Origin of the sequence: Nocardia niigatensis NBRC 100131 (assembly GCF_000308655.1) — a bacterium.
In the GTDB taxonomy this organism is placed as follows: domain Bacteria; phylum Actinomycetota; class Actinomycetes; order Mycobacteriales; family Mycobacteriaceae; genus Nocardia; species Nocardia niigatensis.
The window spans coordinates 110752-168422 of sequence record NZ_BAGC01000038.1 but is presented as its reverse complement, the minus strand read 5'-3'; the positions used below and the strand labels follow the sequence as shown (position 1 = coordinate 168422).

51 protein-coding genes, 2 tRNA genes and 1 pseudogene (1 of these 54 running past the window's edge) are annotated in these 57671 nt (G+C 68.7%); 35 read left to right on the top strand and 19 right to left on the bottom strand.

Going from position 1 to position 57671, the window contains the following annotated elements; genetic code table 11:
• The 3 genes from ON33_RS12080 to ON33_RS12070 form a co-directional block, all read right to left on the bottom strand.
• Positions 1–2016, bottom strand: the 5' portion of a protein-coding gene (locus ON33_RS12080; protein ID WP_040858551.1) for an NAD(+) synthase. It extends 39 nt beyond the left edge of the window; the window shows 2016 of its 2055 coding nt (coding positions 1–2016); it begins with the start codon at positions 2014–2016; its stop codon lies off the left edge, out of view.
• 91 nt (positions 2017–2107) lie between these two features.
• Entirely contained in the window at positions 2108–3031 is a 924-nt protein-coding gene (locus tag ON33_RS12075; RefSeq protein ID WP_051151935.1) for an RNA polymerase sigma factor SigF, read from the bottom strand.
• Positions 3031–3453 carry an ATP-binding protein gene (locus tag ON33_RS12070; RefSeq protein WP_040858485.1) on the bottom strand — a complete coding sequence of 141 codons (423 nt, stop codon included), beginning with the start codon at positions 3451–3453 and terminating at the stop codon, positions 3031–3033. Before ON33_RS12070 ends, ON33_RS12075 begins: the two co-directional genes overlap by 1 nt.
• Before the next feature lie 127 nt (positions 3454–3580).
• Between ON33_RS12070 and rpe the strand changes: the two genes are divergently transcribed.
• A complete protein-coding gene (gene rpe / locus ON33_RS12065; RefSeq protein ID WP_040858483.1) occupies positions 3581–4246 on the top strand; it encodes a ribulose-phosphate 3-epimerase in 666 nt (221 codons plus the stop codon).
• A 4-nt stretch (positions 4247–4250) separates the two neighbouring features.
• Here rpe and ON33_RS12060 read toward each other — a convergent pair whose 3' ends face one another.
• The gene (locus tag ON33_RS12060; RefSeq protein ID WP_040858481.1) at positions 4251–4697 is read right to left on the bottom strand and encodes a hypothetical protein; all 447 of its coding nucleotides are present in this window, start codon (positions 4695–4697) and stop codon (positions 4251–4253) included.
• A 529-nt stretch (positions 4698–5226) separates the two neighbouring features.
• Here ON33_RS12060 and ON33_RS12055 point away from each other — a divergent pair.
• The 4 genes from ON33_RS12055 to ON33_RS12040 all read left to right on the top strand — a co-directional run bounded on the left by ON33_RS12055 (position 5227) and on the right by ON33_RS12040 (position 8440).
• Positions 5227–5853 (top strand): riboflavin synthase, encoded by a 627-nt coding sequence (locus ON33_RS12055; protein WP_040858479.1) that lies wholly within the window; start codon positions 5227–5229, stop codon positions 5851–5853.
• A 169-nt stretch (positions 5854–6022) separates the two neighbouring features.
• The gene (locus ON33_RS12050; protein ID WP_040858477.1) at positions 6023–7267 is read left to right on the top strand and encodes a bifunctional 3,4-dihydroxy-2-butanone-4-phosphate synthase/GTP cyclohydrolase II; all 1245 of its coding nucleotides are present in this window, start codon (positions 6023–6025) and stop codon (positions 7265–7267) included.
• Positions 7268–7304: 37 nt separating this feature from the next.
• Positions 7305–7784 carry a 6,7-dimethyl-8-ribityllumazine synthase gene (ribH, locus tag ON33_RS12045; RefSeq protein ID WP_040858475.1) on the top strand — a complete coding sequence of 160 codons (480 nt, stop codon included), beginning with the start codon at positions 7305–7307 and terminating at the stop codon, positions 7782–7784.
• Between the two features lie 2 nt (positions 7785–7786).
• On the top strand, positions 7787–8440 hold the full coding sequence (locus ON33_RS12040; protein WP_245550489.1) for a PH domain-containing protein: 654 nt from the start codon (positions 7787–7789) through the stop codon (positions 8438–8440).
• On the opposite strand, the gene ON33_RS12035 is transcribed toward ON33_RS12040, so the two are convergent.
• Complete coding sequence (locus ON33_RS12035; RefSeq protein WP_040858473.1) at positions 8437–10398, bottom strand: gamma-glutamyltransferase family protein; 1962 nt, start codon at positions 10396–10398, stop codon at positions 8437–8439. The two genes, ON33_RS12040 and ON33_RS12035, sit on opposite strands and share 4 nt — an antisense overlap.
• Before the next feature lie 261 nt (positions 10399–10659).
• Here ON33_RS12035 and ON33_RS12030 point away from each other — a divergent pair, with 261 nt between their 5' ends.
• Positions 10660–12129 carry an amino acid permease gene (locus tag ON33_RS12030; RefSeq protein WP_040858471.1) on the top strand — a complete coding sequence of 490 codons (1470 nt, stop codon included), beginning with the start codon at positions 10660–10662 and terminating at the stop codon, positions 12127–12129.
• Between the two features lie 240 nt (positions 12130–12369).
• A complete protein-coding gene (locus ON33_RS12025) occupies positions 12370–12885 on the top strand; it encodes a hypothetical protein (protein ID WP_157184494.1) in 516 nt (171 codons plus the stop codon).
• A 150-nt stretch (positions 12886–13035) separates the two neighbouring features.
• Here the strand turns inward: ON33_RS12025 and ON33_RS12020 are convergent, their stop codons facing one another.
• A complete protein-coding gene (locus ON33_RS12020) occupies positions 13036–14700 on the bottom strand; it encodes an FAD-binding dehydrogenase (protein ID WP_040858548.1) in 1665 nt (554 codons plus the stop codon).
• A 125-nt stretch (positions 14701–14825) separates the two neighbouring features.
• Here ON33_RS12020 and ON33_RS12015 point away from each other — a divergent pair, with 125 nt between their 5' ends.
• Positions 14826–16061: a winged helix-turn-helix domain-containing protein gene (locus tag ON33_RS12015; protein ID WP_245550488.1), complete on the top strand. Its 1236-nt coding sequence runs from the start codon at positions 14826–14828 to the stop codon at positions 16059–16061.
• Positions 16062–16077: 16 nt separating this feature from the next.
• On the opposite strand, the gene ON33_RS12010 is transcribed toward ON33_RS12015, so the two are convergent.
• A complete protein-coding gene (locus ON33_RS12010) occupies positions 16078–16425 on the bottom strand; it encodes a hypothetical protein (RefSeq protein ID WP_040858467.1) in 348 nt (115 codons plus the stop codon).
• A 214-nt stretch (positions 16426–16639) separates the two neighbouring features.
• Positions 16640–16861 (bottom strand): hypothetical protein, encoded by a 222-nt coding sequence (locus tag ON33_RS12005; RefSeq protein ID WP_040858465.1) that lies wholly within the window; start codon positions 16859–16861, stop codon positions 16640–16642.
• Positions 16862–16971: 110 nt separating this feature from the next.
• On the opposite strand from ON33_RS12005, the gene uvrC reads away from it, so the two are divergent.
• From uvrC to kstD, 10 genes are all read left to right on the top strand, one after another.
• Complete coding sequence (gene uvrC, locus ON33_RS12000; protein WP_040858463.1) at positions 16972–18969, top strand: excinuclease ABC subunit UvrC; 1998 nt, start codon at positions 16972–16974, stop codon at positions 18967–18969.
• Positions 18970–19184: 215 nt separating this feature from the next.
• Positions 19185–20186 carry an RNase adapter RapZ gene (rapZ, locus tag ON33_RS11995; protein WP_040858461.1) on the top strand — a complete coding sequence of 334 codons (1002 nt, stop codon included), beginning with the start codon at positions 19185–19187 and terminating at the stop codon, positions 20184–20186.
• The gene (locus ON33_RS11990) at positions 20183–21241 is read left to right on the top strand and encodes a gluconeogenesis factor YvcK family protein (protein WP_040858459.1); all 1059 of its coding nucleotides are present in this window, start codon (positions 20183–20185) and stop codon (positions 21239–21241) included. The genes rapZ and ON33_RS11990 overlap by 4 nt, the downstream gene beginning before the upstream one ends.
• Positions 21232–22215: a DNA-binding protein WhiA gene (gene whiA, locus ON33_RS11985; protein ID WP_040858457.1), complete on the top strand. Its 984-nt coding sequence runs from the start codon at positions 21232–21234 to the stop codon at positions 22213–22215. The genes ON33_RS11990 and whiA overlap by 10 nt, the downstream gene beginning before the upstream one ends.
• Positions 22216–22427: 212 nt before the next feature.
• Complete coding sequence (gene gap, locus ON33_RS11980; RefSeq protein WP_040858456.1) at positions 22428–23447, top strand: type I glyceraldehyde-3-phosphate dehydrogenase; 1020 nt, start codon at positions 22428–22430, stop codon at positions 23445–23447.
• A gap of 6 nt (positions 23448–23453) precedes the next feature.
• Positions 23454–24665, top strand: coding sequence for a phosphoglycerate kinase (locus tag ON33_RS11975; RefSeq protein ID WP_040858454.1), 1212 nt, complete (start codon positions 23454–23456; stop codon positions 24663–24665).
• Positions 24666–24668: 3 nt separating this feature from the next.
• Complete coding sequence (gene tpiA, locus ON33_RS11970; protein WP_040858452.1) at positions 24669–25454, top strand: triose-phosphate isomerase; 786 nt, start codon at positions 24669–24671, stop codon at positions 25452–25454.
• Positions 25455–25572: 118 nt separating this feature from the next.
• Positions 25573–26001, top strand: coding sequence for a nitroreductase/quinone reductase family protein (locus ON33_RS11965; protein WP_040858450.1), 429 nt, complete (start codon positions 25573–25575; stop codon positions 25999–26001).
• A 163-nt stretch (positions 26002–26164) separates the two neighbouring features.
• Positions 26165–26758, top strand: a complete 594-nt coding sequence (locus tag ON33_RS11960) for a TetR/AcrR family transcriptional regulator (protein WP_040858448.1) — start codon at positions 26165–26167, stop codon at positions 26756–26758.
• Between the two features lie 54 nt (positions 26759–26812).
• Entirely contained in the window at positions 26813–28492 is a 1680-nt protein-coding gene (gene kstD, locus ON33_RS11955; protein ID WP_040858447.1) for a 3-oxosteroid 1-dehydrogenase, read from the top strand.
• A gap of 59 nt (positions 28493–28551) precedes the next feature.
• On the opposite strand, the gene ON33_RS11950 is transcribed toward kstD, so the two are convergent.
• The gene (locus ON33_RS11950; RefSeq protein WP_040858445.1) at positions 28552–29268 is read right to left on the bottom strand and encodes an SDR family oxidoreductase; all 717 of its coding nucleotides are present in this window, start codon (positions 29266–29268) and stop codon (positions 28552–28554) included.
• Between the two features lie 108 nt (positions 29269–29376).
• On the opposite strand from ON33_RS11950, the gene ON33_RS11945 reads away from it, so the two are divergent.
• Both ON33_RS11945 and ON33_RS11940 read left to right on the top strand, forming a co-directional pair.
• The gene (locus tag ON33_RS11945; RefSeq protein ID WP_040858443.1) at positions 29377–30231 is read left to right on the top strand and encodes a LysR family transcriptional regulator; all 855 of its coding nucleotides are present in this window, start codon (positions 29377–29379) and stop codon (positions 30229–30231) included.
• A gap of 78 nt (positions 30232–30309) precedes the next feature.
• A complete protein-coding gene (locus ON33_RS11940) occupies positions 30310–31428 on the top strand; it encodes a DUF5685 family protein (protein ID WP_040858442.1) in 1119 nt (372 codons plus the stop codon).
• 116 nt (positions 31429–31544) lie between these two features.
• Here the strand turns inward: ON33_RS11940 and ON33_RS11935 are convergent, their stop codons facing one another.
• A complete protein-coding gene (locus ON33_RS11935; protein ID WP_040858440.1) occupies positions 31545–31964 on the bottom strand; it encodes an Rv1352/Rv1906c domain-containing protein in 420 nt (139 codons plus the stop codon).
• Positions 31965–32373: 409 nt separating this feature from the next.
• Between ON33_RS11935 and ON33_RS44390 the strand changes: the two are divergent.
• From ON33_RS44390 to ON33_RS11915, 5 genes and pseudogenes are all read left to right on the top strand, one after another.
• Positions 32374–32496: pseudogene (locus tag ON33_RS44390) on the top strand (galactose oxidase-like domain-containing protein); the annotation flags it as partial.
• Positions 32497–32613: 117 nt separating this feature from the next.
• Entirely contained in the window at positions 32614–33390 is a 777-nt protein-coding gene (locus ON33_RS11930) for an enoyl-CoA hydratase-related protein (protein WP_040858546.1), read from the top strand.
• A 140-nt stretch (positions 33391–33530) separates the two neighbouring features.
• A complete protein-coding gene (locus ON33_RS11925; RefSeq protein WP_051151934.1) occupies positions 33531–34019 on the top strand; it encodes a hypothetical protein in 489 nt (162 codons plus the stop codon).
• 6 nt (positions 34020–34025) lie between these two features.
• Positions 34026–35147, top strand: coding sequence for a sensor histidine kinase (locus ON33_RS38165; RefSeq protein ID WP_051151933.1), 1122 nt, complete (start codon positions 34026–34028; stop codon positions 35145–35147).
• Complete coding sequence (locus tag ON33_RS11915) at positions 35114–35770, top strand: response regulator transcription factor (protein ID WP_245550487.1); 657 nt, start codon at positions 35114–35116, stop codon at positions 35768–35770. Before ON33_RS38165 ends, ON33_RS11915 begins: the two co-directional genes overlap by 34 nt.
• A 169-nt stretch (positions 35771–35939) precedes the next feature.
• On the opposite strand, the gene ON33_RS11910 is transcribed toward ON33_RS11915, so the two are convergent.
• Positions 35940–36764 (bottom strand): TIGR02452 family protein, encoded by an 825-nt coding sequence (locus ON33_RS11910; protein ID WP_040858543.1) that lies wholly within the window; start codon positions 36762–36764, stop codon positions 35940–35942.
• Between the two features lie 119 nt (positions 36765–36883).
• Here ON33_RS11910 and ON33_RS11905 point away from each other — a divergent pair, with 119 nt between their 5' ends.
• The 5 genes from ON33_RS11905 (at position 36884) to ON33_RS11885 (ending at position 41049) form a co-directional block, all read left to right on the top strand.
• Positions 36884–37249, top strand: coding sequence for an ACT domain-containing protein (locus tag ON33_RS11905; protein ID WP_040858436.1), 366 nt, complete (start codon positions 36884–36886; stop codon positions 37247–37249).
• A gap of 247 nt (positions 37250–37496) precedes the next feature.
• Positions 37497–37871, top strand: a complete 375-nt coding sequence (locus tag ON33_RS11900) for a BlaI/MecI/CopY family transcriptional regulator (protein WP_040858434.1) — start codon at positions 37497–37499, stop codon at positions 37869–37871.
• Positions 37872–38094: 223 nt separating this feature from the next.
• On the top strand, positions 38095–38484 hold the full coding sequence (gene lpqS / locus ON33_RS11895) for a putative copper homeostasis (lipo)protein LpqS (protein WP_157184493.1): 390 nt from the start codon (positions 38095–38097) through the stop codon (positions 38482–38484).
• A 100-nt stretch (positions 38485–38584) separates the two neighbouring features.
• On the top strand, positions 38585–39733 hold the full coding sequence (locus ON33_RS11890; protein WP_083868888.1) for a PLP-dependent cysteine synthase family protein: 1149 nt from the start codon (positions 38585–38587) through the stop codon (positions 39731–39733).
• Between the two features lie 47 nt (positions 39734–39780).
• Positions 39781–41049, top strand: a complete 1269-nt coding sequence (locus ON33_RS11885; protein ID WP_083868886.1) for an MFS transporter — start codon at positions 39781–39783, stop codon at positions 41047–41049.
• 38 nt (positions 41050–41087) lie between these two features.
• On the opposite strand, the gene ON33_RS11880 is transcribed toward ON33_RS11885, so the two are convergent.
• The 5 genes from ON33_RS11880 to ON33_RS11860 form a co-directional block, all read right to left on the bottom strand.
• A complete protein-coding gene (locus tag ON33_RS11880; protein ID WP_040858429.1) occupies positions 41088–42029 on the bottom strand; it encodes a M56 family metallopeptidase in 942 nt (313 codons plus the stop codon).
• A gap of 536 nt (positions 42030–42565) precedes the next feature.
• Positions 42566–44884 carry a thiamine pyrophosphate-dependent enzyme gene (locus tag ON33_RS39550; RefSeq protein ID WP_051151932.1) on the bottom strand — a complete coding sequence of 773 codons (2319 nt, stop codon included), beginning with the start codon at positions 44882–44884 and terminating at the stop codon, positions 42566–42568.
• A 258-nt stretch (positions 44885–45142) separates the two neighbouring features.
• Positions 45143–45697 (bottom strand): 3'-5' exonuclease, encoded by a 555-nt coding sequence (locus tag ON33_RS11870; protein WP_040858425.1) that lies wholly within the window; start codon positions 45695–45697, stop codon positions 45143–45145.
• Between the two features lie 71 nt (positions 45698–45768).
• Positions 45769–46548, bottom strand: coding sequence for an META domain-containing protein (locus ON33_RS11865; RefSeq protein WP_040858423.1), 780 nt, complete (start codon positions 46546–46548; stop codon positions 45769–45771).
• 87 nt (positions 46549–46635) lie between these two features.
• Positions 46636–48804 (bottom strand): acyltransferase family protein, encoded by a 2169-nt coding sequence (locus ON33_RS11860; RefSeq protein ID WP_040858421.1) that lies wholly within the window; start codon positions 48802–48804, stop codon positions 46636–46638.
• A gap of 200 nt (positions 48805–49004) precedes the next feature.
• On the opposite strand from ON33_RS11860, the gene ON33_RS42730 reads away from it, so the two are divergent.
• On the top strand, positions 49005–49265 hold the full coding sequence (locus tag ON33_RS42730) for a TipAS antibiotic-recognition domain-containing protein (RefSeq protein ID WP_218001410.1): 261 nt from the start codon (positions 49005–49007) through the stop codon (positions 49263–49265).
• Positions 49266–49320: 55 nt separating this feature from the next.
• On the opposite strand, the gene ON33_RS11850 is transcribed toward ON33_RS42730, so the two are convergent.
• Positions 49321–49809, bottom strand: a complete 489-nt coding sequence (locus ON33_RS11850; protein ID WP_040858419.1) for a hypothetical protein — start codon at positions 49807–49809, stop codon at positions 49321–49323.
• Between the two features lie 494 nt (positions 49810–50303).
• Here ON33_RS11850 and ON33_RS41135 point away from each other — a divergent pair.
• Both ON33_RS41135 and ON33_RS11845 read left to right on the top strand, forming a co-directional pair.
• Positions 50304–50382: transfer RNA gene (locus tag ON33_RS41135), tRNA-Lys, on the top strand.
• 2 nt (positions 50383–50384) lie between these two features.
• Positions 50385–50457 (top strand) — tRNA-Ala (locus ON33_RS11845).
• 269 nt (positions 50458–50726) lie between these two features.
• Here ON33_RS11845 and ON33_RS43260 read toward each other — a convergent pair.
• Positions 50727–50852 carry an Rv1535 domain-containing protein gene (locus ON33_RS43260; RefSeq protein ID WP_245550486.1) on the bottom strand — a complete coding sequence of 42 codons (126 nt, stop codon included), beginning with the start codon at positions 50850–50852 and terminating at the stop codon, positions 50727–50729.
• A 66-nt stretch (positions 50853–50918) separates the two neighbouring features.
• Between ON33_RS43260 and ON33_RS11840 the strand changes: the two genes are divergently transcribed.
• The gene (locus ON33_RS11840) at positions 50919–51185 is read left to right on the top strand and encodes a hypothetical protein (protein WP_040858418.1); all 267 of its coding nucleotides are present in this window, start codon (positions 50919–50921) and stop codon (positions 51183–51185) included.
• A gap of 689 nt (positions 51186–51874) precedes the next feature.
• Complete coding sequence (locus ON33_RS11830) at positions 51875–56404, top strand: cation-translocating P-type ATPase (RefSeq protein ID WP_157184492.1); 4530 nt, start codon at positions 51875–51877, stop codon at positions 56402–56404.
• 235 nt (positions 56405–56639) lie between these two features.
• Here the strand turns inward: ON33_RS11830 and ON33_RS39535 are convergent, their stop codons facing one another.
• Positions 56640–57074, bottom strand: coding sequence for an excalibur calcium-binding domain-containing protein (locus ON33_RS39535; RefSeq protein WP_083868880.1), 435 nt, complete (start codon positions 57072–57074; stop codon positions 56640–56642).
• Positions 57075–57671 lie beyond the last annotated feature (597 nt).

Below are 57671 nucleotides of genomic sequence, written 5' to 3'. Positions count from 1 at the left end.
GGCGGCCGACGCATCGCTCGGCGCGCGCCAATCACCACGTGGGGACAGGGATCCGCCCGAGCCGACCTTGGGGGCATTCGGGAGGGTGGAGCGTTTGAACTGGCTGGTCTGGATGAAGCGGCGGAGGAACTCGGCCAGCCAGTGTTTGACGGCCGGCAGGTCGTATTCGTGGCGCTGGTCGGCGGGGACGAGGTCGGGCCAGCCGCCGCGGGTGCGGTCGGACCAGACATGGTGGGACAGGTAGGCGATGCGGCTGGGCAGGTCGCCGAAGCGGAGCAGGTGGTAGAGGTGGAAGTCCTGGAGTTCGTAGGGGCCGACGGTGGCCTCGGAGCTCTGCAGGGGAGCGTCGCCGTCGCTGGGAATGAGTTCCGGCGAGATCTCGGTGGCGAGAATCGAGGCCAGGACCGCACCCGCCTCAGGACCCAGCTCGCCGGTGTCGATCGTCCAGGCCACGAGGTATTTGATCAATGTCTTCGGGACCGAGGCATTCACGCTGTAGTGGGCCATGTGGTCGCCGACGCCGAAGGTGCACCAGCCCAGCGCGAGTTCGCTGAGGTCGCCGGTGCCGACGACCAGGGCATCGTGCAGGTTGGCGAGCCGGAACAGGTGTGAGGTGCGCTCGCCCGCCTGCACGTTCTCGTAGGTGACGTCGTACCGCGGAACCCCTTCGGCGGCAGGGTGCTTCAGGTCTCGCAGCATCTGCGTGGCCGATGGCCGGATGTCGATCTCGTGCGCCGTCGCCCCGACCGCCCGCATGAGCCGCCGCGCATCCTCGAGGGTTCGGGCGCTGGTGGCGAAGCCGGGCATGGTGTACGCCAGGACATTCGAGCGCGGCAGTCCCAGCCGGTCCATGGTCTTGGCGGCCACGATGAGCGCCACCGTGGAGTCCAGGCCGCCGGACACCCCGATCACCACCCGCTGTGATCCGGTGGCGGTCAGCCGTGTGCTCAGTCCCTCCACCTGGATGCGATGCACCTCGGCGCAGCGCTCGTTGCGGCGGGCCGGATCGGCGGGAACATAGGGGAAGCGCGGGATTTCGCGCCGCAGCGCGACGGTCCCGGCGGGCACGGGCAGCTCGACGTCTATGCGCCGGAACCTTTCCAGCCGCTCCCGATGATCGTGCACGGTGTCGGCGAAGCTGGTGGTGCGCAGCCGGTCCGCTGCCAGCCGCCGCAGATCGATATCGGCGGTGACCACCTGCGGGTGTCCGGCAAACCGCTCGCCCTCCGCCAGCACATTGCCGTTCTCGCACACCAGTGCCTGTCCGTCCCAGGCCATGTCGGTGGTCGACTCGCCGTGCCCGGCAGCCGAATACAGGTACGCGGCGAGATACCGCGCCGAATGTGAGGCGCACAGTTCGCGCCGGTAGTCGGCCTTGCCGATGACTATATTGCTGGCCGACAGATTCACCAGCACACTGGCCCCGGCCAGCGCGGCGAAACCGCTGGGCGGCAACGGTACCCAGCCGTCCTCGCAGATCTCGAGATGGAACACGAAATCCGGCAGGTTGCTCGCGGTGAACAGCAGACCAGCTCCGAACGGCACCCGCTGCCCGGCGATCACCACGTGATCGTCGAGTGCCTCTCGCGCGGCCGCGAACTGACGCTTCTCGTAGAACTCCCGATAGTTGGGCAGGTAGCTCTTGGGCGCGGCGCCCAGCACCCGGCCCCGGTGAATCACGATGCCGCAGTTGAACAGCCGGCCCTGCGCGCGCACCGGCGCACCCACCACCAACACCGTCTCGATGGCGGTGCTTTCCTCGACCACGCGCTCGAGCGCCAGGCCGACCGCGGCGTCCAGCGCGTCCTGATGGAACAGGTCGTCGGCGGTGTAACTGGACAGCCCGAGCTCGGGGAAGATCGTCAGCGCCGCGTGCTCGGCCGCGGCGCGCCGGGCCAGCAACAGGGTCTGTTCGGCGTTGAAGCCCGGATCTGCGACCCGCACCGGTGGCACGGCCACCGCGACCCGCGCGAACCCGTGCCGATACAGCGAATCGAACGGCAGCTGCTGTGACAACACCGACCCCTTTGCATCCGGCCGAGGCGATCATGACCCGATCGCAATCTACCCATGCCGGGCACGCGCCGGGGCTCCGGCCACGCCGGAGTCATTCCCGGGCGGACTGCTCCCGCAGGCGGGCAAGGGTTTTGGACAGGATGCGGGAGACATGCATCTGGGAGATGCCCATCTGCTGCGCGATCTGGGTTTGGGTCATGGATTCGAAGAAGCGCATGGTGAGGATGCGGCGCTCGCGTTCGGGGAGGCCGGCCAGCAGGGGGCGGATGGCGACGTACTCCTCGACCCGGTCGAATTGGGATTCCTCCTCGCCGAGGGTGTCGAGCAGGGAGGCCTCGGTATCGCGGCCGACGGAGACGGCGTCGATACTGCTGGGCTGGTAGGCGTTTCCGGCGATGACCGCCTGGGTCACCTCGTCGGCATCGATCTCCAGGGCAGCCGCGATCTCCTTGGCCGTGGGGGAGCGCCCCAGCTGCTGGGAGAGCGCGTCGATGGCGGATCCGATCCGCAGATGGGTTTCCTTGACGCGCCGCGGCACCCGCATGGCCCAGGTGTTGTCGCGGAAGTAGCGGCGGACCTCGCCCATGATGGTCGGCACCGCGAAGGACAGGAAGTTGGAGCCGCGGGAGATGTCGAAGCGGTCCACCGCGTGCACCAGCCCGACCCGCGCGACCTGGGTGAGGTCGTCGAAAGGCTCTCCGCGGCCGCTGAATTTGCGGGCGATGTGGTCGGCGAGCGGGATGCAGCGGTTGATCAGCTCGGTGCGCAGGGCGGTGCGCCGCGCGGATTCCGGTGTGGCGGCGGCGAGTTCCTCGAACAGGGTGGCGACGTCGTCGTAGCCGGAGACGCTGCGCGCGACCTCCTCGACCTCCTCGGCCTCGTCGGCGTCGACGGCCTCCTCGGTGGCGTTCTCGGTTTCGGTCTCGTCGGCTTCCCGGTCTTCGTGGTCTTCGCGGGGCTCCTCGGAACCGGGCGCGCCGGCGGATGATGCGAACACGTTGTCTCGGTCGGTCACTACGCCTTCCCCCGGGCCCGCCGGAACTCCACCGCCGTCGGGTATCCGGAGATCGCCGGATCGAAGGGCTCCTGGGTGGCGGTGACCTCGTCGGAGAGGGTCCGCAGCACGTGCCAGCCGAAGCTGCGCTGGTCCGGTAGACCCTCGGCGTCCGCGATGCCGCTGACTCGTACGACCAAATCGGACTCGCCGACGGTGAACAGGCACTGCAGCGTGGTGCCGGGCGCGGCGAGCGCGATCAGCGTGGAGGCCGCCTCGTCGACGGCGAGCCGGATGTCGGCCACCTCGTCCAGGGTGAAATCACTGAGGAGCACCAGTGTTTCGGCGAGTCCACGCACGATGGGCAGCTGGGAGACGGACGCGGCGACACCGATCTCGACCGGTGTTCCGCGCAACCCTTGTTCCGCCGAAATGTTGATCACCCTGTAGAGGCTACCCATTCCGGTGCGCGGCAATCAGCCATTCACGCTCACGTGGGGGTCATGGGGGCCTGCCGATAGACTTCGCCCCGTGTGCACCTCTTCTTCGCCCTTTCAGCGGCCCGCGCCGATGATCGCCCCGTCCATCCTGTCCGCCGACTTCGCGAATCTCGCGGCCGAGCTGAAAGCGATCGAGGGCGCCGACTGGGTGCACGTCGATGTGATGGACAACCACTTCGTCCCCAATCTGACCCTCGGCCTGCCGGTGGTGCAAAGCCTGTTGAAGGCCACCGACATTCCGATGGACTGCCACCTCATGATCGATAACCCGGAGCGCTGGGCCCCGGGTTACGCCGAGGCCGGCGCCTACAACGTCACCTTCCACGCCGAGGCCACCGACAACCCGATCGCGGTGGCGCGCGACATCCGGGCGGCGGGCGCCAAGGCCGGGCTCTCCGTGAAGCCGAACACCCCGATCGAGCCCTACCTCGAGATCCTGCGCGAATTCGACACCCTGCTGGTGATGAGCGTCGAACCCGGTTTCGGCGGACAGTCTTTCATCGCGCACGTGCTCGACAAGGCCCGTAAGGTGCGCCGCCTGGTCGACGCCGGTGAGCTGCGCCTGGTGGTGGAGATCGACGGCGGCATCAATATGGACACCATCGAGCAGGCCGCCGAGGCCGGCATCGACTGCTTCGTGGCGGGCTCGGCCGTGTACGGCACCCCGGACCCGGCCGCGACCGTGGAAACCTTGCGGCAGAAGGTGATCGCCATCGAGGCGGCCTCCGCGCAGTAGCGGTTCAGTGCCGGAGCAGCGCTTCGACGACCGATTCCAGCGGCGGTACGGTGTCGATGTTTTCGGGGGAGTGCACCCAGGTGCGGTATCCCGTCCGCTCGTCGTCGGCGGACGGGAGCACGACCTGCGCGCCCGGGCAGGCGACGGTGGCGTAGAGCCGGAACAGCGCGGCGGCCACCGATTTGGTGAGGGACTCCGGTCTGGCGGGGCCGGTGATGAAGGTCCATCTGCGCGCCCGGGGGTGGTGCACGACCGGCCCGGCCAGATCGGCCTGCGTCAGCCGCTGCTGCACGCATTCGCCGAGGTCGGCGGGCATGGTGATGGCCCCGTACCGAGTGCCGATCTCCAACAGGATGTGCCGTGACGTCGGATCGATCGATGCCGGCAGGTGAAATTCGCGTCGATACTGCACGCAGCGAACTTCGAGTGTCGAATCGAGAAGCGTGGTCACGCTACACCCCCTACTGTGCCGATTGTGTTGTCTGCCACCTTGATCCGACCCGCGCGGGGTCCAACCTTCCTTCGGTTCGTTTGCGTCGAGATGATCGTCACCCGGCCCGGATCGGCCGTGGACGCGGTGACCGTTCTGCACTGAACTGCTCGCGGAGAGTTGAACTGGTGGAATCAGCTGCATAACAATCTTGCGGCCGTTTTCGTCGCTACGCAAGATTCTGGTGTGAGCGAGTCGCAAAGTGGGTACCGCTCCTTGTTGGGCCAGGTCAGGCCCATCAAAGAACCGGCAGATTCCGATATTTCAACTGCGATCCAGAGCTATGAACTCAATTCTCCGATCGCGCGTTGGCTTATGTCCGCCTTCGTCCATCCAGCGGTATCGAACGCCCCGGTGAACGAGGCCATATGTCGCCTACGACCCGGCGTCGTTAGTCTGAAGGGGACGGCCCGCCACGCGGGGAATACCGCGTACCGCACCGGCTGTTGGCCCGAGCGGAGCACGCAGACGCGATCAGGGAGAGGTACGCATGTTCACAGGCATCGTCGAGGAGCTGGGCGAGATCCTCGCCACCGAGCAGCTGGACGATTCGGCGCGGCTGACCATTCGCGGCCCCCTGGTCACCTCCGATGCGGGACACGGTGATTCGATCGCCGTCAACGGCGTCTGCCTCACGGTGGTCGACCGGCGTGTCGAGGGCGACACCTTCACCGTCGACGTCATGGCCGAGACGCTGAACCGCTCCAGCATCGGCGGCCTGGCCGTCGGCTCCCGCGTCAATCTCGAGCGCGCCGCGGCCGTGAACAGCCGCCTGGGCGGGCACATCGTGCAGGGCCACGTCGACGGCACCGGCACCATCGTCTCCCGCACCCCGCACGAGAACTGGGAGGTCGTGCGAATCTCCCTGCCCGACAGCATCGCTCGCTACGTGGTGGAGAAGGGCTCGATCACCGTGGACGGCATCTCGCTGACCGTCTCGGGCATCGGCCTGGGCGAGGACGCCTTCGCCGACGGCAGCAAGGACTGGTTCGAGGTTTCCCTCATTCCCACAACCCGTGAGCTCACCACATTGGGAACTGCCCAGGTCGGTACCACGGTCAATCTCGAAGTCGACATCATTGCCAAGTACGTCGAGCGGCTCGTGCAGCGCGGCTGACTCCAAAGTTCGCGGCCCGTCTCGTTCTGGACCGACGGAGCGGGGGAGCGAAGCGGAGGAGGGAAGAACGAGACCCTCAGGGCCGCGAACCCGCGACGCCGGAGGCGGCGCAAGTTGGACAGTGGCCTACTGTAATGAGGCACCTAATTCGAGATGGAGCACAACAGACGTGACCAGGTTCGACACCGTAGAGCGCGCAGTCGCCGACATCGCCGCCGGTAAGGCGGTTGTCGTCGTCGACGACGAGGGCCGGGAGAACGAGGGCGACCTCATCTTCGCGGCGGAGAAGGCGACACCCGAGCTGGTGGCCTTCATGATCCGCTACACCTCCGGTTACATCTGTGTGCCGCTCACCGGGGACGACTGCGATCGTCTGGGTCTGCCGCCGATGTACGCGGTCAACCAGGACAAGCACGGCACCGCCTACACCGTGTCGGTCGACGCTCGCGAGCGCATCAGCACCGGCATCTCGGCCGCCGACCGCGCCACCACCATGCGCGTGCTGGCCGACCGCAACGCCAAGTCCGACGACCTGACCCGCCCGGGCCACGTGGTTCCGCTGCGCGCCAAGGATGGTGGCGTCCTACGCCGGCCCGGTCACACCGAGGCCGCCGTGGATCTGGCCCGGATGGCCGGGCTCAGCCCCGCCGGCGTGATCTGCGAGATCGTCAGCCAGAAGAACGAGGGCGATATGGCGCGCACCGAGGAGCTGCGCATCTTCGCCGACGAGCACGACCTGGCGCTCATCTCCATCGCCGACATGATCGCCTGGCGTCGCCGCAACGAGAAGCACGTCAAGCAGGTGGCGGAGGCGAAGCTGCCCACCGAGTTCGGCGACTTCCGGGCCATCGGCTACGAGAGCGAATACGACGACGCCGAGCACGTGGCCCTGGTCATGGGTGATATCGGCGACGGCCAGGACGTCCTGGTGCGCGTGCACTCCGAGTGCCTCACCGGCGACGCCTTCGGCTCGCTGCGCTGCGACTGCGGCCCGCAGCTGGACGCCGCCATGGAGATGATCGCCCAGCAGGGCCGCGGCGTGCTGCTCTACATGCGCGGCCACGAGGGCCGCGGCATCGGGCTGCTGCACAAGCTGCAGGCCTACCAGCTGCAGGACGGCGGCGCCGACACCGTGGACGCCAACCTGGACCTGGGTCTGCCCGCGGATGCCCGCGACTACGGCATCGGCGCGCAGATCCTGGTCGACCTGGGCATCACCTCGATGCGGCTGCTCACCAACAATCCCGACAAGCGCGCTGGGATCGAGGGCTACGGCCTGAGCATCAGCGAGCGGGTGGCGATGCCCGTGCGCGCCAACAAGCACAATCTGCGGTACCTGCGCACCAAGCGGGATCGGATGGGCCACGATCTGGTCGGCCTGGAAGACCTGGACCTGGGCGAGACCGCGAACTGACGCGGCCGAACCGACTATCGAGAGGGCGGAACACAGGATGAGCGGTACGGGTGTACCGACCTTCGAGCTCGCCGATGCCAAGGACCTGAAGATCGGGATCGTGGCCTCGCGCTGGCACACCACGATCTGCGACGCGCTGGTCGCGAACGCGGAGCGGACCGCCCGGGACGCGGGCGTCGCCGACATCACCGTGGTCCGGGTCGCCGGGGCCATGGAGCTGCCGGTGGTGGCGCAGGCGCTGGCCCGCACCCATGACGCGGTGGTCGCGCTGGGCGTCGTGATCCGCGGTGGAACACCGCATTTCGAGTACGTGTGCGATGCGGTGACCGCCGGTCTGACCCGGGTGTCCCTCGACGAGAGCACCCCGGTCACCAATGGCGTGCTCACGGTGAACACCGAGGCGCAGGCCCTGGATCGCGCGGGCCTGCCCGGCTCGATCGAGAACAAGGGCGAGCAGGCCGCGGCCGCCGCCCTCGACGCCGCGCTCACCCTGCGCGAACTGACCCAGACCGTCTAGCCGTGCCGGTCGTGCGGATCTGGAAGCGGGACGGCTCCGAGGAGCCGCCCCGCAAGCCCGCCGGCACGACGGAAACACCTGCGGCGCACACCGAACCGCGGGCCGAGCAGAAAGCGGAGTCCGAGTACCCCATGGCCGAGCCGACATCCGATGCCCAGACGCCGGTGCAGCCCGGCACCGACGAGAACCCGGAAGCCGTTCCGGCGCAGGGCGACTGGGATCTCGAGGTGCGGCCGCACCACGCCATCGTGACGGTGCGGATCGTGGCGGCGGTGCTGGCGGCCATCTTCATCTTCGGCGGCATCGTGCTGCGGCACGGATCCACCGGCGTGAACTTCCGGGTCTCCGATCAGATCGGCCTGATGGTGTTCGGCCTGCTGCTGGCCGGCGGCGTGCTCACCCTGACCCGGCCCCGCGTGCGGGTCGGCAGGCGCGGGGTGTCGGTGCGCAATATCGTGGGCGACAGCGAGTTCGAGTGGAAGGACATCCGCGGGATCTCCTTCCCGGACAAGAAGTCCTGGGCTCGGCTGGAGCTGGCGCACGACGAGTACGTGCCCATGATGGCCATCCGCTCCAACGACAAGATGCGCGCCGCCGCGGCCATGGACCGCTTCCGGGAACTGGGCGCCAAGTACAGCGCCGAGCACCGGGACTAGCGCGGCCCGCCGAGCACCGCGCCCTCGCGCCGCGGGTCCGCGCCGCCGATCCAGCCGTTGCCGTTGCCGTCGCGGGCCAGGGCCGACAGCCCGCTGGACTGGGGAGCGACCGAGACCTGATCGCCGTATTGGCGCAGTTTCTGAACCAGCGGATCCTGGTCGCCGTTGTCGGCGGCGTTCACGACCGGATGCTCACCGCCCACATACGTGGTGGGGGTGTTGGCCGCGCCGAAGTCGACCATCGATACCGCCTGCTGCGGGTTCATCCCCCAATCCAGCATGCCCACCAGGGTTTTCACCACGAACTGGATGATCACCGCCCCGCCGGGCGAGCCGGTGACGTAGCTGAGCCCGCCGCGCGAGCCGTCGGGATTGCGATCGAAGACCAGGGTCGGGGCCATGGAGCTGCGTGGCCGCTTGCCCGGATCGAGGCGGTTGGCGATCGGGGCGCCGTCCTTGTCGACCGGCTCGGCCGAGAAGTCGGTGAGCTGGTTGTTGAGGATGAATCCGTCCACGAAATGGAAGGACCCGAAGGCGGATTCGACCGTGGTGGTCATCGACGCCGCGTTGCCGTACTTGTCGACGATGGAGATGTGACTCGTCCCGTGCTCGGGCTGCTGCGGGCCGTTGCCGACCGGCACCGGGCCGAAGTCGCCCGGCTTGGCTGTGCCGAGACTCTTGTTCGGGTCGATGAGCGCGGCCCGCTGCTTCAGGTAGTTCGGATCCAGCAGGGTCTGCGGTGAATTGCCCGGCAGCGGAACGAAATCCGAGTCCGCGATGTACTTGTCGCGGTCGGCGTAGGCGAGGCGTTCGGCCTCGGCGATCAGGTGCACGGACTCGGGGGTGGGCCTGCCGCCGTTGCGGGCGGTGTCACTGTCGCCGCTGAGGTCGGCCGGCTTCATCGACGCGAGATCGAAAGTGGACAGGATGCCCAGCGCCGCCGCCACCGCGATGCCGCCCGAGGAGGGGTTGGGCATGCCGCAGATCTCGTGCGTGCGGTACGACGAGCACACCGCGGTGCGCTTCTTGGCCTGGTAGGACTGCAGATCCGCGAGGGACAGCAGGCCCGGGGTGCGGCCGCCGGTGGTGGTGGCGGTGGTGTCGACGATGTCGGCGGCGATGGCGCCGGTGTAGAACGCGTTCGCGCCGTCGGTGGCGATGGCCGAGAGCGTCTTGGCGAAGGCCGGATTGGTGAGCGTGGTGCCCGACGGCTTCGGACTGCCGTCCGGCAAAAGGAAGTACGCCTTGGCGTTGTCGTCGCGCGCCAGATCAGCCTTGGAGTCCGAGATCTGGCTCGCCATCCGCGGTGAGATCTGGAAGCCCTGATCGGCCAGGTTGATCGCCGGGGTGAACAGGTCCTGCCACGGTTGCTTGCCGTGTTCGTTGTGGGCCAACTCCAGCATGCGCAGGACCCCGGGGATGCCGATGGAACGTCCGCTGGCGCGCGCGTTCGGTTGTGGCACAGTGTGATCGGCGGCGCTGATGTAGCGCAGGTAGTCCTCGGTGGCGGCGGCCGGGGCCGTCTCGCGGCCGTCGTAGGCGTCGACGGACTTGGTGGCGGCGTCGTAGTACATCAGGAAGGCGCCGCCGCCGATGCCGGTGGCCTGCGGCTCCACCAGATTCAGCACGGTCTGCGCCACGAGCAGCGCGTCCGCGGCGGTGCCGCCGTCACGCAGCACCCGGCAAGCGGCTTCGGTGGCAACGGGATTGGCGGTGGAGACCGCGAAATCGCCGGTGCGCACAGGTGTCATACCGCTGCGGTAGCCGGTGGCGACCTCGGGGTGCAGGGCCAGATTCGTGCTGCTGGGTCCGGCGGGCACCCCGGAGGTGACCGGAGTTCCGTTGGGGGACACCGTGCACGACGCGCTCTGGTTCGTCGACGACGAACAGGCGGTGGCCATTCCGGCCAGTAGCAGCAGGGCGGCAGCGCCGCTCCCGATTCGTCGCAAGCGCCTCATGATCGGACTCTAGCGCCGTGGGCGCGCGCGGGCAGCGGTTTGACGGGCCTGATCAGCGGGTTACCGGAGGAACTCCGGGCCGGTGGTCGTCCGAGGGATTCAGCGCCTTCATGGCAATCTCTCGAAGGGCGACTAATTGGTCATTTGAACAGCCATATTTTCAGGAGATTTCCACGATCGGGGCATCAATGTGAATCTCAGCAAACAGCAAGGTACCCTCAGGCTGCCTCACTTCACGAATGCGGAGGGTTAACCCGGCGAATGACCGAGATCCGGACTACTGCCACCAGCCTCAATGCCGAGGACAGCGGCTATCACAAAGCGCTGAAACCCCGGCAGTTGCAGATGATCGCCATCGGCGGTGCCATCGGCACCGGCCTGTTCCTGGGCGCGGGAGGCCGGCTGCACAGCGCGGGACCGTCGCTGTTCGTGGTGTATCTGATCTGCGGCATGTTCGTCTTCTTCATCCTGCGCGCGCTCGGCGAACTGGTGCTGCACCGGCCCTCCTCCGGTTCGTTCGTCTCGTATGCGCGCGAATTCTTCGGGGAGAAGGCCGCATTCGTGGCCGGCTGGATGTACTTCCTGAACTGGTCCATGACCGGCATCGTCGACACCACCGCGATCGCCACCTATCTGCACTACTGGGGACCGTTTCAGCCTGTGGCGCAATGGATTCTGGCGCTGGGCGCGCTGATCATCGTGCTGGGCATCAACCTGGTCTCGGTGAAATGGTTCGGCGAGATGGAATTCTGGGCCGCCATGATCAAGGTGCTGGCCCTGGTCACCTTCCTGGTCGTCGGCACCGTCTTCCTGGCCGGGCGCTTCGAGGTCGCCGGCCAGAGCACCGGCCTGCGCATGGTCTCCGACGCCGGCGGCTGGTTCCCGACCGGCGTGCTCCCGCTGGTCACCGTCACCTCCGGCGTGGTGTTCGCCTACGCGGCGGTCGAAATGGTCGGCATCGCCGCCGGCGAGACCGAGCATCCGGCCAAGATCATGCCGCGCGCCATCAATTCGGTGATCATGCGTATCGCGCTGTTCTACTGCGGCTCGGTGATTCTGCTGGCGCTGCTGCTGCCCTACGCCGAGTACAAGGGCGGCGAGAGCCCGTTCGTCACCTTCTTCGGCAAACTCGGTGTGGCGCACATGGGCTCGATCATGAATTTCGTGGTACTCACCGCGGCGCTGTCGAGTTTGAATGCCGGACTGTATTCGACCGGGCGGATTCTCCGTTCGATGGCGATGAACGGCAGCGCGCCGAAATTCACCTCGCGGATGTCGAGTGCGGGTGTCCCGTACGGCGGAATCATGCTCACGGCACTCATCGCGCTGTTCGGTATCTGGCTGAATTACATTGTCCCGTCGCAGGCTTTCGAAATCGTGCTCAACGTCGCCTCGCTCGGCATTCTGGCATCCTGGGCCACCATCGTGCTGTGCCAGTTGAAGCTGTTCTACCTGTGGAAGAAGGGGCAGATGGAGCGTCCGGCCTTCCGGATGTTCGGTGCGCCCTACACGGGGATCGCGACGCTGGTGTTCCTGTTCGCGGTGCTGGTCCTGATGGCCTTCGACCGTCCGGTCGGAACCTGGACGGTGGCCAGCCTGGTGATCATCGCGCCCGCCCTGGCCATCGGCTGGAAGGTCGCCGGCCCGCGGGTGCTGGCCATCGCCAAACTGCGCGAGGGCTACACCGGCGAGTTCCCCGTGATTCCGCCGATCCCCATGGACGACAAGTAGTTTCCGGCTTCCGGGGGTACACTGAAAACTTCCTCCGGACCTGCGCTTATCAACGGCCGCATGCGAAATCGCGTGCGGCCGTTATGTGTTCGAGATCACTGTTTCGTTTGCGTGCTATCGGATGTGGCCATGGTCATAACTTGGTGAACGAGATTGTCCGGAATCCGAACATTTGGTTAGCGTCAGGTTCAGCGCGTTCGCAGGGGGCGCGCGACCAGGGGATACTCGATGAGGAGTGCTGTGAGTTTGCAAGCGGCCGTTGCCGACGAGGTGGATATGACACCCGTCGCCGCGGAAAACGGCATTCCAGCCAGATTTTTCGAGCGCGTGCTCGGCGGGGTGCGGGGGTTGCGCCGTGATGGTTCCGAGATCGACATGCCCGGCCAGGTCCGGGAAACGCAATACGCCGCACTGGGCGGGACGGGACTGGCGGTGCTGCACAGTCTGCTGTCCCTCACCGGCGGCCTGAACTGCGTGGTCGGCAGCGTCGGCCACTTCTTCGCCGCCTGGGTGACCGGCGGCGTCGCGCTGCTGTTCGGCCTGCGGTCACGCTGGATCTGGGTGACCGCGGTGGGTGTGACCAGCCTGCAGTCGTTCCTGGGCGTCTTCACGCTGATGTCGGCCGAAATGCCCACGGGCGTTGGACCGTTCACCGTGCTCTTCGGCGTGATGGTCTCCGGCATCGTCCTCGCGCTGCTGCTGCGCCGCGACGTCTACCGCTGGTTCGAGGCCGGTCCCGCCTCCCCGGGACTTTAACGGGCGGCTGAGAGCCGCCGGCCGTTGTGCATCCGTATCGGCGGTTGCGTACCGAGGCAATTCAGGGCGTATCCGACGAGTTGTTCTGACGGCGCGAAATCAAGTGCCGCCCGCCGCCCGGACGCTGTGCGGGCGGCGGGATCGGACCCACTACTTCAGGCTGCGGCCCAGTGCCCGGCCCGCGGCGCGGCCGGAGAAGATGCAGCCGCCGAGGAATGTGCCCTCGAGCGCGTTGTAGCCGTGCACACCGCCACCGCCGAAGCCGGCCACCTCGCCCGCGGCGTACAGGCCCGGGAACGGGGTGCCGTCGGCGCGGATGACCTGGGAGTCCAGGTTGGTCTGCAGACCGCCCAGCGTCTTGCGGGTCAGGATGTTGAGCCGGACGCCGATGAGCGGGCCGTGCGCGGGATCGAGGATCTTGTGCGGCGTCGCGACCCGGCCCAGCTTGTCACCCAGGTAGCGGCGGGCATTGTTGACCGCCATCAGCTGGGCGTCCTTGCTGAACTTGTGCTCGACCTCCCGATCACGGGCCACGATCTGGCGTTCGATGTCGGCGAGGTCCAGCTGCGGGCCGCGCGAGATCTTGTTCATGCCGGCGATCAGATCCGCGAGATTGTCGGCGACGACGAAGTCCACGCCGTGCTGCTTGAACGCCTCGACCGGCCCGGGCGCGCCCTTGGCGACCCGGCTCTTGAGGGTGAGTTTCAGGTCCTTGCCGGTGAGGTCGGGATTCTGCTCGGAGCCCGAGAGCGCGAATTCCTTCTCGATGATCGACTGGGTGAGGATGAACCACGAGTAGTCGTAGCCGGTCGCCAGGATCTGCTTCATGGTGGCGTTGGTGTCGAAACCGGGGAAAGCCGGTGCCGCCATGCGCTTTCCGTTCGCGTCGAACCATAGCGAGGACGGGCCCGGAATGATGCGGATGGCGTGATCGGGCCAGATCGGATCCCAGTTGTGGATGCCCTCGGTGTAGTGCCACATACGATCCCGGTTCACGATGCGCCCGCCCGCGGCCTCGGTGATGCCGAGCATGCGTCCGTCCACATAGGCGGGCACGCCCGCGATCATGTGCTCGGGGCACGGGCCGAGGCGGTCCACCGGCCAGTTGCGGCGCACCAGCTCGTGATTGTGGCCGATGCCGCCGGAGGAGACGATCACCGCCTTGGCGCGGAGTTCGAACTCGCCCTCGGCATTTCGTGAGGAGGCGACGCCGCGCGCCTCGGTGGACGGTTCCAGCACGGTGCCGCGCACGCCGGTGACGGCGTCGTCCTCGACGACCAGTTCGTCCACCCGGTGCCGGAAGGCGAAACCGACCTGCCCGCGTTTCTCCGCCTCCAGCACCGGTTCCAGGAAGACCCGCACCACCTCGGGCCCGGTGCCCCAGGTGAGGTGGAAGCGCGGGACCGAATTGCCGTGCCCGTCAGCGGTGTCGCCGCCGCGTTCGGCCCAGCCGACCAGCGGGGTCACGCGCAGTCCGAGGTCGTGGAGGTACTGGCGCTTCTCGGTGGCGGCGAATTCGACGTAAGCGCGCGCCCACTGCCGCGCCCAGTGGTCCTCGTCCTCACGGTCGAAGCCGGCCGAGCCGAACCAGTCCTGCATGGCGAGCGCGAGGCTGTCCTTGACGCCGAGCCGACGCTGTTCGGGACTGTCCACGAAGAACAGCCCGCCCAGTGACCAGAACGCCTGACCGCCCAGGTTGGCGCGGTTCTCCTGATCCAGCACCAGCACGCGGCGGCCCGCCTTGACCAACTCGTGCGTGGCGACGAGACCGGCCAGCCCGGCCCCGACCACGATGACATCCGGATTCTCGATCATGCCCATGATTTCCTTGGTGTCGAAGTTCGATACACGAATGTATCGAACGAGGTCGCTGCTGTACAGGTGCTCGATACAGATGTGTATCGAACGAGGTTGTCGGTGGGACATGGCATGGTTCGAGTGTGCCGACTTCCTCGCCCGGATCCCTGTCACTCGCGGCGGCGCGCCGCACCGCGCTCGCGGCCCAGGGCTTCGCCGCGGCCCGTCCGAGCGGAACGCCCACCCGGCGCGCGGTGCTGAAGGTGCTCGACAGCACGCGGTTGTTGCAGCTGGACTCGGTGTCGGCGGTGGTGCGCGCGCACTACGCCCCGGTGTTCAGCCGGATCGGCGCCTACGACCGGGCGCTGCTGGACGAGGCCGCGTGGGGGCACAGCGCGCGCCGGCCGCGGCAACTCGTCGAGTACTGGGCGCACGAGGCGGCGCTGATCCCGGTCGAGGACTGGCCGCTCATGCGCTGGCGCATGGTGCAGTACCGGCACGGACGCTGGAACGGGATGCGTCAGGTGCTGGAACGCAATCCGGCCCTGGCCGACGACGTGCTCGGCGTGGTCAAGGAATTCGGGGCCAGCACGGCGGGTGAGATCGAGCGGCATCTGGAACTGGATCGGCCACGGGCCAAGGACAATTGGGGCTGGAACTACAGCGACACCAAGGTGGTGTGCGAGGCGCTGTTCGCGGCGGGGGAGCTGACGGTGCCGAAACGGGTCGGCTTCCAGCGGCATTACGACCTCGCCGCGAATGTCCTTCCGGCCGCGGTAGTCTCGCGCGAACCGGACGAGGCCGACGCGGTGCGGGAGCTGGTGCGGCGGGCCGCGCGGGCGCACGGCATCGGCACCGAAACCGATCTGCGGGACTACTACCGGCTCGGCCGCCGCCAGACCGAGCCCGCCATCGCGGACCTCCTGGACGCGGGGGAGTTGGAGCGGGTCAGCGTCGCGGGCTGGGACAAGCCCGCCTATCTGCACGCCGAGGCGCGTACTCCGCGGCGGGTCACCGGCGCGGCCCTGCTGTGCCCCTTCGATCCGCTCATCTTCTTCCGCGACCGCACCGAGCGGCTCTTCGACTTCCACTACCGCATCGAGATCTACACCCCCGAACACAAGCGCGTGCACGGGTATTACGTCTTCCCGTTCCTGCTCGACGGTGAGCTCGTGGCCCGGGTGGACCTGCGCGCCGAGCGGGGGACCGGGCGGCTGCTGGTGCCGGGCGCGTTCGCCGAACCGGGCCGGGATCACCCGCGGGTGGCGGCGGCACTGGCCGCGGCGCTCCGGGAGATGGCCGCCTGGCTCGAACTCGACACCGTCGAGGTGCGCGGAAAGGGCGATCTCGCACCGGCGTTGCGGCGCGAGATCGCCTAGTTCCACGCGGAACGGTTCAGAACGGCCCGTCGGTCCAGGCATTGAGCACGATTCCGTTCTTGCCCTCACCCTTGCACTCGATGGTCATGGGGATGAGCGGCCGCGGCGAATCGCCCACGATGTAGGTGGGGGCCTGGTAGCCGCTGCCCACCTGCCGGGCGCCCAGGCACTGCACGACCGCGGCGTACCAGGTGTCCGCGGGGCAGGTGAAGGTGGCGGTGTCGAGCGTCCGGTCGATTCGGCAGACCGAGTCGGCGGTGGCGGTCGGCGCCGACACCGCGATCAGGCCCGCCGCGCCGATGCCGAGTGCGGAACCGATCGCGAGCGACCGGCGGCGCGGGTGGAGATGGTGATGGTTCGTCATCGAACAAACTCCCTCGTATACGGACGGATCAAGCGAAACAGTTGGTCCCATACTGACCGCGAGACCGCGCCGTACCGCCGAACCTCGCGGAGATCGGTGTTCCGGCGTGGCGCGTCGCGGCGACGCGCGGGCGCCTCCCGGAATGCGCGCAGTGCGAGCGTGCAGGGCGGTGCGATCACGCACGGACCGCCATTCCGGAACGTTTTCGCGCGGGTCACACGATTCGGGCGACAACCAGCTGCGATACCGAATTCGCCCGGGCCCCAGCGCACATCGGCAGCGGCCGGTCGTGCTCCGGGTGCTTCCGGGGTACCGGGCTCGGCGCGGCCTCGGCCACGGCGACGACCCGCACGGAGACCGCGACCAGTGCGGCGGCGGCCAGGCAGACGACCCCCGCCATGGCGAGCGAGCGGCGACCCGGGCGCAGTCGGATCATGAGGCTCCCTACAGAGGGATGATCTTGTGGATACTTCGTCGCCGCGACCGCCGCGGATGGTCCGCCGGAGGCCCGGTGGGTGTGTCGGAGGCACTGACTAACCTGGACCCGTGGCAGATCCCGCGACCTACCGGCCCGCACCGGGCACCATTCCCGTCGAACCGGGTGTCTACAAGTTCCGGGACAAGTTCGGGCAGGTCATCTATGTCGGCAAGGCGAAAAGCCTGCGCCAGCGCCTGAACTCGTACTTCGCGGACGTGGCCGGGCTGCACCCGCGTACCCGGCAGATGGTGACCACGGCGGCCGGGGTCGAGTGGACCGTGGTGTCCACCGAGGTGGAAGCGCTGCAGCTGGAATACAACTGGATCAAGGAATTCGATCCGCGCTTCAATGTCCGCTACCGCGACGACAAGTCGTATCCGGTGCTGGCGGTCAGCCTCGACGAGGAGTATCCGCGAGTATTCGTCTACCGCGGCGCGCGCAAGAAGGGAGTGCGGTACTTCGGGCCGTACGCCCACGCCTGGGCCATTCGAGAGACCCTGGATCTGCTGCTGCGGGTGTTCCCGGTGCGCACCTGCTCGGCGGGAGTCTTCAAGCGGCACAGTCAGATCGGGCGGCCGTGCCTGCTCGGCTACATCGACAAGTGCTCCGCCCCGTGTATCGGCCGGGTGAGCGCCGCCGAGCACCGGCAGATCGTGGACGACTTCTGCGACTTCCTCTCCGGCAAGACCGACCGCCTGGTCAGGCAGCTCGAGCGCCGCATGCACGAGGCCGCCGACGAGCTCGACTTCGAACTCGCCGCCCGCCTGCGCGACGACGTGCAGGCGCTCAAGCGGGCGCTGGAGAAGCAGGCCGTGGTACTGGGCACCGGCACCGACGCCGACGTGATCGACTTCGCCGTCGACGAACTCGAGGTGGCGGTCCAGATCTTCCACGTCCGCGACGGCCGGGTGCGCGGGCAGCGCGGCTGGGTGGTCGACAAGTCCGGCGACGCCATCGACGTGCTGGAATCCGGTGGGGAGCTGGCCGCCCTGGTCGAGCAGTTCCTCACCCAGTTCTACGGCGAGCAGACCGCGGTCGCCGCCCAGAGCGGTGACGCCCAGCCCGGGGCGGTGGTGCCGCGCGAGGTGCTGGTCCCGGCCCTGCCCAATGATCATGAGCAGGTGCAGCAGTGGCTCTCGGACCTGCGCGGGTCGGCCGTGCAGCTGCGGGTGCCGCAGCGCGGCGACAAGAAGGCGCTCGCCGAGACCGTGCAGCGCAATGCCCAGGAGGCCCTGGCCCAGCACAAGCTCAAGCGTGCGGGCGATCTGACCGCGCGGTCGGCCGCACTGCAGGAACTCCAGGACGCCCTGGATCTGGACAGCGCGCCGCTGCGGATCGAGTGTGTGGACATCTCGCACGTGCAGGGCACCGATGTGGTGGCCTCGCTGGTGGTGTTCGAGGACGGGCTGGCCCGCAAGTCCGAGTACCGGCACTACGCCATCAAGGAGGCCGCCGGCGAGGGCCGCTCCGATGATGTCGGCAGCATCGCCGAGGTGACCCGGCGCCGCTTCGGCAAGCTCCGCCGGGATCTGGACGCCGCCGAGGCCGCTGGCCTCGAATCCGGTTCGGACCCAGCCGAATCCGGCCCGCCCGGCATCGACCCCCGCACCGGCAAGCCGCGCCGCTTCTCCTATCCGCCCAACCTGTACGTGGTGGACGGCGGTGCGCCGCAGGTGAATGCGGCCGCCGAGGTGCTCGACGAACTCGGCATCACCGATGTCGCGGTGATCGGCCTGGCCAAGCGCCTGGAGGAGGTGTGGGTGCCCAACGAGGCCGACCCGGTGATCATGCCGCGTACCAGCGAGGCGCTGTATCTGCTGCAGCGCGTCCGCGACGAGGCGCACCGGTTCGCCATCACCTTCCACCGTTCCAAGCGCTCGCGGCGGATGACCGAATCGGTGCTGGACTCGGTGCCCGGGCTGGGGTCGGCGCGAAAGACTGCGCTGGTCACGCACTTCGGATCGGTGGCCAAGCTCAAGCAGGCTACGGTGGAGCAGATCACCGAGGTCCCGGGCATCGGCGTCGCGACGGCCAAGGCGGTCCTGGCCGCCCTGCAACAGCAGTAGCCCGGCACGCGGACCCGGCGGTCCGCCGCTACGGCGGGTCGGATCGGGCCACACCGGGTAGAGTGCGACACGCCGAACGGTAAAACTGCGACACGCCGTGTGTGCAGGTCGGGAGCGAAAATCACAGCTGTGTCTCGCTCGCGTTGTGCGCCTGCCGCGTGTCGGGCCGTCGGTGCAGGATGATCGAGGGAACTCCAGACACGAACCGGTAGGACATGACGCGCGTCGAAGCCAGTACTGATACGGCCGAAAACAGCAAGGCAACCGATACAGGTGATTCCCAGCCGACCGCTCGCCGCGGGCGGTCGGCGCCCGATTCCGCACCGGTCGAGGTCGTCATCGTGACGGGCCTGTCCGGCGCCGGGCGCGGCACCGCCGCCAAGGTGCTCGAGGATCTGGGCTACTACGTGGCCGACAACCTCCCACCCGAATTGATCGGCCGCATGGTCGAGCTGGGCCGCGGCGCCGAACCGCCCATCCGCAAACTGGCGCTCGTCATGGACGTGCGCAACCGCTTCTTCACCGGGAACCTCGCCGCCGTCGGCGAACAGCTGCGGGCGGCGGGCGTGCGCACCCGCATCCTGTTCCTGGAGGCCTCCGACGACGTACTGATCCGCCGCTTCGGGTTCGCGCGCCGCCGCCATCCGCTGCAGAGCGAGAGCGCCGACGGCACCCTGACCGCCGGCATCGCCGCCGAGCGCCAGCGCCTGGACCCGGTGAAAACGGCCGCCGACGTGGTCATCGACACCACCGCGCTGTCCATCCACCAGCTGCACCGCAAGCTCGAGGAGGTGTACGGCGGTGACACCGCCACCGTGCTGCAGCTGACCGTTCAATCGTTCGGCTTCAAGTACGGAGTCCCGCTCGACGCCGACATGGTGTTCGATTTGCGGTTCCTGCCAAATCCGCATTGGATTCCCGAACTCCGCGAAAAGACCGGACAGGACGCCCCGGTCAGCGAGTATGTGTTGTCGCGCCCGGGCGCCGAGGACTATCTCGGCACCGCGCGGCATCTCGTCGACCTGACGACCGAGGGCTACCGCCAAGAGGGGAAGCGATACATGACCGTGGCAGTGGGCTGCACCGGCGGGAAACACCGCAGTGTGGCGATCGCGGAGGCGCTGGGCGAGGCGCTGGCGGGCACCGGCTCGACCCTGCCGGACAACGACTCGGGCGTCGTCGTGCGCGTGGTCCATCGGGATCTGGGGCGGGAATGAGCGAGAACGACTCCGGCCGGACCACCAACCCGGCCATCGTGGCGCTGGGTGGCGGCCACGGCCTGTACTCGACGCTGACCGCCATCCGGCGGCTCACCCGCAAGATCACCGCGGTGGTGACGGTCGCCGACGACGGCGGCTCCTCGGGCCGGCTGCGTTCCGAACTGGGCATGCTGCCCCCGGGCGATCTGCGAATGGCCCTGGCGGCCTTGGCCGAAGAGGCCGACGGCATCTGGGCGCGAACTCTGCAACACCGCTTCGGCGGGACCGGCGCACTGGCCGGGCATTCGGTGGGCAATCTGATTCTGGCGGGTCTCACCGAGGAGCTGGGCGATCCGGTCGCCGCCCTCGACGAGGCCGGAAAGATCCTGCGCATCACCGGGCGCGTGGTACCCATGTCGCCCATCGCGCTGACCATCGAAGCGGATGTGTCTGGGCTGGAAGGCGATCCGCGAGTGAGCCGCTGCATCCGCGGTCAGGTGGCCGTGGCGACCACGCCGGGCAAGGTGCGCCGAGTGCGCCTGATCCCCTCGGATCCGCCCGCCTGCCCCGAGGCGACCTCGGCGATCGAGCACGCCGACGTGGTGGTGCTGGGTCCCGGAAGCTGGTTCACGAGCGTCATCCCGCATGTGCTGGTGCCCGAATTGCACGAAGCGCTGCTGCACACGCGGGCGCGGAAAGTGCTGGTGCTCAACCTCGCTGCCGAACCGGGCGAAACGGCCGGATTCAGCGCGGAACGGCACCTGCATGTATTGTCCCAGCACGCACCGGATTTCACAGTCGACCATGTTTTGGTGGACTCCGGTTCCGTACCCGAGGGTAGGGAACGCGAACATCTGGCAAGAGCTGCCGAACAGCTGCGTGCGCGAGTAACCTTCGCTGATGTCGCCGAGGCGGGGACGGACCGGCACCACCCCGGAAAGCTTGCCGCCGCACTGGATCAGGTGATCCGGCAACCTCGGCCGGAATCAGCAGGGCTTCGAGTCGAAGGACGGCATATGGGCCAACGTGTGCGGTCCGGGTTGGGTGGAAAGGAGCGCGTCTCGTGGCGATGACAGCGGAAGTGAAGGACGAGCTGAGCCGACTCTCTGTATCACAGGTGAGTTCGCGCAAAGCGGAATTGTCCGCGCTACTGCGGTTCGCCGGTGGATTGCACATCGTCGGCGGTCGAGTGATCGTCGAAGCCGAAGTGGATATGGGTTCCATAGCGCGTCGGCTGCGCCGAGAGATCTTCGAGCTGTACGGGTATGGCTCGGACGTGCATGTCCTCGGCGCCGGCGGGCTCCGGAAAACCTCCCGGTACGTGGTACGGGTTTCCAAGGAGGGCGAGGCGCTAGCGCGCCAGACCGGATTACTCGATGTGCGCGGCCGCCCGGTGCGCGGACTGCCCGCCCAGGTGGTGGGCGGCAGCATCGGTGATGCCGAAGCCGCTTGGCGCGGAGCGTTTCTCGCGCACGGCTCGCTCACCGAGCCGGGCCGGTCCTCGGCGCTGGAGGTGAGCTGCCCCGGGCCGGAGGCGGCGCTCGCCCTGGTCGGCGCGGCCCGGCGGATGGGCATCTCGGCCAAGGCGCGCGAGGTGCGTGGCACCGATCGCGTCGTGGTGCGCGACGGTGAGGCCATCGGCGCCCTGCTCACCCGGATGGGCGCGCAGGACACCCGGCTCACCTGGGAGGAGCGACGCATGCGCCGCGAGGTGCGCGCGACGGCCAACCGGCTGGCCAACTTCGACGACGCCAACCTGCGGCGTTCGGCCCGCGCGGCCGTGGCCGCCGCGGCCCGCGTGGAGCGCGCGCTCGAAATATTGAGCGAGGATGTGCCGGACCATCTGGCCGCCGCGGGCAAGCTGCGCGTGCTGCACCGGCAGGCGTCGCTCGAGGAGTTGGGCCAGCTGGCCGATCCGCCCATGACGAAAGACGCTGTGGCGGGCCGGATCCGGCGGTTGCTGTCGATGGCGGACCGGCGGGCCAAGGAACTCGGCGTGCCGGACACCGAAAGCGCTGTCACCGCAGAGCTGCTCGAAGAGGCGTGAAGCATCCACGCCTCCGCATAAACTGACTATCACCGCCCGGTGATTCCGTCCGGAAGCGTCGCAAACCCAAGGGTTACGGCGCTTCCGGTCGTCTGTGACGAAAGTGAACGTTTCGTAGTTCACCGTGGCGGGGGTGTGTCCGTGATGTTTCTGTTACAGGTCTAGGGTTAGCACCGCAACGGAAACGATCCGCAAAGCTGAGGAGCGAAAACGTGACTGTCCGGGTAGGTATCAACGGCTTCGGCCGCATCGGGCGAAACTTCTTCCGAGCCGTCGAGGCGCAGAAGGCCCTCGGCACCACCGACATCGAGATCGTGGCGGTCAACGATCTGACCGACAACAAGTCGCTGGCGACGCTGCTGAAGTACGACTCGATCCTCGGTCGCCTGCCGCAGGACGTTTCCCTGGACGGCGACGAGACCATCGTCGTCGGTGACCAGCGCATCACCGCGCTGGCCATCAAGGAGGGCCCGGCCGCGCTGCCGTGGGGCGACCTGGGTGTCGACGTGGTCGTCGAGTCCACCGGTATCTTCACCGACGCCACCAAGGCCAAGGGCCACCTGGCCGCCGGCGCCAAGAAGGTCATCATCTCCGCGCCCGCCAAGGGCGAGGACATCACCATCGTGATGGGCGTCAACGACGACAAGTACGACGGCTCGCAGAACATCATCTCGAACGCGTCCTGCACCACCAACTGCCTGGGCCCGATTGCCAAGGTGCTCAACGACTCCTTCGGCATCGAGCGTGGTCTGATGACGACCGTGCACGCCTACACCCAGGACCAGAACCTGCAGGACGGCCCGCACTCGGATCTGCGTCGCGCCCGCGCGGCCGCGCTGAACATCGTGCCCACCGGCACCGGCGCCGCCAAGGCCATCGGCCTGGTGCTGCCCGAGTTGCTCGGCAAGCTGAACGGTTACGCGCTGCGCGTGCCGGTCCCGACCGGTTCGCTCACCGACCTGACGGTGGACCTGGCCAAGGCCGCCTCGATCGACGAGATCAACGCCGCCATGAAGGCCGCCGCGGACGGCCCGATGAAGGGCATCCTGAAGTACAACGTCGATCCGATCGTCTCCTCCGACATCGTGACCGACCCGCACTCCTCCATCTACGACGCGCCGCTGACCCAGGTCATCGACAACCAGGTCAAGGTCGCCTCGTGGTACGACAACGAGTGGGGCTACTCGAACCGTCTCGCCGACCTCGTCGGCCTCGTCGGCAAGTCCCTGTAAGCGCCGATGACGATCAAGACTCTCCAGGATCTGCTGAACGAGGGTGTCGAGGGCCGGGGCGTGCTGGTGCGCTCCGACCTCAACGTTCCCCTCGACAACGGCGTCATCACCGACCCGGGCCGCATCATCGCGTCCGCTCCGACCATCAGGGCGCTGGCCGAGGCCGGCGCCAAGGTCGTGGTGACCGCGCACCTCGGCCGCCCGAAGGGCGAGCCGGATCCGAAGTTCTCCCTGGCGCCGGTCGCGGCGCGGCTGGCCGAGGAACTGGGCCGCAATGTCCAGCTCGCCGGCGATGTGGTGGGCCAGGACGCGCTCGCCCGCTCCGAGGGCCTCACCGACGGTGATGTCCTGCTGCTGGAGAACATTCGGTTCGACGCGCGCGAGACCAGCAAGGACGAGGCGGACCGCACCAAGCTCGCCAATGCCCTGGTCGAGCTGGTCGGTGACGACGGCGCGTTCGTGTCCGACGGTTTCGGTGTGGTGCACCGCAAGCAGGCGTCGGTCTACGACGTGGCCAAGCTGCTGCCGCACTACGCGGGCAAGCTGGTCGCGGCCGAGACCGAGGTGCTGAAGAAGCTCACCGAGAACCCGGAGCGCCCGTACGCGGTCGTGCTCGGCGGTTCCAAGGTCTCGGACAAGCTGGCGGTCATCGAGGCGCTCGCGCCCAAAGTGGACACGCTGGTCATCGGTGGCGGCATGTGCTTCACCTTCCTTGCGGCACAGGGCCTTTCGGTGGGCACCTCGCTGCTGCAGGAGGAGATGATCGGCACCTGCAAGGGGCTGCTGGACAAGTACGCCGACGTCATCCACCTGCCGGTCGACATCGTGGTGGCCGACAAGTTCGCGGCCGACGCGGAGTCGAAGACCGTGCCCGCCAACGAGATCCCGGACGGCTGGATGGGTCTGGACATCGGTCCCGACTCGGCCGCCCGCTTCGGCGCGCTGCTCACCGAGGCCAAGACCGTGTTCTGGAACGGCCCGATGGGCGTGTTCGAGTTCGAGAAGTTCTCGGCCGGTACCCGTGGTGTCGCCGAGGCGATCGCCACGGCCACCTCGAAGGGCGCGTTCACGGTCGTCGGCGGCGGCGACTCCGCCGCGGCCGTCCGTACCCTGGGTCTGCCGGACGACGGTTTCTCGCATATCTCCACCGGTGGCGGCGCGTCGCTGGAATACCTGGAGGGCAAGGAACTTCCCGGCCTCGCCGTGCTGGAGGACTGAACCATGGCACGTAAGCCTTTGATCGCCGGCAACTGGAAGATGAACCTCAATCACCTCGAGGCCATCGCTCTGGTGCAGAAGATCGCATTCGCGTTGCCGGAGAAGTACTTCGACAAGGTCGACGTGACGGTGATCCCGCCGTTCGTGGACCTGCGCAGCGTGCAGACGCTGGTCGAGGGCGACCGTCTCCTGATCACCTACGGTGCCCAGGACGTGTCCACCCACGACGAGGGCGCCTACACCGGCGAGATCAGCGGTTCCATGCTCGCGAAGCTGGGCTGCTCGTTCGTCGTGGTGGGTCACTCGGAGCGGCGTCAGTACCACAACGAGGACGACGCCACCGTTCTGGCCAAGGCCAAGCAGGCGCTCAAGTACGGCATCACCCCGATCGTCTGCATCGGTGAGGGCCTGGGCGTCCGCGAGACCAAGACCCACGTCGAGTACAACCTCGAGCAGCTGCGCGGCTCGCTCAAGGGCCTGACGGCCGAGGAGATCTCGAAGATCGTCATCGCCTACGAGCCGGTCTGGGCCATCGGCACCGGCAAGGTCGCCACCCCGGCCGACGCGCAGGAAGTCTGCGGCGCCATCCGCAAGGAACTCGCCGATCTGGCGAATCCCGAAGTGGCCGCGGGCGTCCGCGTCCTCTACGGCGGCTCGGTCAACGCCAAGAACGTCGGCGAACTGGTCGGCCAGACCGACATCGACGGCGCTCTCGTGGGCGGCGCATCCCTGAAGGGTGACGAATTCGCCACCCTCTCCGCGATCGCCGCCGGCGGCCCCCTGCCGTAACCGTTTCCATTGCGAGGGCCGGGCATCCATAACGATGCCCGGCCCTTCGCCGTGCCCGGGGAATTTCGCGGTCCGGCGCGGCGGGGCGCCCCAGGGGGTGCGGTGGTCATGCAGAAGAATGTTCGGTATGAGCGATTGGAATACGAACATCATCAATGAGTTTCGCGCGAACGAGGGCCGGGTCGGCGGGCCGTTCGAGGGGGCGCCGATGATCCTGGTGCACCATCGCGGCCGCAAGTCCGGGCGGGATCTGGTGACACCCATGATGTACATGGCCGATGAGCGGGATCCGGCGACGGTGTACGTCTTCGCGTCGAAGGCGGGCGCGCCTACCCATCCGGACTGGTACCACAACCTGACCGCGGCGGGGAAGGCCGAGGTCGAGGTCGGGACCGAGACCTATCCGGTTGTGGTCACCGAGGTGACCGGGGCGGACCGCGACCGGATCTACGGCGAACAGGCCCGGCGATACCCGGGTTTCGGCGAATACGCGGTGAAGACCGCGGGTATTCGCACCATCCCGGTGCTGGCGCTGCGCCGAAGTTGAGCCGGGCGGCCGCGCGGCGGCCCCGATCGTGCTCGATCTTCGGATTTCGGACGGGCGCGGCTGGTTGACCTCCAGCCGCGCCCGTTCTGTGTTGAAAGCAAATTCCTTCTTGACAGTAACTGTCATATCGGAAGATACTCGCTGTAGCGAAGGAGGGCGACGGATGTCATTGCGAGAGCGGCAGCGCCGACAGGTGCGCGGGGAGATACAGCGGGCGGCGTACGAGCTGTTCGCGGAGAAGGGCTTCGGGGAGGTGACGACCGAGCAGATCGCCGCCGCCGCGGGGGTGTCGGCCAGCACGTACTTCCGGCACGTGCGGAGCAAGGAGGATCTGCTGCTGGATCCGGTCCGCGAGGGCGGGGCGGGTATCGTCGCCCTGCTCGAGGAGCGCGACGACGACGAGCCGGCGGATGTGGCGCTGGCGCAATCGATTCTGACGCGGTCCACCGCGCTGGCGCCCGAGGAGCTGGAACAGTGGCGGGCCGCGTTCCGCACCGCCCCGCATCTGCTGGAGCGGGTGGCCCTGATCACCCCGGAGCATCGGACGCGCCTGGTCGAGCTGGTCGCGCAGCGGATGGGCCGCGACGTGCGGCAGGACAGCACGCCGGGTCTGCTGGTGCATCTCATGCTGGCGGCGGCGGAGTTCGGTTACCTGCAGTGGCTGCGCAATTCGGCGCAGCCGGAGATGTCGCTGGCGGTGTGCGTCGAGGGCGCGCTCGACGCCGTGGCCGGGGAACGCTGGCGGCGGCACGGCTGAAAGCCGTTGGCACGCGGGCGGATAGCTACAACAGAACACGAAGATTGAGGAAACATGCAGCACGACAAAGAAACTGGCGAGACATTCGATCTCATCGTCGTGGGGTCGGGGGCGGCGGGCATGGCCGCGGCGCTGACCGCCGCGCACCACGGACTGTCCACGGTCATCGTCGAGAAGGCCCGCGCCTGGGGCGGTTCCACCGCGAGATCCGGTGGCGGCGTGTGGATTCCGGGCAATGCCGTCCTGCGGCGGGAGGCGCCCGCCGATGACCTCGAGGCCGCGCGGACCTATCTGAAGCACATCGTCGGCCCCGGCGTGCCCGCCGAACGCATCGACACCTTCCTGGACCGCGGTCCCGAGGCCTTCGACTTCCTGGCCGCGCACGCACCGCTGCGGATGCGGTGGGTGCCGGGCTACTCCGACTACTACCCGGAGGCTCCGGGCGGTCGTTCGCACGGCCGGTCGGTCGAGCCCGCGCCCTACAATGCCACCGGCCTCGGCGCCGAATTGGCCACGCTGGAGCCCGATTACGTGAAGGCCCCGAAGAACGTCGTGGTCACCCAGGCCGAATTCCGGCAGCTGCATCTTGGTCTGCGCAATCCGCGCAGCCCACTGGCCGGGCTCGGCATCGCCGGCCGGTGGCTGGCGGCGACCGTGCTGCGCCGTCGCGTGCTCGCTCGCGGCCAGGCGCTGAGCGCCATGCTGCGAGCGGGCCTGCTGGCGGCGAAGGTGCCGGTGTGGCTGGACACTCCGCTGGTCGAGCTGCGCACCGAGGACGGCCGGGTCACGGGTGCGGTGGTGCTGCGGGACGGACGCGAGCAGGTGCTCACCGCCCGCCGGGGCGTCGTCATCGCGGCCGGCGGCTTCGAGCACAACGAGGTGATGCGCAAGCAGTATCAGCGCGAGCCCATCGGCACCGACTGGACCGTCGGCGCCCAGGCCAATACCGGTGACGGCATCCGCGCGGGCGAGAATGCCGGTGGCGCGGTGGAATTCATGGCCGACGCCTGGTGGGGTCCGTCCATCCCGCTGCCCCGCCTGGCGTGGTTCTGCCTGGCCGAGCGCAATCTGCCGGGCAGTATCGTCGTCAACGACCGCGGCGAGCGGTTCATGAACGAGTGCCTGCCCTACGTCGAGGCCACCCACCACATGTACGGCGGCGAGTACGGCCAGGGGGAGGGCCCGGGCGAGAACCTGCCCGCCTGGCTGATTTTCGACCAGCGCTACCGCAATCGCTACCAGTTCGCGGGTATCCCGCCCCGCCAGCCCCTGCCGGGGCGGTGGTTCAAGTCCGGCGCGCTGACCCGTGCCGGCTCGCTGCCCGACCTCGCCGCGAAGATCGGTGTCCCGGTCGAGAGACTCCAGGCCACGGTGCACCGGTTCAACGAATTCGCCATCGCCGGTACCGATCCCGACTTCGGTCGCGGGAACAGCGCCTACGACAACTACTATGGCGACCCGCGCAATCGCCCCAACCCGAATCTCGGTGCGCTGGAGACGGGTCCGTTCTACGCGGCGAAACTGGTGCCCGGCGACCTCGGCACCAAGGGCGGCCTGAGCGCCGACGTCGACGGCCGCGTGCTGCGCGCCGACGGTTCGGTGATCGAGGGCCTGTACGCGGCGGGCAATGCGAGTGCCCCGGTCATGGGCCACACCTATGCCGGTCCCGGCGCGACCATCGGCCCCGCCATCGTGTTCGGGTATCTGGCCGCGCTCCACGCGGCAGGCAAGTAGTCCGGAGCGGCGCACCGCTGCGGGAGGTCCCGCATCCGGTGCGCCACTCGGCCTTCGGGTCAGGCCAGGACCGCGCCGCCATCGAGCGGCAGGACGGTGCCGGTGGCGTGCGGCTGGGTGAGGAAGAAGACGAACGCCTGCGCGATGTCGTCCACTTCGGCGATGCGGCGTAGCGGCGTCGCGGCCGCGGTGTCGGCATAGAACTGCTCGCGCAACTCCTCGGGGAAGTTCCACAGCGGCGACCGGACCACGCCCGGCATAACCGCGTTCACCCGGATCGGCGCGAGTTCCACCGCCAGCGCCCGGGTCAGGGTCTCGACCGCGCCGCAGACACTGGAGGTGACCGCGGAACCGGGTACCGGGCGCGGCCCGGCGGTGCCGCTGGTCAGGGTGATCGACCCGTCCGCGCGCAGCCGCGGCGCGGCCGCCTGCACCGCGGCCAGCACGCTGAAGTAGCGCAGTTCGAAGAACTTCCGGGCGGCGTCGAGATCCAGGTCGGCGAGCGGGGAGAGCAGCAGCGGCTCGCCGGCGGTGTAGACGAGATGGTCGAGCGCGCCCAGGTCGTCGAACACCACGCGTATCCGGTCGGTGTCGGTGAGGTCCGCGACCACGCCGGTGACCGCGGCCGGCAGTTCGGCCACCGCACGGTCCACGTTCTCCTGGCGGCTGGAGACGACGGTGACCTTCGCGCCCTGCGCAGCGGTCGCGGCGGCCACGGCGTAGCCGATTCCGGAGGTGCCGCCCAGGATGACGACGTGCTGTCCGTCGAGAGACATCGGGATTCCTTTCGGGAAATGCTGTTCGTGTGTGCCTCTCCACCTTCGGTTTCGCGACCGCCCGCCGTCCAAGACCTGATTCGCCGCCTGTAATACCCTGAAGGCATCATGAGCGATGTCGATCTGCGCAAGCTGCGCTACTTCGTGGCGGTCGCCGAACACCTGCACTTCGGTCGCGCGGCCGAGCAGCTGTTCATCGCGCAACCGGTGCTGTCGCGCCAGATCCGCGCGCTCGAGGAGGAACTGGGCGCGCAGCTGTTCGCCCGCGATCGCCGCGGCACCGCGTTGACGGCGGCGGGGGAGCAGTTGCTCGCCGACGCCAAACCACTGCTGGTCGCTGCGGAGGCTTTGCGGCGCAGGGTGATTCGGGCCGCCGACGGAGCGCAGAGCTTCACCGTCGGCTTCATGCCCGGCCTCATCGTGACCGGCGCGGTGCGGACGCTGACCGAGCGGTATCCCGGTCTCAGTGTCGATCTGGTGCGTACCGGCTGGTTCGACCAGATCGAGGTGGTCCACGACGGTCGCGTCGATGTCAGCGTGGTGCGCCTGCCGGTGGACCCGCACGGTCTCGTCCTGCGCCCGCTCTACACCGAGCCGCGGGTCGTGGTGCTTCCCGCCGAGCACCACCTCGCGGGCAAGGACGCGGTCACCGTCGGCGATCTCGCCGACGAGCACCTGCTCCAGGATCCCGCCACGGTCCCCGAATGGAGTGAGGTGGCAACCGAATTGCGCACCGACCGCCCCGCCGTCCCGGTCTTCCACAGCGTCGAGGAGAAGCTCGAGCACGTCGCCGCGCAGCGCGGCATCATGTTCCTGCCGCTGTCGGTGATGACCTTCTACACGCGCCCGGGCATCGCCTACGTCCCGGTTCCCGACCTCGCGCCGCTGCAGGTGAGCCTGGCGTGGTCGGCGGCGCGTCCGGTTCCGCTGGCCGAGGAGTTCGCCGCCCTTGCCGCCCAGTGACATTCGATCTACACCGTCCAGCCGTGACTGATCTCGAATCACGCGACGAATGCCGCGCGAGCGGTTACCGTCGATGATGTGTTCGGCATCATCCGGCCCTGCCGCCATCGGCTGGGCGAGGAACTGGGGCGGGCCTGGCTGGCGCAACTGTGCGGACTCTGTCTGGCACTGCGCGACGACCACGGCCAGAGCGCCCGCATGGCAACCAATTACGACGGCCTGATCATCTCGGCCCTGGTGGAGGCGCAGTCCACCGCGCCACCCACCCGCCGCGCGGCCGGGCCCTGCCCGCTCCGCGGCATGAAACGCGCCGACGTCGCCACCGGTGATTGCGTTCGGCTGGCTGCCACGGTCTCGCTGGTGCTGGCTGCCGCCAAGGTGCGCGATCACGTGGACGACCGCGACGGCGTGGCGGGCACGGCCGGAGTCCGGCCCGCGGCGCGCCGCATCGCCCAGCGCTGGGCCCGGCAGAGCGAATCCGCCGGTGCCGGACTGGGTTTCGACACCGGTGTCCTGGTGACCGCGGTGGATCGGCAGGGTGAGGTGGAGGCCGCGGCCGCGGTCGGCACACCGCTGCTGGAGGTTACCGAGCCCACCGAGACCGCGACCGCGGCGGCCTTCGGGCACACCGCGATCCTCGCGGGACGTCCCGGCAACCAGCAGTCCTTGGCCGAGGTGGGCCGATTGTTCGGCCGCATAGCGCATCTCGTGGATGCCGTCGAGGACCTGGACGAGGACCGGGCGCACGGGAAATGGAATCCCCTGGCCGCCACGGCAACCGAGGTCTCCGAGGCGCACCGGTTGTGTAACGACGCGCTGCTGGGCATCGAATTGGCCCTGGCCGAGGTGGAATTCACCGATGGCCGGTTGATCCACAAATTGCTGAAGCATGAGTTGAATCGCTCGGTGACCAGGACCTTCGGCGGTGCCGGTCACACGTGCGCGAACCATGGCACGGCCACCGCGCCGCTGAGCCGCTGGCGTCGCCGTGGCGGGCCGGGGCCGTGGGGTTCGCCGCCGCCCGGCTACGGTCCGCCGCCGGGCTATGGCCCGGGGCCCGGCTATTACGGTCCCGCCCCGCGGCGCCGCAGCGGTTTCTGCCTGCCGTGCTGCGAGGGCTGCGTCTGCTGCGGCGAGGGATGCTGCTGCTGTGAGGAAACGTGTTGCTGCTGTGAGGAATCCTGCTGCGACTGCTGAGTCACCGCGAGGGGCGGGCACTGCGGATTGCCCGGCCCTCCCGGTCCGATGAACCCGCCACCTCCGGGTAGGCGGCTCGCCGGGACCGGCTCGGCTTGCGGGAGTGGGAGATTCGCCTAGCTGGAGGCGGACGCGGAACCGGTCGAGAGCAGGCTGCTGCCGCTCGCGCTGCCGCTGATCAGGTTCGACAGGCCCGAGGAGCCCGTGTTCGTGGTGGTGGTCTGCAGGGTCCAGGTGCCGCAGCCGCTGGTGAAGAAGGCGACGTCGGTGGACTTGATCTCGACGGTGGCGGTGCCGTTGATCGCGCCGCCGGTCTGGATGGTGGCGCTGGCGTCGGGGGTGATGGCGGACAGACGCGCCCAGGTGCACACGCCGGCCGCCGTCGTGGTCTTGTAGACACCGGGCTGGATGTCGACGCCGACCTTGAAGGTGGCGTCGGTGCTCATGCTGTTGGCGCTGGCGCCTGCGGTGCCGGTCGAGGCCAGGATGGCGGCGGCGGTGAGTGCGAGGCCGTTGGCCCAGACTGTCTTTCTCATACTGAGTCCTCGGGGTGAGTGAAACGAGAGCATTTCGGAGAGTAGTGGGTGCTCGGGGTAGTGGAGTGCGTTTTCCGTAACCTGGCGTAAATGGGCATCGGAGCTATCGGGACATCGGATGCCGGAATCGTCCTGTTCGGCCATGATTGCCTGTGTGGCAGGACAATTCGTTCCCATCCCGGATTGGTTCTCGCCGGACAACCAGGATTGCGGCCTGGCCCTCGCCGATCTGAGCGGTGACGGCGCCCTCGACGCGATGGTCCTCATGGGTGGTCGACAATCCACCAGGTCAGAACACCGGAAGCTATCGAGTCGGCCACGCCTTCGCCGAGCGGCACAGTCGAATACGGTGCCACGCTGACACTCACCACCACGGCCGCCTTGCGCGAGGCCAGCCACCTCGTGCACCCACTCGTGCGACAACAATCAGCGGCTGATCGATCTGCCGATCACCCCGGCCGCGTCCGGCGCCCTCACTGTCGCCCTGCCCTCGAACCCGGCGCTGGCCCCGCCCGGCCGGTACCTCGTGGTCGTGGTGACGGGGTGCCCGCCACCGGACAGTGGCTGCATTCGAATCCGGCCGCGCCCGCACCCGTCTGACCCGCGAATCGCGGCATCCCCGGCGCTGGTTCGCACTAGCGTGGACGGCATGACCGCGGAGTACCGGCACCTGCTCGTGAAGCGCGACGGTGACACCGTCACCGTCACCATGAACCGCCCGGACCGCCGCAACGCGCTGTCCGCCGACCACCTGACCGAACTGCTCGCCGCCTTCCGGGCCGCGGGCGAGACCGACGCCTCCGGCATCGTGCTCGCCGCGGCCGGGCCGGTGTTCAGCGCCGGCCACGATTTCGCCGATGTCGCCGCGCGCGACCTGCTCGGCGTGCGCGACCTGCTCACCCTCTGCCAGCAGGTCATGACCACTCTGGAAGAGGTGCCGCAGGTGGTGATAGCCCGCGTACACGGCTTGGCCACCGCGGCCGGCTGCCAGCTCGTCGCCTCCTGCGACCTGGCCGTCGCCGCCGAGTCCGCGGGCTTCGCCCTGCCCGGCGGCAAGGGCGGGTGGTTCTGCCACACCCCGGCCGTCCCGGTCGCCCGCTCCATCGGCCGCAAACGCCTGATGGAACTGGCCCTCACCGGTGACGTCATCGACGCCCGCACCGCCGTCGACTGGGGCCTCGTCAACTACGCCGTCCCCGACGCCGACCTCGACACCGCCGTCGCCGACCTCCTCGCCCGCGCCACCCGCGGCAGCCGCGCGAGCAAGGCCCTCGGCAAACGCACCCTCTACGCCCAACTCGACCGCCCGGAAGCCGACGCCTACACCCTCGCTCGCGAGGTCATGGCCGCCGCCTCCCAATTACCCGGCGCCCGTGAGGGAATGACGGCCTTCTTGGAGAAGCGCCCGGCCGTCTGGCCCGACTGACCCGAACACACGCACCTGCCCGGCGGCTTCTGAGCGGTCGACGCCAGGGGCCGTCGGGTGTCGCTCGAACCAGCGCAATCCCACCCGGTCTCCACCCTGGGGTGGTGGGTGGAGGCGTCTTCCCGGGCGACCGTAGAGGCATGAACTTGCAGAATGCGGTGGTCGACGGCGCGGTGGCGGTGCTGGTGATCGGGTGGATCATGTACCGGCAGACCCAGTGGCAGGTCCTCGACGCCAATCGGCTGTGGCGGGGCCCGATCATTCTCGGGCTGGCAGGATTCCTGCAGATGAAGTCCGTGGTCACCGGTGGCGGACTCGGCGTGATGTCGGTGGCGCTGCTGGCCTTGTCGGCGGCGCTGGGCGTCGGGATCGGCGTGCTGATGGGGGTGCTGTCCCAAGTGCGCCGCGGCGCCGTGGGATTGGAGGCGCGGACCGGGTGGGCTGGCACGCTGCTGTGGCTGGTGCTGCTGGCGGTGCGCATCGGGGTGGACGTGGTCGCGCACCTGAGCGACGCGGTGGCTGTCACCTCGGTCGGGGCGATCCTGCTGGTGGTGGCGCTGAATCGGGCGGGCCGGGCGCTGGTGCTGGCCCGGCGCGCCGAGCAGGCACAGCTGGTTGCGGCACACTGAGACCCGATGTCCGTCATCGAACCACCCTCGAGCCTGTCCAGGCTGCTGCGCCTGGTCGGGCTCGTCGCCGTGGTCTCATCCTCGGCGCATGCCACGCTGTTCCACTGTCCGTGGGTGGCGGCGCTGGTGATGCTGTCGTGGGCGGGCTGGGCGGTGTGGGCGGTGGCGCCGGCGCGGCAGTGGCGGCTCGAGCGAATCTGCCTGTGCGCCATGGCAGTCGGCGGGGGACTGACGGTCGCGCAGTCGATCGGCTCCGGAATCACCGCCCTGGCCACGGTTTTCATCGCGCTCGGGCTGCTGAACTCGCCGCTCTGGTTCGGGCTGACGATCGCGGGGTCCACCGGGGCGCTGATGTGCGTCTCGGTCCTGATCGACGGGGCTCGCCCGAGCGCGCTGATCGGACTGCTGGTCGGAGTGATCGTCGTGGGCATGGCGGGCTGGAGTCGCCGGCAGGCCCGCATCGGCGCGCAGCGCAATCGGCTGCTGGTGGAGCAGAATCGGATCATCCGGGAAGAGCGGGACAAGGCCGCCGCCCTGGCCGAGCGCGGGCGCATCGCCCGCGATATCCACGATGTGCTCGCCCACACCCTCGGTGGACTGGTGCTCCAGCTCGACGCCGCCGACGCCCTGCTGGAGGCGGGGGAGACGGACCGGGCGGCGGAGCGGGTCAAGGCTTCCCGCCGGCTGGCGGTCTCCGGACTGGCCGATGCCCGCCGGGTGGTGGGCACCCTGCGGTCGGGGGGCTTCGACGCGGCGGCCGAACTGCGCCGGATGGTGGAGGAGCACCGCGCCACCGGCGGGCAGGTGGCCGAACGATTCGATGTCGCCGTGGATCCGGCGAACGAGCAGGCGGCGGTGGCGCTGACGCGCGCCGTGCAGGAGGCGCTCACCAACGCGCGCAAACACGCTCCCGGGCAGCCGGTTACGCTCACGCTGCGTGACAACCGCGGCTCGCTGGAGGCGGAGGTGACGAATCCGCTTGCCGCGCACCGGATGCCGCTGGGTGATAGCGGATCGGGCGCGGGACTGCTGGGTATGCGGGAGCGGATCGAGGCGGTGGGTGGGCTGGTGTCCGCGGGGAAGGAGGACGGTCGGTGGACGGTGCGAATCCTGCTGCCGCGGAAGTGATCACGGTGGTGGTCGCGGACGACCAGACCACGGTGCGCGACGGGCTCACCACGGTCCTGTCGCTGCTGCCCGACATGCGGGTGGTGGGGGAGGCCCGCGACGGCGCGGAGGCGGTGGAGCTGGTGCGGCGGGTGAAACCCCGTGTGGTGCTGATGGATCTGCGCATGCCCGGTGTCGACGGTGTGGCCGCGACGGCCGCGATCACCGCCCAGCATCCGGAGACCGCGGTCCTGGTGCTCACCACCTACGCCGACGACGCCTCCATCGCGGGCGCGCTGCGGGCCGGCGCGCGCGGCTATCTCACCAAGGACGCAGGTCGGGCCGAGATCGCGGCGGCCATCCGCTCCGTTGCGAGCGGCCACACCACCCTTGCCGCCGAGGTGGGCCGCCGCCTGCTCTCCGCCCTCGAGGTGCCGCCCGAAGCGCCCGCCGACCTCACCGATCGTGAGCGGGACGTACTGCGGCTGATGGCGCAGGGGCGCAACAACTCCGAGATCGCCAAGGAGCTGTTCATCGGCGTCAGCACGGTGAAGACGCACATCAATTCGCTGTTCGCCAAGCTCGGGGTGCGCGATCGCGGCCAGGCGATCGCTTACGCGCATCGCACGGGACTGGCCCGCTGAGGGAGGGTCACTGCCGGGCGCTCGACCTCGCTTCTAATATCTGAGTCTGCAGATATTGCAATCTAAGCATGAGTTGTCCGTATGGCATCGCTACCGCGACGCGGGAGCCGGGGGCCCGTTCGAAACAAGCAACGGAGAAGACCGCTGCCCGCCAGCGGAATTCGACCGGCTACGAGGAAATCGCCTGTCCGAAGCGGGCTTCGAACGCGGTGCGATTGGCCGAGACGGGGGAGCGGTCCCACACGGCGAAGACCACGCGATCGAAGGCGGCGCCGTGGATCCGGAGCGCCTGGTCGAAAGCCTCGGCGACCTCGTTGGGGTCATTGCGGAACACGCCGCATCCCCAGGCGCCGAGGACCAGTTCGCGGACGCGCTCGTGGGCGGCGATGGCGAGGACGCGCTCGGCGCGGGCCAGGAGGATGTCGCGGACGTCGACCCGGTGGCCCGAACGGTTCGCCAGCGCACCGGCATTCGGGGCAGGCGAGGTCAGGAACGAGGTGGTGAAGGTGCGCGCGGTGAGCGCGCCACGGTCGTCGCGGATGACCGGGACGTCGCGCGAGAAGATGACGCGGTCGCTGTAGCGCAGGTCGTCGGAGGCGCGGTGGGCCTCGTAGTAGCGAGGCGTCTCGAGCAGGCAACGGTAGAGCAGGGCGCTGCGGCAGAGGTCTTCCTCCTGGGCGCGCGCACCGCGGAGGTAGCCGCCGCCGGGGTTGCGGGCGGAGGCGAAATTCAGGACGGCGATGGCCTTCCCGCCTTCCTGATGGAGTCGGCGCGCGGCCTGCATGCTGCCTTCGGCCGTGACCTCGGGACGTCCCTCGAACGGTCCGGGGTCGCGGTTGTACAGCTCTTCGCCCGGCTCGAAGCAGTGGGTCCAGGCGCGGGCCTCGGACAGCGCGTCGGTGATGTCGACGTGGGTTCCGTCGGCCGCGCGGTAGGTGCCGAGGGCGGCGATCCGTTCGTTCTCGACAGCGATCTGCTTTGGGCTGGTACTCATTTCAGCGACCATACGGGCCGGGTCGGGGGATGGCATCCGAATTTTAGTCGCGGACACCAATACTGGGTGGCCTCGGTGCGTGCACCGGGTTTGTCCGGCCCTCCGCCTACGATGTCGGCATGGCCGGCTCCCAGCGTTTGCGGATCGTCCCGTCGCAGTTCGCGGTGGATCATCTGCCGAATTCCACATTCCCGGAGGACGACGAGTGGATCGCCCTGGTGCGGGCGCCGGAGGGTCTCACCGTGATTCGCGAGGCGCCCGCGTGGGCCGAAGGGGAGATCTGGAAGGGTTTCTACGGTGTCGACGCGGGCAGTCTGAATGCTCCGGGCACGCTGGCCGCGCTGATCGGTCCGCTGGCGGAGTCGTCGATCCCGGTGTTCGTCGCCTCCACCTTCCATGCGGATCTGGTGCTGGTTCCCGCGCATCGGCTGGAGGAGGCGTCGTCGGCCCTGCGTGACGCGGGGCATCGCATCGCCGACCGATAGCGGGCCGAGTTTCGACGCGGGGTTTTCGGGTAGTCCGGTGTGGACCCGCTGTCCGGTTGCGTGTGCGGGCGGACGGGTGCACCATATTACTGTCTACGTACGTAGAACGTATGTGCGGGCGCGCCCCTGGCGCCCGGCGCGGCTTGAGTCCTTACCCGCGATCACCCTGCGATCGGGTGCGCACCGGGACAGTAGGCCGACACGCGATGCGAAATCGGCTGAGCCGTGAGGTGAGGAGACGTCGGACGTGAGTGCGCGAGGCTTCGGAGACCTGGAAGCGGTCGTCATCGAACGCATCTGGGACCGCCCCGGGAAGACGACGGTCCGGGAACTGTTCGACGAGCTGGCCGGCGAGCGTGACATCGCGTACACCACCGTCATGTCCACCATGGACAATCTACATCGCAAGGGCTGGCTGGAACGTGAACGCGTCGGCAAGGCCTACCGGTATTGGGCCACGCTGAGCCGCGAGGAGTACAGCGCCCGGCTCATGCGGGAGGCGCTGGGCAGCGGCGGCCGTTCGGATCTGGTGCTCGCGCATTTCGTGGAGCAGATGAGCGCCGAGGAGTCCGAGGGTCTGCGTGCGGCCCTGCGCAAGCTCGCGCGCTCGAAGCTGCGCTGACCGAAGGTTTCCCGGTCTGCTGACCGAAGGTGTCGCGCGCCCTCTCGATTCCGTTGTGGCCCGTGGTGGCGCCACGCTGCGTGAGCCCGATCACCGCCTCCCAACTAACTACGTACGTAGATAGTAGATTGTTTCGAGGGTGTGTCGGCGAGCATGCCGTCGAGGAAACCGGCCGCTGGAAGTGGCAGCCGGGCAATCGGATTCGAGGCGAGAGGTGGCGGCGGTGAGTCGTGTCGGCGGGTTCGGCCGGGCCCTGTGGGTGCTGCTCGGCTCGGGACTGGTACTGCTCGCCGCGATTGCCGGTTGCGCGCTCGGCGATCGAGCCGACCACGCGCGCCCGCTGGAAGCAGTGTCGATCGCCGCGTCCGGCACGGGGGATCGGGGCCCGCACGGCGGTGAATCCGTCCACTGCGACCCGCATGTCGAGGCCGCGATTCGTACGGTCGCACCCGCCGCCGAGCACGCGCCGGACGCGGTGGCCGATCCCATTGTCCCAGCGGCCGGATCCGCCGACACCGGCATCGCCGCCGTGCCCCACGGGGTGCGGGGACCACCCGATTACGCGGTCGGCGGCCGAATGCTGCTGACCCGCCTGTGTATCGACCGACGCTGATCGGCCGGCGACAGGCCCGGGGCGTTTCGCCGCGGGCCGGAGTCCGTTGCCGTGCACGTCATGCCGCTATCGCGGCGGTCCGATACCGAAAGCGACAGTCATGGACAAAGGTCTGCTCGACGAATTCGACGCGGTCACCGGCCATTCCGGGATGCCCGGCCCGGCCCGGGAACCCCGTGCCCTGGTGGGCAATACGCCGGTGCTGTGGGTGGGGGCGCCGTTCGCGCCCGGGGGTCTCGGCTTCTGGGCCAAGCTCGAGGGACGGAATCCGGGGGGAATGAAGGACCGGCCCGCGCTGCACATGGTGCGGTGCGCCCGGGATCGGGGAGAGCTGGCTCCCGGCGGGCGGATCATCGAATCCTCCAGCGGCACACTCGGGTTGGGGCTGGCTCTGGCCGGACTCGTGTACGGGCATCCGGTGACGGTGGTGACCGATCCGGGCCTCGAACCGATGGTCGCGCAACTGCTCGCGGCCTACGGCGCCCAGGTGGAACTGGTGTCCGAACCGCATCCGGAGGGCGGCTGGCAGCAGGCACGGCGTGACCGCGTCGCCGAACTCCTGGCGGCCGAGCCCGGTGCGTGGTGCCCAGACCAGTACAGCAATCCCGACAACGTGGACGGATACGAGTCGTTGGCCAGGGAACTGGTGGAACAGCTCGGCGGCGTGGACGTGCTGGTCTGCGCCGTAGGCACCGGCGGCCACTCGGCAGGCGTCGCCCGAGCCCTGCGCCGCACCAACCCGGGCCTGTCCCTGATCGGCGTGGACACCGTGGCCTCCACCATCTTCGGCCAGCAGGCGGGCCCGCGCCTCATGCGCGGCCTCGGCTCCAGCATCCATCCGCGGAACGTCGACTACGCCGCCTTCACCGAAATCCACTGGGTGGCACCGGCCGAAGCCGTCTGGGCCTGCCGGACCCTGGCGGCCGGCTACCTCGCCAGCGGTGGCTGGAGCGTCGGCGCGGTCGCGCTGGTAGCGGGATGGGCCGCCCGCACCCACGCCCCGGGCACGCGCATCGCGGCCGTCTTCCCCGACGGCCCGCACCGCTACTTCGACACCATCTACAACGATTCCTATTGCGCCACACACGGACTGCTCGGTGCTCCACAACCCACCGAGCCGGACACGATCGCCCATCCCCGGGACCGGCAGGTTCACAGGTGGACTCGCTGCACCACGATCATCGACCCCCGGGCTCCGCAGTTCGCATCCGAGGCGGGCGTGCGCGCGGGGGCGGAGGGGCTGTCGTGAGCGTCGTGGCGAAGTTTCGCGGGTTCGATCGGGCTGCGCAGTTGTTGATGGTCAATCAGTTCGGCATCAATCTCGGTTTCTACATGCTCATGCCGTATCTGGCCGGGTACCTGTCCGGGCCATTGGGTTTGGCAGCGTGGGCGGTGGGCCTGGTGCTGGGCGTGCGGAACTTCTCGCAGCAGGGGATGTTCCTGGTCGGCGGGACGCTGGCCGACCGGCTGGGATACAAGCCGCTCATCGTCGCCGGATGTCTGCTGCGGACAGCCGGTTTCGCGCTGCTGGTGTTCGCCTCGGATCTGCCGGGACTGCTGATCGCCTCGGCGGCCACGGGATTCGCCGGGGCGCTGTTCAATCCGGCGGTACGGGCCTATCTGGCCGCGCAGGCGGGGGAGCGGCGGGTGGAGGCGTTCGCGGTGTTCAACGTCTTCTACCAGGCCGGGATGCTGGCGGGACCGCTGGTCGGATTGGCGTTGCTGGCCTTGGATTTCCGGGTGACCGCGGCTGCGGCGGCGGTGGTGTTCGCGCTGCTCACCATCGCGCAACTGCTCGCCCTGCCCGCGCGGCGGGGCGCGGAACCGGCCGTGCGGACCTCGGTGCTGGCGGATTGGCGCACCGTGGTCGCCAATCGCCGCTTCGTGGCGTTCGCGCTGGCCATGATCGGCTCGTATGTGCTGTCGTTCCAGGTGTATCTGGCGCTGCCGCTGCAGGCCGAGTATCTCGCCGGTGCGCGGGCGCAGGCGGTCACCTCGGCGTTGTTCGTGATCTCCGGCGTCGTCGCGGTCGCGGGGCAGTTGCGCATTACCGCCTGGTTCCGTGCACGCTGGGGGACCGCCCGTGGCCTGGTGGTCGGCGTGGGACTGCTGGCGGTGGCCTTCGTGCCGCTGGCAATCCTGCCCTCGCCGCGGCCGCTCGGCGCACCGGTGGCCATCGGCGCACTGCTGCTGGCGGCGGCGGTGCTGGCGGTCGGCACCGCCGCGGTGTTCCCGTTCGAGATGGACACCGTGGTCTCCCTGTCGGGAAATCGCCTGGTGGCCACCCACTACGGCTTCTACAACACGGTGGTGGGGATCGGCATCCTGGTCGGCAATCTCGCCACGGGCGCGCTGCTCGGTGCGGCGCATGCCGCCGGCGCGGATTGGGCGGTGTGGCTCGGCCTGGCCGTCATCGGCGCGCTGGCTGCGGTCGCACTGAGTGCCCTGCACCGGTCGGGCCGGGATGGCGCCCCGACCGGCAGGCACCGGACGCCGAGCGAAGATCCGTCGCCCGCGGGCCGCCGGATCGACTACCCGACCCGGCCGCTGCCGACGCGCCGGTGAGCCATCGGGTCCCGGTGCGGCACCGAATCGGGACCCGGCTAGACGGCGCAGACCTGGACGCCGATGGCGGCGGTGACAATGGCCGCCACCGGGATGAACACCGCGGTGAGCGTGATCGCCGCGGCCGCGACGCGGGTGTGCAGGCGCGGTGGATTCTCCGGCATCGACAGGCGGCGGACCCGGGGCAGCAGCGCGGCCTCGGCGGTGGCGGGCGGGGTGGGGAGGCTGGACAGCGTCAGCAGGGCCTGTAAAACGTTGGCGCGCCCGTGAATTCGCGCGGCGACGTCGTCGGCGAGCATCTCCAGCAGCCGCGCCACCTCGGACGCTCCGAGGGTGAACAGCTCGACCCGCGGCAGCACGGTGGCCAGGGCGCGGGTGAGGGTCAGCAGCAGGTGGTGGCGGCCGTCCAGGTGCGCGCGCTCGTGGGAGAGCACCGCGTCGAGGTGATGGTCCTCGAGCGCGGCCAGCACGCCGCGGCTGACCACGATCGTATGCGGCTTGCCCGCAACGCAATACGCGGCCGGATGATCGACCTCGAGCACCACCGCGTCCAGTTCCGGGTGGTGACGCCCGGCGAGCCGGGCCATGCGCGCGTGCTCGAGGGTGTTGCGGCGCGAGCGCAGCAGGGTGGTGCCCAGCCGCACCGCCAGCACCAGAACCGCCACCGTGGCGAAGCCCGACAGCGCGAACAGCCCGGTCTGCACGTGCCCGCCGTAGTAGCCGACCGCCGCGTCGTGCATGTGCAGCAGGCAGCTGTCCATGAAACGCGCCGGGAACAGCGAAATACGATGTGTGACAAGGTCGATGATGATGATCGCCAGGGTCACGGTCCAGGCCAGCACGGTCGAGGCCATGGCCGCGAGCCACGCCGCCACCGCGATCCGCGGTGCGGCCCCCTCCGTGCTGAGCCGGCGCAGCAGTCGCGGCGCGAGCACGGTGACCGTGAATCCGTACAGCAGCAGACAGATGGCAATGCTCATGACGGCACCCGCGATCGCGCTGCTCGCATCCGATCTCCTCCCGTGGAATGGGCTCGAGTGTAGAGGGCAAAACTGAGGGCAGGCTTACTCTCTCGGCGGGAAGGGTAAGGCAGGTCCCTGGCGCGAGGGCGGCGATACCCCTGTGGGGTACATTATCTCGATACCTGCCGGGGGTAGTAATCCGAAAACGGTGACAGGAGAACCGATGTCGACCCGAACCGAAGCGGCATGGCGGATGGCATGACATCCGGCAACTGCGACCCTCGTCCGCTGTGTTGTCCCGTGTGTGATGGCTGGAGTGCGGGCGGGTCTGCGTGGACGCGCCGCCGACTCGCCGTGTCGGGCTGCGAAAAGCGGATGAAATGGCCGGGTCTGCTTGCGCGCGGCCCCGATTTTCCGGTATTACGTATCTACGTAGTTGTTACGTAGATAGGCTGGGTGTCGTTCCCTCGACGACACCGGGACGCCGACCGGACCGGCGTCGACAGCGGGTGGGGCCGGGTGCTTCCGCGAGCACGCCCGACCCCGACCCGTTGTCACCACGGCGTCGCCGGCAGCGCCCGCGCGGCGGCCTCGATCGCCGCCTCGTCCAGCAGCACCGCCGACGCGGCCGGACCCAATGGCACGAAACTGTCCGCGCTGGTGACACGGGCGACCCGGCCGTCGAACCCGGCGTCCAGCAGTGCCGCGCACACCGCCTCGGAAACGCCCCCGCTGCGCCGTGTCTCATCGGCGATGAGCACCCGCCCCGTGGCGCGCGCGTGCTCGAGCAGATCCGCCACCGGCAGTGGCGCCAGCCAGCGCAGATCCAGCACGCGGGCGTGAATACCCTGCGAGGCCAAACGCTGCGCCACCCGCAGACTCATCGGCACGCCATTGGCGAAGCTCACGATGGTCAGATGCGTGCCGGTGCCGTACACGCGGGCCCGTCCGATCTCGGCATGGCCCATATCGGAAATCGGGGCCAGCCAGCCGACGTCCCCGGTTCGATGCAGGTCCCGGGTGTGGTACAGCGCGATCGGTTCGAGAAACACGCACACCCGCCCGTCCGCCCGCGCCGCCGACACGCACGTGCGCAGCATCGCCGCCGCGTCATCGGCGCGCGCCGGCGCGGCGATCACCAGGCCTGGGATATCCCGCAGCGCCGCAAGGGAATTGTCATTGTGGAAATGCCCGCCGAAGCCCTTCTGGTACCCCAGCCCCGCGATCCGCACCACCACCGGGTTCCGATACCGCCCACCCGAGAAGAACGACAAGGTCGCCGCCTCCCCGCGCAACTGGTCCTCGGCATTGTGCACATACGCCAGATACTGGATCTCCGGAATCGGCACGAAACCCGCCAGCCCCGCACCGAGCGCGGTCCCGAGCACACTCTGCTCATCGAGCAACGTGTCGAAAACCCTTCGCCCGCCGAACTTCTCCTGCAACCCCTTCGTCACTCCATATACCCCGCCCTTGCGCCCCACATCCTCCCCGAACACCAGCACATCCGGATCGCGCGCCAGCAGCTGCGCCAGGGTCCGATTGATTGCCTGGGCCAGAGTGAGTGGCTCGCCGGATGTCGCAACCGGCTCGGGTGAACTCGCCTGTGACGGAGCGGAGTTCATCGATGCCGAGGCTCCCGAATCCGCAGTCGGGTCCGACGTCGCGGTGGTCCTGCCCGTCGGACCTGCACCGGCCGGAATGCTGTGCGCCGAAGCGGGATTGGTGTCGCCTGCTGGTCCGGCGCTGCTCGCCCGATCGAGAGCGGGCCCGACGCGCAGGGCATCGTCGCGGACGGCCGCCGGGTGAGCGGGGGCCAGCGGGGCCGTGATCTCGGCGGCCGAGCGCAATTTCGGTTCGTGCCAGGCGGCTTCGGCGGCCTTGGCGACCAGATCGCCGATCTCGTCGTAACGCCGGATGATGGCGGCGGGAGTGGTGACGCCGGTGGTGACGAGCAGGCGGGCGGTGGCGGTGACCGGGTCCCGGCGCAGGTCGGCGGCGATCTCGGCGGGACGGCGGTAGGCCGACTCCACATCGGAGCCCGCGTGGCCGAGCAGCCGCACGGTGCGCAGGCGCAGGAAGGCCGGTTTACGGTGTGCGCGAACATGATCCGTGGCCGCGGTGGCCGCCGCCAGTGCCGCGCGCAGGTCGGTGCCGTCGGCGTCGAAGTAGGCGAGTCCGGGCCGGAATCCGTAGGCCTGCGCGATCCAGGTGCGCGGCGTGGGAACACTGATGCCCAGGCCATTGTCCTCGCACACGAACAGGATCGGCATCGGCACGCCCTGATGGGCGGTGTGGATCGCGGTATTGATGGCCCCGGCCGCGGTCGAATGGTTGGCCGAGGCGTCACCGAAACTGCACACCACCACCGAATCCGCCGGCCACTCGGTGCGCAGATGCAACCGCGCGGCCCGATCCAGCGCGAACGCCAGGCCCACCGCGCGCGGCAGGTGCGACGCGATGGTGGAGGTCTGCGGAATGATGTGGGCGGGCTTACTGCCGAAAACCTTGTGCCGCCCACCGGAAATCGGGTCCGCGGCCGCGGCCGCGACGCCCAGCATCACATCGCGCAGCGGATCCAGGCCGGGCACCTGCCGGGCCCGGTGCACGAAGAACGCGCCGGACCGGTAGTGCAGCAGCGCCGGATCGGTGACCCGCAACGCCGCCGCCACCGCGACATTGCCCTCGTGTCCCGACGAACCGATGCTGTAGTACCCGTGCCCCTCCCGGGTGAGCCGCCGTGCGGCCAGATCCAGCTGCCGGGATGCGGCCTGGGCGTCGAACAGTTCCAGGCACCGCGCCCCGGTCGATCCGCTTGCGGCGTCGATCGGTTCCCGGTGCGCGCGAGCCGCTCCCGGCGTCGTCGCGGCCACCTCCGTGCGAAACCACTGATCCAGCTCAGCTTCCGGGTCGTTGATGACGCCCTCCCATGGTTCGAGTTCGCCGGGACCTCAGCCTAGGTGTGACACAGCGCGATCAGCGCCAACATCGGATCTGTCGGCCAGTCTGTCCAGAGTGCCGGGTGCAGGCCAGTCGCGGTCGTATCTCCGCCATGTTGGTGATCTGTTCGGAAGTATTCCAGGCGCTATCCGTCAGCGGCTGTGTATTTCCGAAGACGCGGTCGCAACCACTCAGCGCGGCCAGGCGTCGCGTGCCAGCATGTCGGTGATCAACGCGGCGATGTTCCAGGCGTCGTCCCCGCCGCGATGGTGGGTCCCCTCGAGGGGGAGCCCCGCCAGCCGCAATGCCCCCGCCATCCCATATCGCCGCTTGGTGTCCCGCGCGACGGAGAAGGCCAGCTTGGCATCGGTGTGCCTGCTGCCGAACGGGTACGGCGCCCCCGTCCCCTCGCACTGCGCGGTGAACTGCTTGCGGTCGTAGTCACCCCAGCTCGCCCACGGCCGCGAATCGGCATGAAATTCGGTGCGCAGCAACTCGCAGGCCTCCGCGAACCCGATTCCCGCCGCCACCTGGTCCGCCGTGAGTGTGGTCAGCTGGGTACAGAACTCGCTGACCGTCGAACGCTCGGGTCGCACCAGAATGCTGTGCTTGCTCACCCGCTCCCGGGTGGCCGTATCGAGCACGCACAACCCGATCTCGATGATCTCGCTCGGCTGTCCCGGCGGATTGGGCCCCTCCCAGCAGGTGGCCTCCACATCCACCACATTCAGATATCTCTCGTCCATACGCCCGCACGCTAGCGCGTGGATACCCGCGCACGACAACGATTTTCGGTGGCGTGCCACCGGAGCACCACTCACTCCGCGCGCAGTTTCAATCCCGTGTCGTTGCCGGCGTTGCGGATGGTGAGTTCGTTGGAATCGATGGTGGCCTTGGTTTTTCCGTCCAGTGCTTGCAGCACCTGCTGCTCGAGTTCCATGACCTGCGGTTCGCACATCATGCGGGTGGTCGCGATCTGGAAGGTGACATTGCCGTCGTCGATCTGGGCGGTGCCGGTCATGGTGTTGCAGCCCGCGCTGCCCGAAACCTTGCCGTCCGGGGTGATGGTGAGGGCGGGGCGGACCTCGTCGAGGGTGGCCGAGTGGACCTCGGCGTCGGGGCGCAGCAGGGCGGTCACGATCCAGGGCGTGCCGATCAGCGGTTTGTCCGGGTGGGCGGCCTTGCGGTCGAGCATGGTGACGGTGGCGCCGTTGCCCTCCAGGGTGAGCGTGTCGCCGGCCAGCGTCCAGGTCGGCTGGGAGCGCAGCAGGCTGTCCTGCCAGCCGTCCGCGCCCGCGAGATCGCCCGGGCATGCCATGAGCGTGGTCGCCATCTCACCCACCTGGATGGTATTGCCTTGCAGGTCAACGGTTCCGGTGGCGGTATTGCAGCCGGAGGTGGCCGAGATGTGCCCGTCGGCGAAGGTCAGGGTCAGCGGCCCGCCACCCGGGATCGGGGTGCCCGCCACCGCGGTCGAGACGAAGGAGCGGCCCATGAGAGAAGCGGGCGGGATGTCGTTGACGCCGCCGTTGGAGGCGCATCCGGCGGCGGTCACGGCGGTCAGCGCGAGCAAGACCCACAGACGAGTTGCTGGCATATGCCCGATCGTACGGCGATCACACCGGCATCCCGAGCGCCGACGCCAGCGTCTGCCCGATGGAGTTCACGAACGAGCCCGCGCAGCTCAGCCGTGGGCGAGCGCCTGGTCGGTGAGTGCGCCGATGGCCGGTCCGAGTGTCCGGGCGTAGCTGACCGTGAGGTGGTTGTCGTCGCGGTACACCAGGGTGTTGCCGACGATGAGGGGACAGCGGACGGCAGTGCAGAACAGCGAGGTGAGGTCGGCGTACTGGCCGCCTCCGGCGACGGCCGCAGTCTGCTCGGCCCCGACACCCGCGTCGTCCACCGCGACCGGTCGCTCGGGGGTGCATGCCAGGGCATCGTCGATGTGCTCGGACAGGCATGTTGGCACGGTGGTGTGCGGATCGGGGATCGGGCCGAGAACGAGGACGGCCGAGCCGATCGCGCGCAGCTCGGCAACCAGGCGGGTCAGGCCATCGATCCAGGCGCGGTCATAGGAGACGAAGCCGAAGTCTCCGCCATAGCGTCGGGACATGCTCACCACGATCAGCCGTGGGCGTTCGCTCTGCAGCCGGGTCAGCACCTGGCCGCGCCATTGCTCGCATTCGGTGTACTCCCGGTCCAGATAAGGACTGGTGATGGTCAGGTCCAGCAGTGGGCAGGTGACCTTCGCCATGGTTTCCAGCCGCCAGCCCCGTGCCGCGGCGATCGGCTCCAACGCCGGGCTCCACATCGCGGCGTGCGAATCACCGACCAGGGCCACCGTGGTGTCCGAGTCCGAATTACCCGAGGCACACTCGGGCTGGCCCACATCGCGCCAGGAGCGAACACACCCGTTGTTGAACACGTCTGCCTTGTCGCCGGACGCGTTGCCGAGCGAGGGCGTGAGATTCGACGGGACGGCCCGGATTTCGGCGGAGGCGGCGACCGCCGACTGAGTTTGCGTCACCAACTGCCGAACCGCCTGGTCGAGGGGGTCGGCGGCAGGAGCGGACGGCACAGCTGGTGTGACGAGCGTGAGCGCCGGCGCCGACATGCCGCGGCCGACCGGGGCGGGGACGAGGACGAGCAGTACCACTGCCACACAGATGGCGACAGCAGTGCACGCGCCGCCACAGGCGAGGCTGAGCCTGGCAGAGCTCCGCAACAGTGCGGCGAAGCGGACCGGATTCTCGACCGACCAGTGCGTCAGCAGCGCGAGTCCGCCGGTCATCATGACCGCGCCGAGTGCACCGACTCGCCCGAGTGGGTGGCCGAGCGCCAGGGGCGCCAGCAGCAACACCGGCCAATGCCACAGATACAAGGTGTAGGACAGGCCGCCGATCGCCCGCACCCGAGCCGGAGCCAGTACCCGGCCAACCCCGAATCGTGGTGCGGCACAGCCGGACACGATCACCAGAGCCGCGCCCAGTACGGGCAGCAGCGCCGCGGCGCCGGGATACGGCGTCTTGCCGTTCAGCTGGGTGCAGGCCGTGACGATCACGACCAGGCCGATCCATCCGACGAGCACGGCCACCGATTTCGGCAGCCGGGACCATGCGACGGCCGAGAGCGCCACCATGCCGCCGACCGCCAGCTCCCAGGCCCGAGCGGGCAGCGAGAAGAAAGCCCATGGCGGCAGCACACGGGTCCACACCAGCGAGATCGTGAACGAGGCGGCTGCGACAACCGCGAGCACGATCAGGTACGGCAGCAGCGTGGCCGATCCGGTTCGTCGCCGCCGCACGAGCCAGGCCGTCGTCATGATGACCACCGGCCACAGCAGATAGAACTGTTCCTCCACACCGAGCGACCAGAACTGCTGGAACGGCGACGGCGGCGCATCGGCGGCGAGATAGTCGGTGCCGTGCAGGGCGAGCCGGTAGTTCCCGGCGTACAACGCGCTCGCGATCCCGTCACCGAGGACCTGGCGGGCCTGCAGCGGCGGCAGCAGTATCGCCGCGCCGATCGCGGTGGTGACCAGGACGATGCTCGCCGCGGGCAGCAGCCGCCGAGCCCGTGCGCCGTAGAACCGGGCCAGCTCGATGGTGCCGGTGGCCGTTGCCTCCCGGCAGAGTATTCCGGTGATCAGGAAGCCCGAAATCACGAAAAAGACATCCACGCCGACGAATCCACCACCGAGCCCGGGCGTACCCGCATGGAAGAACACGACGGCCAGTACCGCGACTGCTCGCAACCCTTCGATATCGGGCCGAAATCCCTCCCGGGGCGGCGATGCATTCTGAACCCGGTCTGCCTGCCGATTTATCAATCCGCTCCCGGCCGTGTCCGTCATGGGGCTGCATTGTTATCGATCGTGTGGTCCATGTCACCGCGACTCTCCGGGGGTCCCATTTGCCGCATCGCCCCCGCACAACGACCCCGACGAGTCGTATCCCGCTGGGAACGCGCTTTCGCCGTGAGCAACCAGTGGCGGCACGGCAAGTCGTTGCGGGAGCAGTGGGAGTGGAAGCGTGACACCGACGATCTGATCGCGTGCTGGATAGCCGCCCGCAAGGACGAGCGGACCCCGGAATCCGACGCGCGCAGGCGCCGACCGCCCGGCACGTGGCGTGGTTGCGGGCCATCCCCGGAACGCCACTGGCGGACGGTGATCGGGAGCGCTCCATCGCCATGATGTGCGGACTCGGGCGCATGTACGTCGAGGACGAGCGGTTCGCCGCGGCCTACGGCGGGCCCGAACACGCTGCGTTCGTGCGTGATTCGCTCGACGATAACCTCCGCCGGACACTGTGAAGCCCTGCCGCGCCGCGAAACGCGTGCCCGGCAGGGCTTTTCACGTCGGTACGGCTCAGCTGCCGTAGACCTGGCTGGAGTTGAACGAGAACTGGTGTCCCATCGAGCTGCATTGCACCCCGCCGCGGTAGCCCTGCGTGCACGTCGCGCCCGCGTAGCTGATGCTGGCCGGAGACCACACGTCACCGCTGGACGGCAGTGCCTGGTTGCCGCCGGGCTGGGTGTGGCCGCCGCCGCTCCATTCCGGATGGGCGGGCCAGGCGGCGTTGTCGATGATCGCGGCCGGGGCGTACGGCACCGGATAGGACTGGCTATTGGGCCCGGCCAGTGACACGTACATCAGCACGCCCGCCGGGTTGATATCGCAGCCGACGATGCCATTGGCGGCGATCGAACAGTTGAAGCCACCGATATTGAAGAATGCGGTGTCTCCGATGAGGAAACCCGACGGATCGGTGGGGTCGGCGGAAGCGATGCCGGTGCTGAGGAACAGGGCGCTCCCGGCCGCGACGGCGAGCAGGACAGATCGAGTTTTCATCGTCATGAATGCCTCTCCTGTAGTGAACCACCTTAGATAGCTGATCATGTGCTATTCGTTTCAGCACTAGTTGACGAATATTACAGGTGGGCTAGCTCGTCCCAAGTTGGCGGTGGAAATCCGGGAGGGGCTGCTCGCCTCACGGGTCGATAGCTGTAAATGCGCTGTCGACGTGACGGGTGCCCGAAGCGAGAATTCCGCGCCCGCGACGCTCTCACCCTGGGCCTCGCGAATCCACCCGCGTCAATTGCCGCATCGGGCGGCAGGCCTGGAAATTCGGTTGCGGCGCTCCATCGTCTGCTGCGAATGTTGTTGTACCGCAAGCTCGATGGGTTGGCGGTCTCGGAAGGTTCCGGCCTGTGGAGGTCGGTCGGTCTTGAAAACCGGAGGCGGGCAACGTGTCCCGGGGGTTCGACTCCGCAGCTTTCCGCGGTGTTCCGTCGCGAGACGGGACCGAATGGCATAGCGGTGTGGCGCAGCGCAGCGGCCGGCCGGACGATGGCGTAGTTGCTCTGTCGGCACGGGCAGCCTGACCTTTACTCAGGACCCACGTCGGTTCGACTCGGACCTACGTCACCAACGACCTCGTGCCGCGACGGCTTGGCACCCTGACTCGCACTCAGGACTACGTGGGTTCGATTCCCATCGAGGTCGCAACGATTCGCAGCTCAGTGGTCAGACCACCGCCCTGATGAGGCGGGGGCCGGAGGTCCATCCGTGACGGTTCAGTCGGCGAGATGACTTGGCCGGGACTAAACTCTGGTTAGCTTCGTTGGCGCGAAACGCGCAGAACAAACGTTGATCGCTGTGATGGGACTGGGCCAGGATCCTGATCCAGCAGTTGGTGGACTTCGTCCCACCGTCGTTGCTGCGACCGCCGTTGCTCCTCGGCCGTTCACCCCCGGCGGTTGCCTGCGGGATGATCAGTCGACGATCTCGATAACACCCAGGCGCAGCAGTACCGCATACACCTCACGCAACGGCACTGTGAGCATCTGCGTCAGTGCCCCCGTCAATGGATCCGACCCGTTGCCCATACCAGAACTCATCACGCTCGACACACTGCGGATCCGAGGCGTCGAAAACTCGAACGGACTATGACCGGGAGGCAACAAATGGCCGAAAAACCGTCAACCGGCCACCAGAACGCCGTCGACCGTGTGCTGGCTGCGCAGGGTTTCGCAGTAGACCTGCCGGTGATCGGTCGGGTTCGCATCCCCCAGCCCGAGCAGTTGGCGTACTACGGCGTACTAGGCGCGCTGGCCGCAGCGGAGATCATCGAATGGCCCGTCGCGCTGGTCCTCGCAACAGGTCACTGGCTGATACAGGATCAGCACAATCGCGTCGCTCACCAGATCGGCGAGGCCCTCGAAGAGGCGTAGATCTCATTTGCATAGCAACTTGTCTGCAATTTCGGTTGCCCAGGTTACGGAGGAGTCGTCTCCGCAGCTGTCGAACCCGAGTCGACACACCGCTTGGGCACGGTCTTTTCTGCCTGCGTGCGACGCGAACATCTTGAACGCACCGCCTTTTGTTTCGATCGAGTAGGGCCGTTTCGAGCATCGCGGAGTATTCTGGCTACGCACTAGTTTCCGCAGGAAGTTCTTCGCGCTACCTACGACGACTGGGGTGTGATGATGAGCGTTGCGTCGAATACTGTGAGAACGCTCGAAACTACGGCATCGGCGACCGTGCATGCGTTCGAGGCTGCCGGTGGAGCCGTCGTCGGCGCGGTGACCGGTGCTGCGCGCGGCACGGCCGAGGGTGCCGTATCCGGCGCTCGCAGTGGGATGGACCTTCCTGCCGCCACTGTGCTCGGTGTCGTTGCAGCCGGCTTGACGGGCCTGGTCGAGTGGCCCGTGGCTGCCGCCGCGGGCGGCGTCGCCGGTGCGGTGTATCTGTTGCGGCACGCCAGAACCGAATCCGGGAAGCAAGACACGTCCGAACAGCCGCGGAAGCGTACGAGTACTCGGCCGAAGAAGTCCACCGCGGGTTCGCGACGGTCGCGAACCGCCGCAAAGTAGTGGTGTCCCCGCTCGGTCTGGCCACTGCGCCGGTTCGGCTGTGCCTCGTGGCCACCGGAGCCACGCTGGGATTGCTCCAGCGGCCGGCCACCGTGGCGTCGCGGCTGGCGGACCCAGCCGCTCGAACAGTCGCCGAACTCACCGAGGGCATCGGCCGGGAACTGAGCGCGCTTGTGGACCCGCGGCGCATGCGTACGCAGCGGCGGCTCACGGTGCATGCCAACCGTATTCACGCCGAGGTTCGCGGCTTGCAGTCCGCACAGAGCGCTCGGGTAGCCGAGTTGGCGCGCAAGCACCTCGAGCAGGAACCGGAGGTGCGCTGGTTCCAGGTCAATGCCGCCACCGGGCGCGTCGTGGTGGCAGCGGACCCACAGCGCCTGTCTCCGGCACAGCTGGAGACGATCCTGGAACGCGTCGAAGATCTCGCCGGAACCAGTGCGGAGCCGTGGAGCCGTCGACTCGAGCACCCCTCCGATCGGGAGCCGGTATTGACATCTGCGCTGCAGCTGGCCGGCGATCTCATCGGGATCGGTGCGGTCGTCACGGGGCGGTTGCTTCCGGCACCGCCACCGGCCCATGTAGTCCGGGGGGCGGTGGCTCTCGTGGACGGACAGCCGCGGTTGCGCGGTGCACTGGAAGCCCAGCTCGGTCGTCACCGCACCGATACCGTGATCACGATCGGAAATGCCGTGGGTCAGGCATTGGATTCGGAAGTGACCGGCCTGTGCGCCGACGCGATGCAGCGGGCGGTGCGGCTGGTCGAAGCCGCCGCTCGCTTCGCGCAGTGGCGGCGCTGGGAAGAGCTGATCGCCGACCCGGACCTGCCGAGCGTCGACGTATACGAGCCGCCCGAGCCGCGGCCGGTACCGCTGCCGCATGGACCGATCGAGCGCTGCACCCAGCAGGTCAGTGCCGCCGCGGCACTGGCCTCGGCGGCAACTCTGGTCGGTGGCCGTGCGGTCGCCGACACCGCCGACGCCGTGGCGGCGGGCGTGCCGAAGGCGGCGCGGGCCGGTCGCGAGACCTTCGCCGGTGCGCTGTCGACCCTCATGGCGGCGCGTGGCGTGCTGACCCTCGACCCGTTCATGTGGCGCCGCATGGACCGGGTTTCCGCAGTGGTCGTCGACCGGGATGCCGTGCGCGGTCAACGGGCTGTGGTCCTCGACGCCGAATCCCGCGACGACAGCTGGCCGGTCGAACACGTGTGGAGCGCTGCCCAGCGGCTGCTCTGGTGCAATGGCGAGGAACTGCCAATCCCGCCACCACCTGAGCATCAGCGTGAGAATCTGCATCTGGGCATCGACGCCTACCCAGGACTCGGCGCCGACACGGATCCGCCCGGCCCGGATAGCGATCCAGGGGGCCCGCGCTGGCACCGGCTGCACGAGCACGGACATGTGGTCGGGCGGGTGCTGATCGGGAGCGAGCCGCATCCGGGCGCTGCCGGATTGCTGGCCACCGCCCGACAGGCGGGCCTGCGGGTAGTGCTCATCGGTGACGAGAGCACCGGCGAATTGCGTCGCAGTGCCGATGAATTCGTGCTCGCCGGCGGGTCGGTGTCCGGGCTGGTCCGGCGACTGCAGCAGCAGGGGCACGTGGTGGCGGTGGTCAGTGGCGAGGCACATCGCGCCCTCGGCGCCGCCGATCTGGGCATCGGTATCGCCTCCCGAATCCCCGGCGCTCCGGCACGGATCCCCTGGCAGGCGGATGTGGTGTGCCCGGATCTGAGTTCGGCACGGCAGATCATCGCCGCTACCGGACAGGCACGCAATGTCAGCGAGCGCGGCCGGGTCCTGACGCTGTCGGCGGTCACGCTCAGCGGTCTGTTGCTCGCGTCCGGTCCCGCTGGGTCGCGGGCGGCGCGAGCCACCAGCCCGGTCACGGCGGCCACTCTGATGGGGTTGGCAACGGGTCTGAACGGCGGGCGCCGGGCCGCCCGCGCGACCGGGCCGGCCGAGGTGCGGCTGGTGCCGTGGCATGCACTGGAACCGGACGAGGTGTTGATTCGACTACCCGCCCCACGCCGGTCGGCGCCGCCGCCTCGCTCGCACGTCACCACCGTCGCCAGCCGGATATCGCAGCGATTGGCAACTCCCGCAACGAGTCTCGCCGGTCTGGTCGCAGATGTGCGCCGCGAGCTGGCCGATCCGATGACTCCACTGCTGGGTGTCGGCGCGGTCGCCTCCGCGCTGCTCGGCTCGCCCACCGACGCTGTGCTCGTCGGCACGGTGCTCGGGCTCAATGCCACAGTGTCGGCCCTGCAGCGCCGCCGCGCCCGGCTGTCGCTGGACAAACTCCTGCTCGGCGAGCGTTTGACTGCTCGGCGGCTCACCGAAGACGGCGAAATCGAGACTCCCGCAGACGGTCTGCTGGCTGGTGATGTGATCGCTCTGGCCACCGGCGAGGTAGTCCCTGCGGATGCGCGGCTGCTGGAGACCGATGGGCTGGAAGTGGACGAGTCCGGCCTCACCGGCGAGACCGTGACCGTGGAAAAGCAGACCCCCGCTACACCCGGCGCCCTGCTGGCAGAACGCACCGGCATGGTGTTCGAGGGCAGCGTCGTGGTCAGCGGCGAGGCGACCGCGGTAGTGGTGGCAGTCGGATCCGCGACCGAGGCCGGTCGTGCTCTCGCCGCCGCCGGACCGCCCCCCAGCGGCGGTGTGCAGAAACAGCTGCACAGCTTGACCGAACGCGTGCTGCCGTTCACCCTCGGCGGCGGAGCCGCCGTTACCGTCACCAGTTTCCTGCGTGGGCTGCCGCTGCGCCTGGCCCTCGCCGACGGGCTGGCCGTCGCCGTCGCCGCGGTCCCCGAGGGACTGCCGCTGGTGGCGACGGTCGCCCAACTGGCCGCTACCCGACGCCTGTCCCGCCGCGGCGTGCTGGTCCGTTCCAGCCGCACCATCGAGGCACTCGGCCGCGTCGACACCATGTGCTTCGACAAGACCGGCACCCTCACCGAGGGACAATTGCGGCTGGTCGCGGTTGCCGATCTCGACCAGAAGTGGGACAGCGACCAGCTCGCGAGCACGCCACAGTCGCGGGGGCTGCTACGTGCCGCCGCCCACGCCTGCCCCAACCCCGAGGATGCCCCACTTGTACACGCCACCGACCGAGCTGTCGTGGAGGCAGCACACACATATCTGAGCGGCAGACAGCCCCATGCCTGGGCTCCCATCGAGGAGTTGCCGTTCGAGAGCTTCCGCGGCTACGCCGCGGCGGTGGGCAATACCGGTCAGCACATCCGGCTCGCCGTCAAAGGCGCCCCGGAAGTGCTGCTGCCGCATTGTGATCAGGTCCTGCGCGCCGATGACGAAGGCCGCCCGCAGGCCCGGCCGTTCACCGCCGACTGCCGCGCCGATGCGGAGGCGGCGGTGCGACGGCTGGCCGCGCAGGGGCTGCGGGTGCTGGTGGTGGCGCGGCGCGATTTCGCCTCCGCTCCCCGCGATCTCACCGAGGAGATCGAGCACCTCACCCTCCTCGGCTTCCTCGGCATTGCCGACAGCCCGCGCCCGCAGGCACTGGAACTGCTTGCCGAATTGGCGCGCAACGACATCAGCGTGCGGATGATCACCGGTGATCACCCGATCACCGCGCGCGCGGTCGCCGAACAGCTCGCCATCCCCGCCGACACGGTAGCGACCGGCGCCGATCTGGACCTGCTGGACGAGGACGGCCAGGCCGAACTCATCGAGCAGGCAACAGTTTTCGCTCGGGTGTCGCCGGAACACAAGGTGCGCATCGTGTCCGCACTCCAGCGCCGCGGGCACACGGTCGCGATGGCAGGCGACGGTAGCAACGATGCGGCCGCCATCCGCACCGCCGATGTCGGTATCGGGCTGGCCGCTCGAGGGTCGGTCGCCGCACGCGAGGCCGCGGACCTGATCCTCACCGACACCGGCAAGGTCCTCGACCTCACCGTGCTGCAGGAGGCACTGGCCGAGGGCCGTGGCATGTGGCAGCGAGTACGCGACGCGATCGGCGTGCTGGTCGGCGGCAACGCTGGAGAGGTGGCGTTCACCGTGTTGGGCACGCTGCTGTCCGGCCGAGCCCCGATCGGCACCCGGCAATTCCTGGTGGTGAACCTGCTCACCGACCTCGGTCCGGCAATGGCGCTCACACTCGCGGACACCCGGCCCGCCGACGACACCGAAACGACCGACAGGACACTCGGGCCGCCGCCCGGTATCGGCAGCGAATTCCTGCAAGCCGTCGCCGTGCGCGGCGCCTGCACCACCGTCGGCGCCGGCGCGGCATGGCTGCTCGGCCGCGCCACCGGCCGGCGCCGCCGCGCGGAAACGATGGCACTGGCCGCTCTGATCGGTACGCAGCTCGGGCAGACCCTGGTGATCGGCCGCCACAGCGGCCTGGTCTGGGTGACCGTGGCAGGCAGCTCCGCAGTCCTCGCCACGATCATCATGGTGCCCGGAGTGAACCGGTTCTTCGGGTGCGTACCACTGGGGCCGGTAGCGTGGTCGATCGTGCTGGGTTGCGCGGCAACCGGCACCTGCGCGGCCCTGCTCGCCGGCCGCGCGCTGTCCGTGCCGCCGCCCGACGCGGCAGGTTCGTCGCCTTCGTAACGTTGTGTCAGCGCGCGTCGAGAACACCATCGCCAACAGTCACTCGGGACAATGTGGGTTCGATTCGATGGCACCATGATTCGTAGCCCGATGGTCAGCGGCCCCGCCCCGAGAAGGCGGGGCCGTTTTCGGCGACGGAGTCCCGACGAGTGCTGGTGCTGCACCTGTTCTCGGGTGAGGCTGTGGCGCACCTGACCCCGAATCCCCAACTCCCGAGTTCGTGCCCCGGGAAACGCTATTTCTCGCAAGCGATTCCGTCGCCGTCCCGGTCCAATCCGGAGCGATAGCCCGGATCGCCCCGATACAGCGGTGCGGCACCCGCCCTTTTCGCGTCGGCGCAACTGCGGTAGTACACCGACGGCGCGCTTGTCGTTTCCGGCGCCGGAGCAGGGGCAGCGGCGGGCGGAGGCGGTGCCGCAGCGGGCACGGAAGGCACCTCCGCGGACGCACTGGGAACCGGGGTGGACGGCAGCGGAACGATCGGCGTAATCGGAGGCGCCGCGGTCGTGCTGCCGACCGGCGCTGCAACGGTCGTGGTCGTCACCGCCAATGTCGCGGTCGGCCGGGGTGTGACAGTCGTCGGAAACGATGTTGTCGAACCGCACCCCGAAATCAATGCGGCGACGGCGATGGCAGCAGCGATCAGGATGCTATGTCGTAGCGGAGGCATGAGCGTAACCCTTCATCGAATCGTTGGATCGGTACGGCCAATCCGGTCAAAACCCCTGCTGCGGAAGGCGCGTACACACCACGACCATCTATCGACTTCCTCTGGACGTATGCCTTCCAGCAACTACTTGGCACGAAATGTCGGCCGCTGCCCAAGGCGACAACTACCGACAGGCCCCCGCTTGCAGTCGTCTCGGCGGGCTGCAATCCACCACACAGGCCACGACAGTTGTCGGCTCAGCACCCCTCGTGGTGAGTCTCGTGACGAGTCCTGCGCCACTGAAAATTCAATTGCGACGAACCGTGCGAACTGCGAATGCTGTTGTACCGCAGCCCCGACGGGGTCAGCGCAAGTGGAAGGTTCCGGCCTGCGGGGGCCAGCCGGTCTTGAAAACCGGAGGCGGGCATCGTGTCCCGGGGGTTCGACTCCTCAGCTTTCCGCGATGGAGATGAACCGGTCAGGGTGCCGGGACTGGTTGCCAGCGAGATCGAGGATCCGCCTTGGGATTCGAGTTCTCTGTCTTCCGCAGCTTTTCGTCGCGAGGCGGAACCGAATGGTCGTAGCACGGTGGTAGAGCGGCGGTCTCCAAACCGCGCG

What these genes read in the sequence shown, in the direction of transcription:
- ribH (WP_040858475.1), top strand. Translation starts at nt 7,305, where the DNA reads ATGAGCGGTACGGGTGTACCGACCTTCGAGCTCGCCGATGCCAAGGAC.
- ON33_RS12030 (WP_040858471.1), top strand. Translation starts at nt 10,660, where the DNA reads ATGACCGAGATCCGGACTACTGCCACCAGCCTCAATGCCGAGGACAGC.
- tpiA (WP_040858452.1), top strand. Translation starts at nt 24,669, where the DNA reads ATGGCACGTAAGCCTTTGATCGCCGGCAACTGGAAGATGAACCTCAAT.
- ON33_RS12055 (WP_040858479.1), top strand. Translation starts at nt 5,227, where the DNA reads ATGTTCACAGGCATCGTCGAGGAGCTGGGCGAGATCCTCGCCACCGAG.
- ON33_RS11860 (WP_040858421.1), bottom strand. Translation starts at nt 48,804, where the DNA reads ATGACGGACACGGCCGGGAGCGGATTGATAAATCGGCAGGCAGACCGG.
- ON33_RS39535 (WP_083868880.1), bottom strand. Translation starts at nt 57,074, where the DNA reads ATGCCTCCGCTACGACATAGCATCCTGATCGCTGCTGCCATCGCCGTC.
- kstD (WP_040858447.1), top strand. Translation starts at nt 26,813, where the DNA reads ATGCAGCACGACAAAGAAACTGGCGAGACATTCGATCTCATCGTCGTG.
- ON33_RS11905 (WP_040858436.1), top strand. Translation starts at nt 36,884, where the DNA reads ATGGCCGGCTCCCAGCGTTTGCGGATCGTCCCGTCGCAGTTCGCGGTG.
- ON33_RS12020 (WP_040858548.1), bottom strand. Translation starts at nt 14,700, where the DNA reads ATGATCGAGAATCCGGATGTCATCGTGGTCGGGGCCGGGCTGGCCGGT.
- ON33_RS11880 (WP_040858429.1), bottom strand. Translation starts at nt 42,029, where the DNA reads ATGAGCATTGCCATCTGTCTGCTGCTGTACGGATTCACGGTCACCGTG.
- ON33_RS11950 (WP_040858445.1), bottom strand. Translation starts at nt 29,268, where the DNA reads ATGTCTCTCGACGGACAGCACGTCGTCATCCTGGGCGGCACCTCCGGA.
- ON33_RS11870 (WP_040858425.1), bottom strand. Translation starts at nt 45,697, where the DNA reads ATGGACGAGAGATATCTGAATGTGGTGGATGTGGAGGCCACCTGCTGG.
- ON33_RS11935 (WP_040858440.1), bottom strand. Translation starts at nt 31,964, where the DNA reads ATGAGAAAGACAGTCTGGGCCAACGGCCTCGCACTCACCGCCGCCGCC.
- ON33_RS11975 (WP_040858454.1), top strand. Translation starts at nt 23,454, where the DNA reads ATGACGATCAAGACTCTCCAGGATCTGCTGAACGAGGGTGTCGAGGGC.
- ON33_RS11965 (WP_040858450.1), top strand. Translation starts at nt 25,573, where the DNA reads ATGTTCGGTATGAGCGATTGGAATACGAACATCATCAATGAGTTTCGC.
- ON33_RS11840 (WP_040858418.1), top strand. Translation starts at nt 50,919, where the DNA reads ATGGCCGAAAAACCGTCAACCGGCCACCAGAACGCCGTCGACCGTGTG.
- ON33_RS11925 (WP_051151934.1), top strand. Translation starts at nt 33,531, where the DNA reads ATGAACTTGCAGAATGCGGTGGTCGACGGCGCGGTGGCGGTGCTGGTG.
- ON33_RS11850 (WP_040858419.1), bottom strand. Translation starts at nt 49,809, where the DNA reads ATGACGATGAAAACTCGATCTGTCCTGCTCGCCGTCGCGGCCGGGAGC.
- ON33_RS43260 (WP_245550486.1), bottom strand. Translation starts at nt 50,852, where the DNA reads ATGAGTTCTGGTATGGGCAACGGGTCGGATCCATTGACGGGGGCACTG.
- ON33_RS11960 (WP_040858448.1), top strand. Translation starts at nt 26,165, where the DNA reads ATGTCATTGCGAGAGCGGCAGCGCCGACAGGTGCGCGGGGAGATACAG.
- rapZ (WP_040858461.1), top strand. Translation starts at nt 19,185, where the DNA reads ATGACGCGCGTCGAAGCCAGTACTGATACGGCCGAAAACAGCAAGGCA.
- ON33_RS11865 (WP_040858423.1), bottom strand. Translation starts at nt 46,548, where the DNA reads ATGCCAGCAACTCGTCTGTGGGTCTTGCTCGCGCTGACCGCCGTGACC.
- ON33_RS11945 (WP_040858443.1), top strand. Translation starts at nt 29,377, where the DNA reads ATGAGCGATGTCGATCTGCGCAAGCTGCGCTACTTCGTGGCGGTCGCC.
- ON33_RS12035 (WP_040858473.1), bottom strand. Translation starts at nt 10,398, where the DNA reads ATGAGGCGCTTGCGACGAATCGGGAGCGGCGCTGCCGCCCTGCTGCTA.
- ON33_RS11990 (WP_040858459.1), top strand. Translation starts at nt 20,183, where the DNA reads ATGAGCGAGAACGACTCCGGCCGGACCACCAACCCGGCCATCGTGGCG.
- ON33_RS11910 (WP_040858543.1), bottom strand. Translation starts at nt 36,764, where the DNA reads ATGAGTACCAGCCCAAAGCAGATCGCTGTCGAGAACGAACGGATCGCC.
- ON33_RS38165 (WP_051151933.1), top strand. Translation starts at nt 34,026, where the DNA reads ATGTCCGTCATCGAACCACCCTCGAGCCTGTCCAGGCTGCTGCGCCTG.
- rpe (WP_040858483.1), top strand. Translation starts at nt 3,581, where the DNA reads ATGATCGCCCCGTCCATCCTGTCCGCCGACTTCGCGAATCTCGCGGCC.
- ON33_RS11890 (WP_083868888.1), top strand. Translation starts at nt 38,585, where the DNA reads ATGGACAAAGGTCTGCTCGACGAATTCGACGCGGTCACCGGCCATTCC.
- ON33_RS11930 (WP_040858546.1), top strand. Translation starts at nt 32,614, where the DNA reads ATGACCGCGGAGTACCGGCACCTGCTCGTGAAGCGCGACGGTGACACC.
- ON33_RS11885 (WP_083868886.1), top strand. Translation starts at nt 39,781, where the DNA reads ATGGTCAATCAGTTCGGCATCAATCTCGGTTTCTACATGCTCATGCCG.
- ON33_RS12010 (WP_040858467.1), bottom strand. Translation starts at nt 16,425, where the DNA reads ATGACGAACCATCACCATCTCCACCCGCGCCGCCGGTCGCTCGCGATC.
- ON33_RS12005 (WP_040858465.1), bottom strand. Translation starts at nt 16,861, where the DNA reads ATGATCCGACTGCGCCCGGGTCGCCGCTCGCTCGCCATGGCGGGGGTC.